The sequence below is a fragment of the Micromonospora sp. DT229 genome (assembly GCF_049844505.1).
Classification (GTDB): Bacteria; Actinomycetota; Actinomycetes; order Mycobacteriales; family Micromonosporaceae; genus Micromonospora.
The window spans coordinates 57672-113189 of sequence record NZ_JBNCLD010000015.1 but is presented as its reverse complement, the minus strand read 5'-3'; the positions used below and the strand labels follow the sequence as shown (position 1 = coordinate 113189).

54 protein-coding genes and 2 pseudogenes (2 of these 56 running past the window's edge) are annotated in these 55518 nt (G+C 70.4%); 37 read left to right on the top strand and 19 right to left on the bottom strand.

Annotated features, from left to right (window positions below; translation table 11 throughout):
* The 4 genes from ACLQ2T_RS21880 to ACLQ2T_RS21865 form a co-directional block, all read left to right on the top strand.
* Positions 1–334, top strand: the final stretch of a protein-coding gene (locus ACLQ2T_RS21880) for a zf-HC2 domain-containing protein (RefSeq protein ID WP_425768215.1). 449 nt of this gene lie to the left of the window's left edge; 334 of the gene's 783 nt are visible here — the last part of the coding sequence; its start codon lies beyond the left edge, outside the window; its stop codon occupies positions 332–334.
* Positions 331–1089: an ABC transporter ATP-binding protein gene (locus ACLQ2T_RS21875; RefSeq protein WP_425768214.1), complete on the top strand. Its 759-nt coding sequence runs from the start codon at positions 331–333 to the stop codon at positions 1087–1089. The genes ACLQ2T_RS21880 and ACLQ2T_RS21875 overlap by 4 nt, the downstream gene beginning before the upstream one ends.
* On the top strand, positions 1086–2354 hold the full coding sequence (locus ACLQ2T_RS21870; protein ID WP_425768213.1) for a hypothetical protein: 1269 nt from the start codon (positions 1086–1088) through the stop codon (positions 2352–2354). The genes ACLQ2T_RS21875 and ACLQ2T_RS21870 overlap by 4 nt, the downstream gene beginning before the upstream one ends.
* Before the next feature lie 65 nt (positions 2355–2419).
* The gene (locus tag ACLQ2T_RS21865) at positions 2420–3100 is read left to right on the top strand and encodes a hypothetical protein (protein WP_425768240.1); all 681 of its coding nucleotides are present in this window, start codon (positions 2420–2422) and stop codon (positions 3098–3100) included.
* On the opposite strand, the gene ACLQ2T_RS21860 is transcribed toward ACLQ2T_RS21865, so the two are convergent.
* Positions 3093–3869 (bottom strand): IclR family transcriptional regulator, encoded by a 777-nt coding sequence (locus ACLQ2T_RS21860; protein ID WP_425768212.1) that lies wholly within the window; start codon positions 3867–3869, stop codon positions 3093–3095. The genes ACLQ2T_RS21865 and ACLQ2T_RS21860 overlap by 8 nt on opposite strands.
* A 54-nt stretch (positions 3870–3923) precedes the next feature.
* On the opposite strand from ACLQ2T_RS21860, the gene eda reads away from it, so the two are divergent.
* The 8 genes and pseudogenes from eda to ACLQ2T_RS21820 all read left to right on the top strand — a co-directional run bounded on the left by eda (position 3924) and on the right by ACLQ2T_RS21820 (position 10303).
* Positions 3924–4580: a bifunctional 4-hydroxy-2-oxoglutarate aldolase/2-dehydro-3-deoxy-phosphogluconate aldolase gene (gene eda / locus ACLQ2T_RS21855; RefSeq protein WP_425768211.1), complete on the top strand. Its 657-nt coding sequence runs from the start codon at positions 3924–3926 to the stop codon at positions 4578–4580.
* A 6-nt stretch (positions 4581–4586) separates the two neighbouring features.
* Entirely contained in the window at positions 4587–5687 is a 1101-nt protein-coding gene (locus ACLQ2T_RS21850; RefSeq protein WP_425768210.1) for a sugar kinase, read from the top strand.
* A 138-nt stretch (positions 5688–5825) separates the two neighbouring features.
* Entirely contained in the window at positions 5826–6164 is a 339-nt protein-coding gene (locus tag ACLQ2T_RS21845) for an ArsR/SmtB family transcription factor (RefSeq protein ID WP_425768209.1), read from the top strand.
* Positions 6161–6319 (top strand): annotated as a pseudogene (locus ACLQ2T_RS21840) (SRPBCC family protein); the annotation flags it as partial. The gene ACLQ2T_RS21845 and the pseudogene ACLQ2T_RS21840, both read left to right, overlap by 4 nt.
* Positions 6320–6522: 203 nt before the next feature.
* Positions 6523–7080 carry a carboxymuconolactone decarboxylase family protein gene (locus tag ACLQ2T_RS21835; RefSeq protein ID WP_425768208.1) on the top strand — a complete coding sequence of 186 codons (558 nt, stop codon included), beginning with the start codon at positions 6523–6525 and terminating at the stop codon, positions 7078–7080.
* 96 nt (positions 7081–7176) lie between these two features.
* On the top strand, positions 7177–8340 hold the full coding sequence (locus ACLQ2T_RS21830) for a M20 family metallopeptidase (RefSeq protein WP_425768207.1): 1164 nt from the start codon (positions 7177–7179) through the stop codon (positions 8338–8340).
* Positions 8341–8387: 47 nt separating this feature from the next.
* The gene (locus tag ACLQ2T_RS21825; RefSeq protein WP_425768206.1) at positions 8388–9539 is read left to right on the top strand and encodes a carboxylate-amine ligase; all 1152 of its coding nucleotides are present in this window, start codon (positions 8388–8390) and stop codon (positions 9537–9539) included.
* 164 nt (positions 9540–9703) lie between these two features.
* Positions 9704–10303 carry a nitroreductase family protein gene (locus tag ACLQ2T_RS21820; RefSeq protein WP_425768239.1) on the top strand — a complete coding sequence of 200 codons (600 nt, stop codon included), beginning with the start codon at positions 9704–9706 and terminating at the stop codon, positions 10301–10303.
* Here ACLQ2T_RS21820 and ACLQ2T_RS21815 read toward each other — a convergent pair.
* Positions 10287–11831, bottom strand: coding sequence for an NAD(P)-binding domain-containing protein (locus tag ACLQ2T_RS21815; protein WP_425768205.1), 1545 nt, complete (start codon positions 11829–11831; stop codon positions 10287–10289). The genes ACLQ2T_RS21820 and ACLQ2T_RS21815 overlap by 17 nt on opposite strands.
* A gap of 317 nt (positions 11832–12148) precedes the next feature.
* On the opposite strand from ACLQ2T_RS21815, the gene ACLQ2T_RS21810 reads away from it, so the two are divergent.
* Positions 12149–12733 (top strand): hypothetical protein, encoded by a 585-nt coding sequence (locus tag ACLQ2T_RS21810; RefSeq protein WP_425768204.1) that lies wholly within the window; start codon positions 12149–12151, stop codon positions 12731–12733.
* A 92-nt stretch (positions 12734–12825) separates the two neighbouring features.
* On the opposite strand, the gene ACLQ2T_RS21805 is transcribed toward ACLQ2T_RS21810, so the two are convergent.
* Positions 12826–13878, bottom strand: coding sequence for a trypsin-like serine peptidase (locus tag ACLQ2T_RS21805; protein WP_425768203.1), 1053 nt, complete (start codon positions 13876–13878; stop codon positions 12826–12828).
* Between the two features lie 344 nt (positions 13879–14222).
* Here ACLQ2T_RS21805 and ACLQ2T_RS21800 point away from each other — a divergent pair, with 344 nt between their 5' ends.
* Genes ACLQ2T_RS21800 through ACLQ2T_RS21785 form a run of 4 tightly spaced genes read left to right on the top strand, consistent with a single transcriptional unit; the run spans position 14223 to position 18170 of the window.
* On the top strand, positions 14223–15461 hold the full coding sequence (locus ACLQ2T_RS21800) for a glycosyltransferase 87 family protein (protein ID WP_425768202.1): 1239 nt from the start codon (positions 14223–14225) through the stop codon (positions 15459–15461).
* Complete coding sequence (locus ACLQ2T_RS21795; protein ID WP_425768201.1) at positions 15458–16501, top strand: glycosyltransferase family 2 protein; 1044 nt, start codon at positions 15458–15460, stop codon at positions 16499–16501. The genes ACLQ2T_RS21800 and ACLQ2T_RS21795 overlap by 4 nt, the downstream gene beginning before the upstream one ends.
* Entirely contained in the window at positions 16498–17544 is a 1047-nt protein-coding gene (locus ACLQ2T_RS21790; protein WP_425768200.1) for a lysylphosphatidylglycerol synthase domain-containing protein, read from the top strand. Before ACLQ2T_RS21795 ends, ACLQ2T_RS21790 begins: the two co-directional genes overlap by 4 nt.
* The gene (locus ACLQ2T_RS21785) at positions 17541–18170 is read left to right on the top strand and encodes a class I SAM-dependent methyltransferase (protein WP_425768199.1); all 630 of its coding nucleotides are present in this window, start codon (positions 17541–17543) and stop codon (positions 18168–18170) included. Before ACLQ2T_RS21790 ends, ACLQ2T_RS21785 begins: the two co-directional genes overlap by 4 nt.
* 57 nt (positions 18171–18227) lie before the next feature.
* Here the strand turns inward: ACLQ2T_RS21785 and ACLQ2T_RS21780 are convergent, their stop codons facing one another.
* From ACLQ2T_RS21780 to ACLQ2T_RS21770, 3 genes are all read right to left on the bottom strand, one after another.
* On the bottom strand, positions 18228–19034 hold the full coding sequence (locus tag ACLQ2T_RS21780) for an AfsR/SARP family transcriptional regulator (RefSeq protein ID WP_425768198.1): 807 nt from the start codon (positions 19032–19034) through the stop codon (positions 18228–18230).
* Between the two features lie 182 nt (positions 19035–19216).
* A complete protein-coding gene (locus ACLQ2T_RS21775) occupies positions 19217–19933 on the bottom strand; it encodes a polysaccharide deacetylase family protein (RefSeq protein WP_425768197.1) in 717 nt (238 codons plus the stop codon).
* Positions 19930–20934, bottom strand: a complete 1005-nt coding sequence (locus ACLQ2T_RS21770; RefSeq protein ID WP_425768196.1) for a glycosyltransferase family 2 protein — start codon at positions 20932–20934, stop codon at positions 19930–19932. The genes ACLQ2T_RS21775 and ACLQ2T_RS21770 overlap by 4 nt, the downstream gene beginning before the upstream one ends.
* Positions 20935–21209: 275 nt before the next feature.
* Between ACLQ2T_RS21770 and ACLQ2T_RS21765 the strand changes: the two genes are divergently transcribed.
* From ACLQ2T_RS21765 to ACLQ2T_RS21720, 10 genes are all read left to right on the top strand, one after another.
* Positions 21210–22520, top strand: a complete 1311-nt coding sequence (locus ACLQ2T_RS21765; protein ID WP_425768238.1) for an aspartate aminotransferase family protein — start codon at positions 21210–21212, stop codon at positions 22518–22520.
* On the top strand, positions 22514–23533 hold the full coding sequence (locus tag ACLQ2T_RS21760) for an NAD-dependent epimerase/dehydratase family protein (protein ID WP_425768195.1): 1020 nt from the start codon (positions 22514–22516) through the stop codon (positions 23531–23533). The genes ACLQ2T_RS21765 and ACLQ2T_RS21760 overlap by 7 nt, the downstream gene beginning before the upstream one ends.
* Before the next feature lie 11 nt (positions 23534–23544).
* Positions 23545–24513, top strand: coding sequence for a UbiA prenyltransferase family protein (locus tag ACLQ2T_RS21755; RefSeq protein WP_425768194.1), 969 nt, complete (start codon positions 23545–23547; stop codon positions 24511–24513).
* Positions 24510–25523: a glycosyltransferase family 2 protein gene (locus ACLQ2T_RS21750; RefSeq protein ID WP_425768193.1), complete on the top strand. Its 1014-nt coding sequence runs from the start codon at positions 24510–24512 to the stop codon at positions 25521–25523. The genes ACLQ2T_RS21755 and ACLQ2T_RS21750 overlap by 4 nt, the downstream gene beginning before the upstream one ends.
* Positions 25520–26557 carry a glycosyltransferase family 2 protein gene (locus ACLQ2T_RS21745; RefSeq protein WP_425768192.1) on the top strand — a complete coding sequence of 346 codons (1038 nt, stop codon included), beginning with the start codon at positions 25520–25522 and terminating at the stop codon, positions 26555–26557. Before ACLQ2T_RS21750 ends, ACLQ2T_RS21745 begins: the two co-directional genes overlap by 4 nt.
* A complete protein-coding gene (locus tag ACLQ2T_RS21740; protein ID WP_425768191.1) occupies positions 26554–27654 on the top strand; it encodes an endonuclease/exonuclease/phosphatase family protein in 1101 nt (366 codons plus the stop codon). The genes ACLQ2T_RS21745 and ACLQ2T_RS21740 overlap by 4 nt, the downstream gene beginning before the upstream one ends.
* A gap of 147 nt (positions 27655–27801) precedes the next feature.
* Positions 27802–28020: a hypothetical protein gene (locus tag ACLQ2T_RS21735; protein ID WP_327025246.1), complete on the top strand. Its 219-nt coding sequence runs from the start codon at positions 27802–27804 to the stop codon at positions 28018–28020.
* Between the two features lie 176 nt (positions 28021–28196).
* Positions 28197–29591, top strand: coding sequence for a DEAD/DEAH box helicase (locus tag ACLQ2T_RS21730; RefSeq protein ID WP_425768190.1), 1395 nt, complete (start codon positions 28197–28199; stop codon positions 29589–29591).
* Between the two features lie 131 nt (positions 29592–29722).
* A complete protein-coding gene (locus ACLQ2T_RS21725; RefSeq protein WP_425768189.1) occupies positions 29723–30733 on the top strand; it encodes a PaaX family transcriptional regulator C-terminal domain-containing protein in 1011 nt (336 codons plus the stop codon).
* A 194-nt stretch (positions 30734–30927) separates the two neighbouring features.
* A complete protein-coding gene (locus tag ACLQ2T_RS21720) occupies positions 30928–32145 on the top strand; it encodes a cellulose binding domain-containing protein (protein WP_425768188.1) in 1218 nt (405 codons plus the stop codon).
* 175 nt (positions 32146–32320) lie between these two features.
* On the opposite strand, the gene ACLQ2T_RS21715 is transcribed toward ACLQ2T_RS21720, so the two are convergent.
* On the bottom strand, positions 32321–33739 hold the full coding sequence (locus ACLQ2T_RS21715) for an MBL fold metallo-hydrolase (RefSeq protein ID WP_425768187.1): 1419 nt from the start codon (positions 33737–33739) through the stop codon (positions 32321–32323).
* A gap of 290 nt (positions 33740–34029) precedes the next feature.
* On the opposite strand from ACLQ2T_RS21715, the gene ACLQ2T_RS21710 reads away from it, so the two are divergent.
* Positions 34030–34425 carry a BlaI/MecI/CopY family transcriptional regulator gene (locus ACLQ2T_RS21710; RefSeq protein WP_425768186.1) on the top strand — a complete coding sequence of 132 codons (396 nt, stop codon included), beginning with the start codon at positions 34030–34032 and terminating at the stop codon, positions 34423–34425.
* Positions 34426–34482: 57 nt separating this feature from the next.
* On the opposite strand, the gene ACLQ2T_RS21705 is transcribed toward ACLQ2T_RS21710, so the two are convergent.
* Positions 34483–35190: a DUF4386 domain-containing protein gene (locus ACLQ2T_RS21705; RefSeq protein ID WP_425768185.1), complete on the bottom strand. Its 708-nt coding sequence runs from the start codon at positions 35188–35190 to the stop codon at positions 34483–34485.
* Between the two features lie 293 nt (positions 35191–35483).
* On the opposite strand from ACLQ2T_RS21705, the gene ACLQ2T_RS21700 reads away from it, so the two are divergent.
* Positions 35484–36416 (top strand): hypothetical protein, encoded by a 933-nt coding sequence (locus tag ACLQ2T_RS21700; RefSeq protein WP_425768184.1) that lies wholly within the window; start codon positions 35484–35486, stop codon positions 36414–36416.
* A gap of 287 nt (positions 36417–36703) precedes the next feature.
* Here the strand turns inward: ACLQ2T_RS21700 and ACLQ2T_RS21695 are convergent, their stop codons facing one another.
* Entirely contained in the window at positions 36704–36910 is a 207-nt protein-coding gene (locus ACLQ2T_RS21695; RefSeq protein WP_425768183.1) for a hypothetical protein, read from the bottom strand.
* Positions 36911–37077: 167 nt separating this feature from the next.
* Between ACLQ2T_RS21695 and ACLQ2T_RS21690 the strand changes: the two genes are divergently transcribed.
* The 5 genes from ACLQ2T_RS21690 to ACLQ2T_RS21670 all read left to right on the top strand — a co-directional run bounded on the left by ACLQ2T_RS21690 (position 37078) and on the right by ACLQ2T_RS21670 (position 43674).
* Entirely contained in the window at positions 37078–38346 is a 1269-nt protein-coding gene (locus ACLQ2T_RS21690; protein ID WP_425768182.1) for a sensor histidine kinase, read from the top strand.
* Positions 38334–38993 (top strand): response regulator, encoded by a 660-nt coding sequence (locus ACLQ2T_RS21685; protein WP_425768181.1) that lies wholly within the window; start codon positions 38334–38336, stop codon positions 38991–38993. Before ACLQ2T_RS21690 ends, ACLQ2T_RS21685 begins: the two co-directional genes overlap by 13 nt.
* A gap of 110 nt (positions 38994–39103) precedes the next feature.
* Positions 39104–39877 (top strand): ABC transporter ATP-binding protein, encoded by a 774-nt coding sequence (locus tag ACLQ2T_RS21680; protein ID WP_425768180.1) that lies wholly within the window; start codon positions 39104–39106, stop codon positions 39875–39877.
* A gap of 3 nt (positions 39878–39880) precedes the next feature.
* Positions 39881–42406 (top strand): FtsX-like permease family protein, encoded by a 2526-nt coding sequence (locus ACLQ2T_RS21675; protein ID WP_425768179.1) that lies wholly within the window; start codon positions 39881–39883, stop codon positions 42404–42406.
* A gap of 65 nt (positions 42407–42471) precedes the next feature.
* Positions 42472–43674 carry a serine hydrolase domain-containing protein gene (locus ACLQ2T_RS21670; RefSeq protein ID WP_425768178.1) on the top strand — a complete coding sequence of 401 codons (1203 nt, stop codon included), beginning with the start codon at positions 42472–42474 and terminating at the stop codon, positions 43672–43674.
* A 74-nt stretch (positions 43675–43748) separates the two neighbouring features.
* Here the strand turns inward: ACLQ2T_RS21670 and ACLQ2T_RS21665 are convergent, their stop codons facing one another.
* The 3 genes and pseudogenes from ACLQ2T_RS21665 to ACLQ2T_RS21655 form a co-directional block, all read right to left on the bottom strand.
* Complete coding sequence (locus ACLQ2T_RS21665; protein WP_425768177.1) at positions 43749–44495, bottom strand: hypothetical protein; 747 nt, start codon at positions 44493–44495, stop codon at positions 43749–43751.
* A gap of 101 nt (positions 44496–44596) precedes the next feature.
* Positions 44597–44761: pseudogene (locus tag ACLQ2T_RS21660) on the bottom strand (alcohol dehydrogenase catalytic domain-containing protein); the annotation flags it as partial.
* A gap of 149 nt (positions 44762–44910) precedes the next feature.
* Positions 44911–45786 carry an alpha/beta fold hydrolase gene (locus ACLQ2T_RS21655; RefSeq protein WP_425768176.1) on the bottom strand — a complete coding sequence of 292 codons (876 nt, stop codon included), beginning with the start codon at positions 45784–45786 and terminating at the stop codon, positions 44911–44913.
* A 120-nt stretch (positions 45787–45906) separates the two neighbouring features.
* Here ACLQ2T_RS21655 and ACLQ2T_RS21650 point away from each other — a divergent pair, with 120 nt between their 5' ends.
* The 3 genes from ACLQ2T_RS21650 to ACLQ2T_RS21640 all read left to right on the top strand — a co-directional run bounded on the left by ACLQ2T_RS21650 (position 45907) and on the right by ACLQ2T_RS21640 (position 48149).
* Complete coding sequence (locus ACLQ2T_RS21650; RefSeq protein ID WP_425768175.1) at positions 45907–46512, top strand: YdeI/OmpD-associated family protein; 606 nt, start codon at positions 45907–45909, stop codon at positions 46510–46512.
* Positions 46513–46638: 126 nt separating this feature from the next.
* Entirely contained in the window at positions 46639–46944 is a 306-nt protein-coding gene (locus ACLQ2T_RS21645) for a hypothetical protein (RefSeq protein ID WP_425768174.1), read from the top strand.
* A gap of 401 nt (positions 46945–47345) precedes the next feature.
* Positions 47346–48149: a metallophosphoesterase gene (locus ACLQ2T_RS21640; RefSeq protein WP_425768173.1), complete on the top strand. Its 804-nt coding sequence runs from the start codon at positions 47346–47348 to the stop codon at positions 48147–48149.
* 49 nt (positions 48150–48198) lie between these two features.
* Here the strand turns inward: ACLQ2T_RS21640 and ACLQ2T_RS21635 are convergent, their stop codons facing one another.
* The 7 genes in view from ACLQ2T_RS21635 to ACLQ2T_RS21605 are tightly spaced (at most 12 nt apart) and all read right to left on the bottom strand, a layout consistent with a single transcriptional unit that may run on beyond the window.
* Positions 48199–48768, bottom strand: coding sequence for a flavin reductase family protein (locus ACLQ2T_RS21635; RefSeq protein ID WP_425768172.1), 570 nt, complete (start codon positions 48766–48768; stop codon positions 48199–48201).
* Positions 48765–49820, bottom strand: a complete 1056-nt coding sequence (locus ACLQ2T_RS21630) for a MupA/Atu3671 family FMN-dependent luciferase-like monooxygenase (RefSeq protein WP_425768171.1) — start codon at positions 49818–49820, stop codon at positions 48765–48767. Before ACLQ2T_RS21630 ends, ACLQ2T_RS21635 begins: the two co-directional genes overlap by 4 nt.
* 12 nt (positions 49821–49832) lie before the next feature.
* A complete protein-coding gene (locus tag ACLQ2T_RS21625) occupies positions 49833–50777 on the bottom strand; it encodes a hypothetical protein (protein ID WP_425768170.1) in 945 nt (314 codons plus the stop codon).
* Positions 50774–52078 carry an MFS transporter gene (locus tag ACLQ2T_RS21620; RefSeq protein WP_425768169.1) on the bottom strand — a complete coding sequence of 435 codons (1305 nt, stop codon included), beginning with the start codon at positions 52076–52078 and terminating at the stop codon, positions 50774–50776. Before ACLQ2T_RS21620 ends, ACLQ2T_RS21625 begins: the two co-directional genes overlap by 4 nt.
* A complete protein-coding gene (locus ACLQ2T_RS21615) occupies positions 52075–53682 on the bottom strand; it encodes an amino acid adenylation domain-containing protein (protein WP_425768168.1) in 1608 nt (535 codons plus the stop codon). The genes ACLQ2T_RS21620 and ACLQ2T_RS21615 overlap by 4 nt, the downstream gene beginning before the upstream one ends.
* The gene (locus tag ACLQ2T_RS21610) at positions 53642–54754 is read right to left on the bottom strand and encodes an HAD-IIIC family phosphatase (RefSeq protein ID WP_425768167.1); all 1113 of its coding nucleotides are present in this window, start codon (positions 54752–54754) and stop codon (positions 53642–53644) included. Before ACLQ2T_RS21610 ends, ACLQ2T_RS21615 begins: the two co-directional genes overlap by 41 nt.
* On the bottom strand, positions 54754–55518 hold the 3' portion of the coding sequence (locus tag ACLQ2T_RS21605) for a 3-oxoacyl-[acyl-carrier-protein] synthase III C-terminal domain-containing protein (RefSeq protein ID WP_425768166.1). It continues 201 nt past the right edge of the window; the window shows 765 of its 966 coding nt (coding positions 202–966); the start codon falls outside the window, past its right edge; the stop codon is at positions 54754–54756. Before ACLQ2T_RS21605 ends, ACLQ2T_RS21610 begins: the two co-directional genes overlap by 1 nt.

The window sequence follows — 55518 nt, the reverse complement described above, 5'->3', positions numbered from 1 at the left end:
CGGGCTGGAGATCATCCTGTGGCGCACCCTCGCGGTGCTCGCGGTCACCGCGCCGGTCACGCTCCTCGCCGGCGCGGTGACCGACGTCGGTACGCCGATGCTGTGGCCGCTGGTCGGTCTCGCGCTCACCGCCCTGACCCTGGCGCTCGGCTCGCTGATCGAGCCCGGCCAGGCGGCGGCGGTGGTGGCCGGCGCCTGGGCGGTGATCGTGCTGGCCCCGATCGGCGAGTGGATGGTGCTGGTGCAGGCCGGTCCGGTGTGGCTGGCGGTGACGGCGGCGGCCGTGCTCGTGGTGTGGACCCGCCGGGATCTAGTAGGGAGACGAACCGCGTGAGCGTGACGGTGAGCGTACGGGGGTTGCGGGTCAGCTACGGCCGACGGACCGCCCTCGACGAGTTGGATCTCGATCTGGGTCCGGGGGTGCACGGCCTGCTCGGCCCCAACGGCGCCGGTAAGACGACGCTGATGCGGGTGCTGGCCACCGTGCGGCGACCCGACCGGGGGCAGGTGCGGCTGCTCGGGCAGCCGCTGACCGATGCGGCGGGGCTGCGGTTGGCCCGTCGCCAACTCGGTTACCTGCCGCAGTCCTTCGGGTTCTATCCACGGTTCACCGTTCGGGAGTTCGTGGAGTACTTCGCCTGGCTGAAGGAGATGCCGTCGGAGCAGATCCCGTTGGCGGTGGACCGGGCGATCGAGCGGGTCGGGCTGTTGGACCGGGCCGACGACCGGATGAAGCACCTCTCCGGTGGGATGCTCCGCCGGGCCGGCATCGCCCAGGCCATCGTCAACGATCCTCGGCTGCTGCTGTTGGACGAGCCGACCGCCGGACTGGACCCGGAGCAGCGGGTGGCGTTCCGGGCGCTGTTGCGGGAGTTGGGACTGGATGCCGTCGTGCTGGTCAGCACGCACCTGGTCGAGGACGTCGTGGCCGCCTGCGCCCGGGTCAGCCTGATCGACGCGGGGCGGCTGGTGTTCGACGGGCTGTCCACGGAACTCATCGCGGCCGGGGGTGCCGGTGACAGTGGTGACTCCCCGATCGAACGCGGCTACGCCGCCGTGCTGCGGGACGCCCGGGCGGCAGCCCGGTGAGGCGGATCCTGCGTACCGAGCTGCGTCGGGGCACAGCGCCGTGGGCTGCGGCGGCGATGTGCGGTGCCGGGTTGTGGATGCTGGCCGTGCATCCGGAGGACTGGGGTGGCCGGTGGGCCGGGCTGGTCAACTACCTCCGCATGTCGATGCTGATCCTGTGCGCGCTGATGGTCGCGGCGGGCGTGTGGCAGGCCGGCCGGGAGCGGCGGCGTGGCATCGGCGAGATGGTGAATTCCACCCCGCGTCCCGGTTGGCAACCGATCCTGGTGGCGTGGCTGGCGGTGACGCTGGCCGGCACCGTCGGTGTGCTGGTGGCCTTCGCCGGGGCGGCGGTGCTGGTCGCGCCGGTGGCGACGTACGCCGGGGGCGGCTGGTGGTGGACGCTGCTCGTCGGGGTGCTGGCGTTGGGCACGGCGACGGCCGGTGGCGTGTGCGTCGGCCGGCTGGTGCCGCTGCGCCTGGCCGCACCGGTCGCCGGGCTGGCCGCGTACCTGGGGATGGCGATCCTGACGTACTGGGACACCAAGGGCGCGGTGTGGCTCTCCCCCGTGCACGTCGGTCAGGCCGCGTACCAGGTGGTGCCGGGTCGGGTGGTGGCCTGGCAGGCGGGGTGGCTGCTGGCGTTGACCGTCGCGCTGCTCGCGCTCGCCGCCCGGCGCTGGTTGGCCGCCGCGCTGGCCGGTGTACTCGCGATGGGTGTGGCGGTGCCGATCGTCACCGGCCCCGGCCCGTACCGGCTGCCCGCCGACCCGGAAGCGGTCGCGCTGGTCTGCACGGACAGCGGCCCGCAGGTGTGCGTGGCCCGGATCCACGCGTTCCTGCTCGACGACGTGACCCCGATCGTGCAGCCGATCCTGGCCCGCCTCGACGGTATTCCCGGCGCGCCCGACCGGGCGGTCGATGATGCCGCCCGACCGGTCGACCAGCCGCAGGTGCCCGGCGACGGGACGATCTGGCTGCACCTGGACCAGCAGGCCACCGTCCGGGGCGGCCTGGCCAAGCCGGACTGGCTGGCGACCGACCTACGGGCGGTGACGGGGTTGAACTGCCGCTACGATCATCATGACCGCGAGGCCGAACGGGCGCACCTCACCAGCGGGCTGGCCCACACCTGGCTGTTCGAGCTGCCGGCGAACCCCGAGGTCCCGATCGACTGGCTCTACGCGCTGCCGATGCCGGCGCAGCGGGCCTGGTTCGCCGACTACCTGCGTGCGGCGGCCGACTGCGACCTGCCCACGCTGATCCGGCTCAGGCAGCCCCGGTGAACGGCAGCACCGCCGACCGGCCTCGGTCGGGCCGCAGCGAGGTGGGCCGGCTACGGGCCGCCAGTGTGCCCGAGGGCGGTGGCACTGTCGCGCCTGGGGCCACGTCGGCCGGCCGTCGGTTCGCGTTGCATCTGACCGCTCGCGGCGGGCATGCCTTCCTGGTCGGTCTGGTCGTGCTCGCGGTGCTGGCCTGGGCTGCGGGGAGTTGGCTGGCCAGTCGCCCCTACTTCGGCGGGTCGGTTGCCCGCATTCCGGTGGTCGCCCTCGCTCCCCTGCTGGCCGCCATGCTGCTCGGCCCGAGCCTGGCCGGTGCCGACGAGGACCTGGAACGCGGCACCCCACTGCCCTGGCGGGCCTGGCGGGCGGGTCATGTGCTGCTCGCCGCCATCCTCAGCGCGGCCGTGCTCAGCCTGGCCGGGTTGGCCGACCCGCACACCTTCGGCGCGTACGCCCTGGTGCGCAACACCCTCGGGCACACCGGTCTGGTCGCCGGCGCGGCGGTGCTCCTCGGTGCCCGCCTGGCCTGGCTGCCGGCCTTCTGCTACGGCTGCGCCGTCTACGCCGCCGCACCGCGGGGCACCGACCGGGTCACCGCGATCTGGGCCTGGCCGGTGCAGCCCTCATCGGCCACGCTCTCCTGGCTGGTCGTCGGGGTGCTGTTCGTCGCCGGCACGGCCGCCTACCTCCTGCTCGGTGCCGGCGGCCGGAACGGCAGGTGGTCGGCCCTCCGCTCCCGGCTCAGCTGACGGTGAGCAGGCCGCGCGCGGCGCGGACCTGGTCGACCGCGTGGCCCAGCGCCGCCACCACCCGCTGCTGCACCTGCGCGTCGAGGCGGGCCGCCGGGATGGAGAGGCTGATCGCGTCCACCGCAGGGGTGTGCAGGGGCACCGCCACCGCGAAGCAGACGATGCCCTCGGTGTTCTCCTCGTGGTCGACGGCGTAGCCGCGTTCCCGGCTGGCCGCCAGGTCGGCGTGCAGGGCCGCCAGGTCGGTGATGGTGTGTCGGGTCAGCGCCGCCGGGGAGGATCCGATGATCGTCTCGACCGTCTCGGGGGTGCGTTCGGCGAGCAGCACCTTGCCCAGGGCGGTGGCGTGGGCCGGCAGGCGTCGTCCGATGGCGCTGTAGAGCCGCAGCGGGTGCGAGGACTCCCGCTTGGCGGTGTAGACCACGTGTGCCCCGTCGAGTCGGCCGAGGTGCACGGTCTCGCCGAACTGCCGGGACAACTCGTCGAGCACCCCGGCGAGCAGTCCGACCGCGTCGTCGGTGTCCAGGTACGCGGCGCCTACCTGGAGGGCGCGTACGCCCAGCCCGAAGCGGGTACCGGTGTCGTCGGTCTCCACCCAGCCGCGCTGCACCATCGTGCGCAGGATGCCGTGCAGGCTGCTCTTCGGGATGCCCAGATCCCGGGCCAGGTCGCCGAGGGAACGTCGCCCGCCGGAGGCCGCCAGGGTCTCCAGCACCTCCAGCGTGCGCCCGGCCGACTTGACCGGTGAGAAGCCCTCGGCGGATGTCATGGCGCTCACTGTAGCGGGATTGACATCCACGGGATCAGCAGTAGGGTCACATATGTGACTGCCGTTCATCCTTCTGAACAGCCCGCCGACGTCTCGCAGACCATCGCCGCGGGCCGGATCCTGCCGGTCGTCGTGCTCGACGACGCCCGCGCCGCCGCCCCCCTGGGTGCCGCCCTGGCCGCCGGTGGCCTGCGCAGCGTGGAGGTGACCTTCCGCACCGAGGCCGCCGCCGAGGCCATCCGGGCCATGTCCGCCGACCCGCAGCTGCTGGTCGGCGCGGGCACCGTGCTCACCCCCGGCCAGGTGGACGAGGCCGTCGCGGCGGGCGCCCGGTTCATCGTCTGCCCCGGTTTCAGTGCCCGGGTGGTGGCCCACTGCCAGCAGGTGGGCGTGCCGGTCTTCCCCGGTGCGGCCACCCCGACCGAGATCCAGATGGCCCTCGACGCCGGGCTGGACACGGTCAAGTTCTTCCCCGCCGAGCAGCTCGGCGGCACCACCATGATCAAGGCGCTGGCCGCGCCCTTCCGGTCCGTACGTTTCATCCCGACCGGCGGGGTGAACACCGGCAACCTGCGCGACTACCTCAGCCTGCCGCCGGTCCTCGCCGTGGGCGGGACCTGGATGGTCGCCCCCAGCCTGCTCGCCGAGGGCCGGTGGGACGACGTGACCGCACTGACCGCCGCCGCCGTGACCGCCGCCCGGGAGGCCTGATCCGCCATGTCCGTTCTCGACCTGCGCCCCGCCGAGGATTGCCGCTACGACCTGGTCTCCCTCGGCGAGGTGATGCTGCGCCTGGACCCCGGTGAGGGACGGGTGCGCACCGCCCGCGCCTTCCGGGCCTGGGAGGGCGGCGGTGAGTACAACGTCGCCCGGGGCCTGCGCCGCTGCTTCGGGCTGCGCACCGCGATCGTCACCGCCTTCGCCGACAACGAGGTGGGGCGACTGCTGGAGGACCTGATCCTCCAGGGCGGGGTGGACCCGTCCTTCATCCGCTGGATGCCGTACGACGGCATCGGGCGCAGCGTGCGTAACGGCCTGAACTTCACCGAGCGGGGCTTCGGGGTACGCGGCGCGGTCGGCACCTCGGACCGGGGCCACACCGCCGCCAGCCAACTACGCGCCGAGGACGTCGACTGGGACCACCTCTTCGGTGACCTGGGGGTGCGCTGGCTGCACACCGGCGGCATCTACGCCGCCCTGTCGGAGACCACCCCGGAGACCATCGAGGCGGCCATGGTCGCCGCCCGCCGACACGGCACGATCATCTCGTACGACCTGAACTACCGGCCCAGCCTCTGGAAGGCGGTCGGCGGGCAGGCCCGCGCGCAGGAGGTCAACCGGCGACTCGCCCGGTACGTCGACGTCATGATCGGCAACGAGGAGGACTTCACCGCCTCCCTCGGCTTCGAGGTGCCCGACACCGACGCCAGCCTGTCGGAACTGGAGGTGACCAACTTCCAGCGAATGATCGAGGAGGTCACCAAGGAGTTCGACAACTTCCGGGTGGTGGCCACCACCCTGCGCACGGTACGCAGCGCCACGGTCAACGACTGGGGGGCGATCGCCTGGGGCGGCGGCCGGTTCGTCGAGGCCACCCACCGGCCCGGCCTGGAGATCATGGACCGGGTGGGTGGCGGCGACAGCTTCGCCTCCGGGCTGATCTACGGCCTGCTGGAGCAGCACGACCTGGCCACCGCGGTGGAGTACGGCGCGGCCCACGGCGCCCTGGCCATGACCACCCCCGGCGACACCTCGATGGCCAACCGCAAGGAGGTCGAGGCGCTGATGCGCGGAGCGGGCGCCCGGGTCCAGCGCTGATCCGCGACACCGCTGATGCCATCGCCCGGCTCCGACGCTGATCGGAGCCGGGCGATGGTCACTTCTCTCGTCATCGACTACCGCAGAATCCACGACAAACGTTGAACCACATGGTTCACTATCGCTATGGTGAACCATATGGTTCAGCAAGATGCTCGCCTCGATCGGATCTTCTCGGCGTTGGCCGACCCGACCCGCCGTCAGGTGCTCGTCCGGCTGGGCACCGCGCCGGCCACGATCAGCGAGCTGGCCGAGCCGTTCGCCATCTCCCTCACCGGGATGAAGAAGCACGTCCGGGTGTTGGAGGAGGCCGGCCTGGTGGTCACGGAGAAGGTCGGTCGGGCGCGGCGATGCCGGCTGGGCACCGAGCGACTGGACGACGCGATGGCGTGGATCAGCTTCTACCAACGGCTCTGGGAACGTCGTCTCGACGGTCTCGACGCCTACTTCACCCTGCGGAAAGGGACAGAACAGTGACCGAGACACCCGACCTGCGCCTGAGCCGGCACCTGCCGGCCTCCCCCGAGGAGGTCTTCGACGCGTACACCGATCCGGAGCAGCAGAAGATCTGGTTCAGCATTCTCGACGAGCAGCCCGGCATCGTGGAGATCGAGACCGACCTGCGGGTCGGGGTCGGGGTCGGGGTCGGGACGGCCGGCGGCGCGCAGGCCCGGACAACGCACGAATGAAGAAGCGCGGCCGGATATCGAATGTGATCGTGGCTGCGCGGCGTTGCTCACGCCGCCCCGTACGGGCAGCCATCCTCGACAGGGGCAGTGCCTCTCGGTGGGCGCCGCCCCCGGGCCACGACGCACTGCTGAAAGGCAGGACGAGCATGGCGCACATCGATCTCGGAGTCGACGAGAAGGAATTCCCCGGCATCAGCGGCCCGATGCGCTACCGCCCGGAGACGGCCAAGCCGCTCACCGAGCTGGCCGAGGTGCTGCTCCGTGCCCCCAACACCCTCCCGGCCGGCGAGCGGGAACTGATCGCGGCGTACGTGTCCGGGCGTAACGACTGCAACTTCTGCTGCGCCTCGCACTCGGCGTTCGCCGCCGCGCAGCTCGACGAGGGATACGACCTCGTGGACCAGGTGCGCGCGGACCTGGACAGCGCCCCGATCTCGGCCAAGCTGCGGGCCCTGCTGCGCATCGCCGGTGCGGTGCAGGTCAGCGGCCGCGAGGTCACCAGCGAACTGGTGGACGCCGCGCGCGCTGAGGGCGCCACCGACATGGAGATCCACGACACCGTGCTGATCGCCGCCGCGTTCTGCATGTTCAACCGGTACGTCGACGGGCTGGGCACCTTCGCGCCCGCCGGTCGGGAGGCCTACGCCGAGTCGGCGCGTCGGATCGTCGAGCTCGGTTACGGCGCCGCGATCCCGACTGACTGAGCACGCAGCACGGACAAGGGTGACCACACCCGGTTCCCTCTGCGAGGGTCGAGGGGCACGCCTGGCCAGGCCCCTCACCCGAGTTCGGAGGGATCGATGGACCACGCACGTCGTCTGCGCGATGCCGCTGACAAGCTCCAGGCAGACATGATTGACCAGCTGGCCACCCTTGTCGGGTGCGAGTCGGCACCGGGGTCGCTGCCCCACCTGGAGTCCTGTGCCGACCTGCTCGCCGAATGGGGCGAGCAGGTGCTCGGCCGCCCGGCCGAGCGGGTCGTGCTCGACGGTCTGCCGCACCTGCTGTGGCCGGCGGTGGACCAGCGGGTGCTGCTCCTCGGTCACTTCGACACCGTCTTCCCGGTCGGCACGACCCGGATCAGGCCCTTCACCGTACGCGGGAACGTGGCGACCGGCCCCGGGGTGTGCGACATGAAGGCCGGCATCGTGCAGATGTTCACCGCCCTGCGCCTGGTCGAGGACACCTCCACGGTCGGGGTGCTGCTCACCTGCGACGAGGAGAGCGGATCGGTCACCTCCCGGCCGTTGATCGAACGGGAGGCCCGGCGTTCCGGCGCGGTGCTGGTCTGCGAGGCGGCCACCCCGGAGGGCCAGGTGAAGGTGGCCCGCAAGGGCGGCTCGGTGTACCGCCTGACCATCCAGGGCCGCGCCGCCCACGCCGGGGTGGAGCCGCAGCGTGGCGTCAACGCCACCGTCGAGGTGGCCCACCAAGTGCTCGCCCTGGGTGCCCTCGGCACGGCGGACAGCGCGGGCACCTCCGTCACCCCCACCCTGCTCTCCGCCGGAACGACGACGAACACCGTGCCGGAGATCGCCAGCCTGGCCGTGGACGTGCGGGCCTGGACCCGAGCCGAGCTGGAGCGCGTCGACCAGGCCATCCGCAAGCTTGAGCCGCACCTGCCCGAGGCGACCCTGGCCGTCCGCGGGGGCATCAACCGCTACCCCATGCCGGCCGAACTCGCCCAGTCCCTGCTGGAGCTGGCCCAGTCGACCGCTGAGGCACTGGAGCTGCCGAAGGTCGTCGGGGCGTACGCCGCGGGGGCCTCCGACGGCAACTTCACCGCCGCGCTCGGCGTACCCACCCTGGACGGTCTGGGTGCGGTCGGGGGCGGCGCACACTCCGCCGAGGAGTACGTGTATCTGGACCGGATGCCGGAGCGGACGGCGCTGCTGGCCGGGCTGGTGCAGGAAGTGTCCTCGATGGAGGGTGCGAAGCCCCAACTGGTCGGCGAAATCCCGTAACCTGCTCACCGTCGGCAGACGGCCGACAGTGAGGGGTCGGCGGTGGCATGACTACGGGACAGGGCCCAGGATCGGCCATTCCCCGGTTCGGGGTCGAAGAGGAGTTTTTCGTCGTCGATGCCGAGCGGGGTGCGGTAGTCCCGGAGGCGGCCACCGTCATCGATCGCGCCCGGCCGGTGCTGGGTGCCCGGGTGGGCGGCGAGATCACCAAACTGCACATCGAGACCCGCACCGATCCCTGTCTGCGCCTGGCGGACCTGGGGGCCCAGCTGACCGAGGGACGGTGGGCCGTGCAGAGCGCCGCCCGGTCGGTGGGGCTGCGGGTGATCGCCAGCGGTTCCCCGGTGCTCGGTGATGTCGTACCACCGCCGATCACCGAGGGTCCCCGTCAGGACCGGGGCAACGCCACCTTCCGTGGCCTGCACGACGACCTGGCGATCTGTGCGGTGCACGTGCACGTGGAGGAGCCCGACCGGGACCGGGCCGTGCTGATCGGCAACCACCTGCGGCCACACCTGCCGGTGCTGCTGGCCCTGACGGCCAACTCGCCGTACTGGTGCGAGCGGGACACCGGTTACGCGAGCTGGCGCAGCCTGACCTGGGGCCGGTGGCCGGTGGCCGGGCCCCCGCCGTACCTGACCTCCGCACAGCAGTACGACAACCACATCGACATGCTGCTGGAGGCCGGTGCCCTGGTCGACCACGGCACGATCTTCTGGGATCTGCGCCTGTCGGTGAACCACCCCACCCTGGAGGTGCGGGTGGCCGACATGCCCGTCACCGCCGCCGAGTCCGAGGCCCTGGCCGCCCTGGTGCGGGCGCTGGTGGTCGTCGCCGGGCGGGCGGTCGACACCGGCGACGAGGGGCCGCAGCCGGCACCTGAGCTGTTGCGGCTGGCCTACTGGCGGGCGGCCCGCGACGGGATGGGGGGTCAGGGTGTCGAGGTGGCCACCGGGCGACTGCTGCCCGCGGCCACCCTGGCCGAGCGGCTGGTCGAGCTGGCCGGACCGGCCCTGGAGGAGGCCGGCGACCGGCAGCGGGTGCAGCAGTGGCTGGCCTGGCTCGGCACGGAGGGCGACGGGGCGACCCGGCAGCGGGCCGTCGCGGCGCGACACGGACGACTTTCCGATGTGGTCGACGAGGTCGCCGCGCACACCGCACCCGGGGTACCGGCGGAGCAAGAAGGCACGCTTAGGTAACGACGACACGCACACCCTGGGCAATGCTGGATGAACCGAACGTCGCGCGGCGCTTCCGGTCTGTCGGTGACGCCGGTCCACCTGGTTCAGGGAGGCCACAGGTGACCCACACGAAGCTGTTACCCAGGGTTCCGATCCAGCACAGTCGTCGCCAACCGGCGGACATGGTCCGCGAGGCGGAGGCCTTCGCGGATCGGATGGCGCAGCGCCGATCAGTGCGCGACTTCGCTGCCGATCCGTTGCCCGAGGGGGTGATCGAGGCCGCGATCCGCGCGGCCTCGACCGCGCCCAGCGGTGCCAACGTGCAGCCGTGGCGGTTCGTGGTGCTGACCGACCCGGCCCGCAAGCGTCGACTGCGCGAGGCGGCCGAGGCCGAGGAACGCGCGTTCTACGACCACCGCGCCTCGCAGGAGTGGCTGGGTGCGATTTCCGGGCTCGGCACCGACTGGCGTAAACCCTTCCTGGAGACCGCCCCGGCCGTCATCGTCGTGTTCGAGGTGCACCAGGGGCCGCACAGCCCCAAGCCGTACTACGTCAAGGAGTCCGTCGGCATCGCGGTCGGTGTGCTGATCACCGCCCTGCACCACGCCGGTCTGGTCACCCTGACCCACACCCCCAACCCGATGCGGTTCCTCAACGAGGTGTGCGAGCGACCCCGGGAGGAGCGCCCGTACGTGGTGATGCCGGTCGGCTATCCCGCGCCGGACGCCCTGGTCCCGGAGTTGGCCCGTAAACCGCTGGACGAGGTCATGATCCGCCGTTGAGGTGCTCGGTGAGGAACTCGGTCAACGGCTCGACGTGCCGGTCCGGTCGGCGCCACTCGGCCAGCAGGTCCTCCAGCAGATGCTGCTCGGCGATCAGTTCGCCGCCTCGGTAGCGCCGGATCACCGGGTGGATGAAGGCGCTCTCCCGGGCCCGGTCGGGGGTCGGATGACGCTCGATGGCGAAGACGTCGCCGTAGTCGTCGCGGCCCCACCGCAGCGCCAGGGTGTACAAGTGGGTGGCCTCGGCGAAGCGTTCCACGGCGTAGTCCTCCGGCAGGTCCTCGTAGTGCCGGAAGTCGCCGGTGGTCTCGTCGCGGACGAACACGTCGCACAGGTACTCGAACTGGGTCCACAGTGCCGAACTCCAGTTGACCCGGTCGAGCATCAGCTTGGTCAGCGAGGCGGGGTCGGCCGGGGTGGTCGCGTACGACAGCGGCACCTGCTCGTAGCGCTCCCGCAGCAGTCGGGTGAAGGTACGCAGGTTGTACCGAAATCCGTCGATGAAGGGTGAGGAGGCGTGCTTGACGTCGCGGGCCTGGGCGATGGTGCCGGCGAAGTACAGACCGTCGACGTTCGTGGACTGCCAGTCCGGACGCAGATCGGGCATCCGGCCCTCGCGCACCATGTCCGGGCGGCAGGTCTCGTCGAACAGGGCGGTGTCCATCTGGAAGCCGGTGCACCGCAGCACCTTGTGGTAGTCGAGCACCGCGGTCTCGCCGTCGGCGTGGGTGTAGGTGATCGACACCTGGAAGCGGCCGTCGACCGGCCGGATCTCGTCGATGGTGCAGTCCAGCACGGAGTGCAGGGTCTTGAACTGGTAGCTGTCCAGGATCGCGCCGTACTGGCCGCGTACGTCGCCGGGGTGTTTGGTGTTCCAGGCCAACTTCAGGGGGTGCCGGCTGGCCAGGTGCACCATCGAGGCCCGGCCGAGGATGGCCGAGGCGGTCTCGAAGGCGGAGTTGCCCTTGCCGATGATGAGGACCCGCTGGCCCTCGTACTCCTCGGGGTCGATGACCATGTCCTCGTACCCGGTCGCGTGCTCGATGCCGGGGATGGCCGGCACGAACGGCTTGCCCCAGCCGGTGGCCACGATCAGGCAGCGCGCCCGCACCTGCCCCTGGTCGGTGTCCAGGGTGAACCCGTCCTCGGTCCGGGTGATCCGTTCGACCCTGGTGTCGAATCGGATGTTGAGCTGGTAGTGCCGCTGGAACTCGGCGAGGTAGCGCACCAGGTCGTCGGCGGACGGCAGGTACTCCTTGCTGAAGTTCGGGAACAGCAGGTCCGGGGAGTCGTTGAGTAGTGAGTTCCAGTCCCAGCGCAGCCTGATCTCGGGATCGGTGCTGTCGGTGTGCACCTTGTTCAGGGAGATCAGCCGGCGGTGACGGGGGAACCGGCGGAAGAACCCGCCCGGTGAGCCTCCACTCTCCAGCGTCAGGTAGTCGGCACCCTGCTGCTGGAGGTAGTAGCTCAGCTGCACGCCGGCGGGACCCGCCCCGACGATGACGTACCTGTGTTCGTGGCTGACCATCCCATGGCCCTTTCGACGGAGAGCTGAATCTATTGACCATGAGATGCACGACGGCGTGTGTCAATGCCGCGCGGGCATCGGCCAGTGCCCGCACGGTTGCCGGAGTGGGTGAAAGCGTGCTGGAATGGCTCACATCGCCGCAGCGTGGGGGCAACCACGCTGGGAACGGCCAGCACGGGAGCATCGCGTGGTCGGCAGCGCACCGGTGGACGGACGCTGCGCGCCACAGCGCCGGGCCGCTCCCCGACACCGGGCACATCAATCCCTGGGTACGTCCTGCCGATTCGGCAGTACCGGCGACGAGGTGAGAAGCAGTCATGGTTTCCCGAGCAAGTCTCGCGGGGTGGTACCGCAACCGTTACGTGTGGGTCGCGGTGATCCTGCTGACGGTGTCGACCGGCGCGGTCGTTCTGGTCCGGACGGCCGGCTCGGAGGCGAGGCCGACGGATCTGCGTGGGCAGATCATGACCCAGATGCGGGTCTACCTCGAACAGGCCGACCCGGAACAGCACAACCACGCGGGGCACTACCCCCAGCAGGCGGCCGACGGCGAGCAGACGAAGCCGGCGGTGATCTGCGGGGTCAACGTCTACGGCTTCGAGCCCGCCGAGGCGACCAGACTCGCCGACGTGCAGACGGTCTACGGTTTCCACCTGTGCGGGATCGCCGAGCAGAAGCGCACCTGGGACTGGGCGGTCAAACTGGCCGGTCCGGTGATCATGGACTTGTCCACCGATCCGCCGGGCGTCGAGGTGGTCGAGGCGACCGAGGACGTCATGTTCATCGACCGACTGCGGCAGATGTTCCCGCCGAAGTACGCCGAGCCGGCGCAGAAGGAGGCCCTGGCTCCCGCGGAGATGGCCGACCTGCGCCGCCGGTACGACGCCGCGGCCGGACTCTGACCGCCGCCATCCGTCAGGCATCGGCAGTTGTACGTCAATCCACGCCGCATCGGCCCCGGCCATCTGGCCGGGGCCGATGATTTCACGGACTCCTATGCCGGAGAAATTCCTTCGGCAAAGTCGTAGAGACTCTTGATGTCGTCGTCGAAGTAGGGGCCGTCGAATTGGCCGTTGCCGGGATTGTCACCGTGGCTCACGACACTGTTGATAAATCCGTACCCGGTGCTGTCGTTGTATTCCTGAAGCCAGGGTCCGCCACTGGAACCGTAGGTCATGTTGCACCACATCCGGATCTGCTGGCCGCCGGCGTTCCAGGTGGTGCCTTGGCAGAAGTACTGGCTTTCGCCGCCGCCGAGGTTGGACGGGTAACCGAGGGCGGTCACCGAGACGCTGTAGCCGTAGTTCCAGCGCAGGCCGTGACCACCCACGGTCTCGACGACCTTGAGCCCGTAGGAACCGCCGTTGTTCATGACGGCGATGCCCATGTCCTCGGCGTAGCTGCTGCTGTTGATCCACGCGGTGCGGGTGTTCAGGCTGGACGCCACGAAGGTGCCGAACGGACGGGCCCCGTCGCGGTACCGCGGGACGAACTGCCAGTTGCTGTACCACTGCCCGCCGGCGCCCCCGTGCACGCAGTGGCCCGCGGTCACCACCAGCCGCCGCTTGCCACTGGCGACCGTGCTGGCCGAACAGGAGGCGGTGCCACCGCCGGGGACGGTGAAGTAGACCTTCCCGACGGCCAGCGACTCGTTGACCATGGTCCGGACGTCGTCGGTGCCGGCGATCCTCGGTGCCATGGGCGCCACCGCGCCCGCCGGCCCGGTGGGCTTCGGCGCGCGGGCCGGTGACTCGACGGCGCCCCCGGGCCGGGCGAAGGTCAGGTCGACCGCCGAGGCCATCCGCTCCGGCGTCCAGAACTCCGCGACCTCCTTGGCGATCTTGTCGTTGGTGATCGCGCGACCGTCGAGGGTACGGGCGACGGTACTGGTGTTGCCGTTGCTCTCGGTGGTGGTGGGATTTGCACTGACGGCCGGTGCGCCCCCCAGGACCAACGCGATCGACATTCCCGCGATCGCGGTCCAGCGCAGGGTGGATTTCAAAGAGGACCTCCCTTGTCCTTCGGACTCCCCAATGGGAGCAGGCATATCGTATTGACGTACGTGCATTGATCACAATGAACGGGAAGTGACTTGTAGCGGACTCAGTCAGGTCCCTTCAGGGTCCGACATAGACCGCATTCCCAATCGCAACCGACCAGGTGCCGCGATTGGCTTACGCCACAGCCGGTAATTGCGACCCGAGCTAATTGAGGACAACGCCATTCGCTGGATCACACCTGTGCGGGGAAGGCGATTCTCGCCACGACCGGTACCAGGCCGGGCGACCCCCGGCGTCCGGCCCGCCTGCCGTCAGTAATCCAGATCAGTTACAGAAAGCGTTGACCTGTCGATTGTTACCGTCGGCCAACTGACCTTCGAAGGGGGCTGCCGTGACGATCCTCGCGCCGACGGCGGCTCCTCGGGCCGGCCGCCGGATCCGGACGGCGCTGTCAGTCATCCCGCTGCTGCTACTTGCCGGGTCGGTGGCCGCCGCAGCAGTCGTCGCGTATCGGAGCACCGGCCGGTTCTGGGGGGACCTGGCCGTCTACCGGACGGCCGCGATCGCCGCCGCCAGCGGTGACGGCAGGCTCTACGACGCCACCCACCAGGGCGCCGACGGCATCGTGCTGGGCTTCACGTACCCGCCGTTCGCCGCGCTGGCACTGCAACCCCTGGCCTACCTCGGCGCCGCGACCGGGATCGGGATCTGGTCGGCGGCCACGGTGCTCGCCCTGGCCGCCGTGGTACGCGCCTCGCTACGAGCCGCCGGTACGGGCACCGGCCCCGGCGCCGTGCTGCTGGGCACGGTCGCGCTGCTGCCGGTCTTCCCGGTGGCCGGTCACCTCCAGGTCGGCCAGGTGGGCCTGTTCCTGATGCTGCTCGTCCTGCTGGACCTGACCGGTGACCCGGCCGGCCGCTGGCGTGGATGGGGGGTGGGTATCGCCGCCGGCATCAAGCTGACTCCGCTGATCTTCGTGGTGTACCTGCTCTGCCTGCGCCGGTGGCGGGCGGCCGGGATGGCGACGGTGGCCTTCGGTGCCACCGTCGGGCTCGGTTTCGCCTGGCGGCCGGCCGACTCGATCCGGTTCTGGGGCGGCGGTCTCTTCGACACCGCCCGGGTCACCGCCGACCCCCGGACGGTGCTGAACCAGTCGCTGCACGGTGCGCTGGCCCGCCTCGGTGACACCGCCGAGGTCACCGTCGTCTGGCTGCTGCTGGCGGTCCTGGTGGGGGTGGCCGGGCTGGTGGTCGCGGTGCGGTGTGTCCGGGCCGGCGACGAGTTCCTCGGCGTGCTGGCCTGCGCGACGACCGGTCTGCTCGTCTCGCCGGCCGCCTGGCACCACCACTGGGTGTGGTGCGTACCCGCCCTGGTGCTGCTGGCGGTACGCGGCCGGCGCGCGGGTGACCGGGTCGCGGTGGCCGCCGCCGCGCTGCTCTGGGCCGCCCTGGTGGCCAGCGCGGCCTGGACCCTGATCGGGCTGCGCGACACCGATCTGCACTTCCGGGGCCTGGAGTTGCTGCACACCAACCTGTACGTGCTCGTCGGTCTGCTGGCGCTGGGCTGGCTGGCGCTGCGCCCCGGTGGCGGACGGGCCGACCATGACGACCTCGAGAGGTGGGCCCGGTGAGGGTGTCCGTGGTGGTACCGAACTACAACAAGGAACGGACCCTGCGTGACTGTCTGTCGGCGGTCTACGCCCAGACGCCACCGCCGGCCGAGGTGATCGTCGTCGACGACGCGAGCACCGACCGGTCCCGGCAGATCGCGGCCGAGTTCCCCTGCACCCTGCTGGCCTTCGACGCCAACCGGGGAGTCTCGGCGGCCCGCAACGCCGGTGCCGGGCGGGCCGGCGGTGAGGTGCTGTTCTTCGTCGACTCGGACATCGCCCTGGCACCCGGGGCCCTGGCCGCGGCCGTACGCACCCTCAAGGCGTACCCGGACTGCGGTGTCGTGCAGGGCATCTACGATCTGCATCCGCTCTACGACGACGGCCCGGTCGAGGCGTACAAGACCTTGTTCGAGCACTTCTGGCGGCGGCGGGCCACCGGGCTGACCAGCACCACCATGTTCGCGCTCACCGCCGTACCCAAGGAGGTCTTCGACCTGGTCGGGGGCTTCGACGAGCGGCTGCGCGACGCCGAGGACGTGGAGTTCGGCACCCGGCTGCCGCAGCGGTACACCATCCGGGTCAGCGACGAGATCGTCGGCCGGCACGACGATGTGGATCGGCTGCGGCCGTACCTGTCGGAGTTGTTCCGCCGCGCGGTGACCTACGCCGGGGCGGTCGTCGCCACCCGCTGGGACCGTCCGACCGCCACCTCGGGCGAGGCACCGGCCGACCGGGCGCCACACCAGGTCGACCTCGGCTCGGTGGTCGGCATGGTCTCCAGCGGCCTGACGGTGGCCAGTGTCCCGCTGATCCTGCTGTCACCCTGGTGGGCCGCGCTGCCGGTGACCCTGATCGGCGCCGCCGTGGTGGCGGACCGGCACCTGCTGGCCTTCGCCCTGCGGCACCGCGGCCCCAGGTTCCTGCTCTACGCCGCCGGTCTGCGCTGGCTGACCCACCTCACGGAGTTCCTCGGCATGGGGATCGGGGTGTCCGGGGCCCTGTTGCGGCGGATCCGTGCGCTGGGCGCCCGACCGACCACTGTGGAGTCGCGCCGATGAAGGGCCGCTGGTGGCAGCTGGTCAACCGGGCGTTCACGGTCGCCTTCGTGGTGGCCCTGAGCATCGGTCTGGTGCTGTTCGTCCGCTCCCAGGACTGGACTCCGGTGGCGGCCCTGGCCGGTCAACTGGACCCGTGGCGGGTGGCGGTAGCCGTGACCGGGGCCCTGCTGATCAACGCCGTCGGCCTGCTGCTGGGGATCGTCTCGTGGCGGGCGATCTTCGTAGACCTCGGGGCTCCGGTGGACCGGTGGACGGCGTACCGGCTGTTCTTCGTGGGTTTCCTGACCAAGTTCGTACCAGGCCGCTTCGTCGCCCTGCCGGTCCTGCTGCGGATGGGCAAGGAGATCGAGGTGGGGCCGATCCGGCTGGCCGGGGTGTTCCTGCTCAGCTGGGCGGTGGTGGCGATGACCGGAATGACGGTCGCCCTGGCGGCCGGGCCGGCGGTGCTGTCCGGCGCCACCTGGTGGCTGGTGCTCGCCACGGTCCCCCTCGTCGCCCTCGTGGTCCGCCCGGATCTGCTGAACCGAGGGATCGGGCTGGCCGCCCGGTTGCTGCGTCGGCCGCCTCCGCAGGGCGCCGCCTCCGCCTCCGGCCTGCGTCGCGCCGTCGCCGCGCAGACCCTGTCCTGGTTCATCTCCGGGCATCACCTGTGGCTGCTGGCGGTGGCCGCCGGCGCCCCACCGGTGCGGTCGTACCTGATCTGTGTGGCGGGTTTCGCCGCCGCCACGGTGGCCGGTCTGGCGGTGGTCGTGGCTCCGGACGGGCTGGGCGTACGGGAGGCGGTGCTGATGCTCGGGCTGGCCACCGTACTGCCGGTGACCGTGGCCACTCCGGTAGTGCTGATCAGTCGGCTGGTCTGCGCGCTCAGTGAGGTCGCCGTCGGCGGGGGCGGACTGGCGCTGGCGCAGTACCTGCATCGGCGTCGGTTGCGACTCGCCCGGCCCGCCGAGGCCGGACCGCAGCAGAGTTCCGTCGAGGGGCCGGTCGGCGGCCCGGTGCACACGCAACTGTCCGGCATGAGCCCGGCGGAGAGGGGTCGGTGACGAAGGTGTCGAAGCTGAGGATGATCGCGGGGCGGGTCGGTGCACCGGTCCGGGCGCTGGTACGGCGCAGCCCGCGGTTGAACGCGGCACTCTGGGACGCCCAGTACGCCCTGGGTTTCTGGGGCTACCTGGACGAGGCCGGGGGTGGCAGTGTGCCACTGTCCCTGATCGAGGAATGGGCACCGCACCCGACGATTCTCGACCTGGGCTGCGGCACCAGCGCCAACCTGGCCCTGCCCCCCGGCCGCTACCGGCACTACCACGGGGTGGACATCAGTCGGCGGGCGATCCGGACGGCCCGGGGGCTCAACCGCGCGGACGCCTCCTACGCGGTGGCCGACATCCGGGGGTACGTCCCACCGGACCGGTACGACGCCATCCTGCTGCGCGAGGTGATCTACTACCTGTCCGTGGACGAGGCGGCCGAACTGCTGGGCCGGTTGCCGGGGCTGCTCACCCCGCGCGGCAGGATCCTCGTGCAGATCTACGACGTGCAGCGGTCCCGACAGTTCGTGCAGGTGATCCAGGACTGCGGGCTCGACGTGGCCACCTGGCAGGCCCCGGGGTCCGGCGAGGACTCCCCCGACGCCTTCTTCGTGCTGACCCCCGCCACGGTCGAATCCTGACCACCGGGATCGAATCCTGACCGTTGCCGGGTGGTCCGCCCCGGGCCACCCGGGCGGTCAGACCCGCACTCGCCGCTCCCACCACGGGAAGACCGTGACCGGCTCGCTGCGCAGCAGTCGGCGATGCAGGTCCTGGAGCCGGTGGCCGGGTTCCACCCCTAGCCGGTCGGCGAGGGTGGTGCGGGCGTCCTGGAAGGCGGTGAGAGCCTCCGCCCTCCGGGAGGTCTGCCCGAGTGCGACCAGCAGCAGTTCCCACAGCCGTTCCCGCATCGGATGCTCGGCCAGCATCCAGCGCAGTTCGGCGACGACGTTCTCGATGTCACCCAGCAGCAGCCGGACGCCGGTCATCTCCTCCAGCACATCCTGGCGAAGCTCGGCCAGCCGGATCCGCTCGGCCTCGGCCAGCGGGCCGGTGGCCTCGTGCAGGGCCCGCCCGGACCACCGGTCGAGGGCCCGCTGGAACAGGTAGAGGGTCCGGGGCAGATCCTGCTGGGAGCGGGCGGCGCGGGCGCTGCGGACATCCTGCTCGAAGCGGACGATGTCCACCGCGTCGGCCGGGATGTCCAGGGTGTAGCCCGGCCGGGTGGAGCGCAGCACCCGGGCCAGGGAGGGCCGGTTGCCGGGGGGTTCCAGGGCGCGGCGCAGCCGGCCGATGTAGGTGTGCACCATGTTCTCGACCGAGTCGGGCCGCCGGCCGACCCAGATCGCCTCGACGATCTGAGCGACCGACATCACCGTGCCGCTGCGTAACGCCAACACCGCCAGGACTTCCCGTTGCCGGGGCGTGCCCAGATACAGCTGGGTGTCGCCCCGACAGGCCCGCACCGGTCCCAGGAGCTGTATGGAAAGTTCATCTTGCGACATCGGTGTCTCCCCACCCCGCCGGACCGGGGCGTCACGACCCGGCTCGGCGATCTTCGGCGGCTCCGTCCTGGCAGCGGACGCCCACGACGCTGGGGGCGGCCCGGTCTGACCAGTGAACCGACGGGTTGACGTGTGGCTGTCCGACCCCATGCACGGGCAGGCCATGGCAAGGTCCACGGCAGCTACCGCTGGTCCGGGACGGTGACGAAGCGGAGCCCCCGGTCGGCCAGGCGCGGCAGCACCTCGGCCAGGGCCGCGACGGTCTGCGACCGGTCGCCACCGCCGTCGTGGCAGAGCATGATCTGCCCAGGTCTGGTACGCGACAGCGACCGGGCGATCCGGGCGACCCCCGGAGTGCGCCAGTCACTGGGGTTCACCGTCCAGTCGACCGGGGTGAGGCCGAGGGCGGCCGTGGTCCGCAGGACCCTCGGCGACCAGTTCCCGCCCGGCGCCCGAAACAGCGCGGGGGTGACCCCGACGGCGTCCTCGATCTCGCGTTGGGTGTGCACGATCTGGGCCCGAAGCTCCTGCCGGGTGAGGGCGGCGAAGGGCTGCGGGTGGGACATCGAGTGGTTGCCGATCAGATGACCGGCCTCATGCACCAGGCGGGCCAGGTCGGGACGTTCCCGCACCCGGTCACCGATGAGGAAGAAGGTGGCCCGTATCCCGTGCCGGTGCAGCAGGTCCAGCAGGGGTGCGGTCCACTCAGGATGCGGACCGTCGTCGATGGTTAGAGCGATCTCCTCTCCGGCCAGACCGAACGCCGGCCAGTGCCGGCCACCGGTGGTGGGGCGACGGCGCAACGCCTGCTGACCGCGGTAGGCGAAGAGCAGATAGTGCAACGCCTGGGCGTGCAGGTGGGCGCAGAACCGGGTGAAGGGCCCTCTACGGGTACTCATCGGGAGGTCTTCGCCGCGAGGCCGGCCCGGGTCGGTCCGAAGTCACGATCGACCAGGTGACGTAGCCCGCCCACCAGCGCTCCACTGACGACGGCCAGTTGGACCAGCAGATGCACCCCGAAGAAGAAGGCGGTGAAGGCGGGCCCACGTTGGCGCAGTACGAAGCGCAGCAGAGCTGGTTCAGCGACGGTGAACAATACGAAGAACAGCAGGGAGAGCACCGGCCAGCCGCCGGTCAGCAGCGCGGTCGGCAGGGTCGCCGGCACCAGGGTCGCGGTCAGCAGACCGGCCCGGGTGTTGGCGCGGATGCCGGCCGGCCCGCGTTCGGCCCGGGCGACCGGGATCAGCATCTGCGAACGGTGGAACTGTTTGCGCAGCAGTGCCCCGAGCCGACTGTCGTCGTCGTGGCGGCAGACCATCGTGTCGGTCAGGACGATGCCGTACCGGTCACCCATCCGATCGCCGATCTCCACGTCCTCGGAGGCGCGCAGCTTCTCGTCGAACAGACCGACCGAGTCGAACACCTCCCGCCTGATGAGACAGATCGCGAAGAGGGTGGTGCGGACCCGGCCGACGTTACGCAGCCGCCAGTAGTGCCCGTGCAGCAGCCGGTACGCCTCGACCGGCCCGTCGTCGATCAGGGGTTCGAGCGAGTAGATGCCGTGTACGCAGGCCACGTCCGGCTGATCGCGGAGGATGGCCAGGGCGTTGCCCAGGGCGTCCGGTTCCGGTGCGCAGTCGGAGTCCAGAAAGAAGATCAGGTCACCGGAGCTGGCCTGGATGCCACGGTTACGGGCGGCAGCCGGTCCCGCGTTGCGGTCGGTGACCAACAGTCGGCAGGGGAACCGCCGCGCGATCTCCCGGGTGTCGTCGGTGCTGGCGTCGTCGACGACGATCACCTCGGTCACCGGGTGTCGCTGCCGATGGATCGCGGCAAGGCACGCAGCCAGGGTCTTCGAGCTGTTGTGGGTCGGAACGACGACCGACACCGTCGGCGGCATGACGAACACCTCAATGGGGTTTGGATAATGCGCGAGAATTGATCGTCGGTAATTGGATCAGGCCCTGACCCAAGTTATCGAGCGGCAACCGACCACGCAAGGGTTGCCTTGCGTAGTCAAGGTTGCATCCAGCGAGGGTCCAGGAAAGATCGCGGGGCAATAGTTAGCGTCGCACCATGCCCAATCTCGTCAGTATCGAGGAATGCGAGCGGCTCACCGTTCGTGAGGTGCACGATCTCTATCGGCAGTACGTGAACGCCAGCCAGGTCAATCTGATGACGTCGTTCGGGTTCGGCCGGGATTTGGTGGACAGCGCCGAGGGTGCCTACCTGACCTTAGGTGACGGCCGGCGCATCCTTGACCTCACTGGCGGAGTGGGGGTGCTCAACCACGGCCACAACCATCCACGGATCCTGGCGGCCCGACAGCGGTTCGCCGAGCGTCGCCGGATGGAGGTGCACAAGACGTACTTTTCCCCCTACCTGGCCGCGCTCGGTCACAATCTGGCGCAGCTGCTGCCCGGCGACCTCTCCATGTCGTTCCTGCCGAACTCCGGGGCCGAGGCGGTGGAAGGCGCCGTGAAGCTAGCCTACAAATACCACGGCGGCCACCGGGGTACCATCCTTCGGGCAGACTGCGCCTTCCACGGAAAGTTGCTCGGCTCCGGCGGACTCACCGGTCAGCCGCACTTCAACTTCCCGACAATTCCGGGAATCGCCACATATAGCTACGGCGATCTGGAATCTGTTCGGTCGACTATCGAGCAGCACGCCGGCGATGTCTATGCCCTGATCGTCGAACCCTTCAGCGCCTCGACCATTCAGTGGTGCGACGAGGATTTCCTTCGCGGGGTACGCGAACTGTGCGACCGACACGACATCGTGCTCATCTTCGATGAGATCTACACCGGCTGGGGCAAGACGGGCAGCTTGTTCTATTTCATGCGCTATCCCGGTCTGATCCCGGACGTGCTCACCACCAGCAAATCGTTCGGCGGCGGCAAATCGTCCATATCGGCCTTCGTGGCCCGCAAACCGGTGTTCCGCAAGGCGTACGACAACCTGACGGACGCCCTGCTCCAGAGCACCAGCACCACCTACTACGGCATGGGCGAGGAGTGCGTCACCGCCCTCGAGGCGATCAACATCGTGGTGGAGGACGACTACCCGGCACGGGCCCGCGCACTGGAGCGGGTCCTGGAACCGGCCCTGCACCGGCTGGCCAAGGAACACCCGGAGGCGGTGGGCCGGGTGGCGGGCGCCGGGGCGCTCTGGGGCGTACACATCGACGGTGGTCCCAAGATCCTCGACCTGGTGTCCCGGCTGGCCCCGGCGGGCATGGCCCGCGACCCCCGGTTCAAGGCCAAGCTGGTGACCTGCGCGGTCATCAACGCGCTCTACCGGGACCACGACATCTTCACCTACTACACCCTCAATGGGCTGAACCCCCTGATCATCGGCCCCTCCCTGGTCACCGAGCCGGCCGACGCCCAGCGCGCGGTGGAGGCCCTGGACGAGGTGCTCGGCCAGGGGTTGACCCGACTGGTCACCCGGTTCGTCGCGCAGAAGGTGGGTTCGCTGTGGTGATCGCGATCACCGGCGCGGCCGGCATGCTCGGCTCCCGACTGGCCGAACGTCTGATCGCCGACGGCCACCAGGTCCACGGCGTCGACCTACGGACCGAGCCCACGGTCAGCCACGTCGGGGACATCCGCGATCCCGAGCTGCTGACCCGCGCCTTCACCGGAGCCACCGCGGTGATCCACTGCGCCGCGGCCCTGCCCAGCTACCCGGCCGACCAGATCCGGTCGATCATCGTCGACGGGACCAGCACCGTCTTCGAGGCCGCCCGTCGGGCCGAGGTGGGGCGGGTGCTGCACATCTCCTCGACCGCCGTCTACGGGCTGCCCAAGCAGGTGCCCACCCCGGAGGAGTATCCCCGGATGCCGGTCGACGCCTACTCCGCGGCGAAGGCCGCCGCCGAGGAGATAGCCGAGCGGCACCGGGCCGAGGGCCTGCCGGTGGCGGTGTTACGCCCCAAGACCTTCCTCGGCCCCGGGCGGATGGGCTTGTTCGCCATGCTCTTCGAGTGGGCCGAGGAGGGGCGCAACTTCCCGGTCCTCGGCCGTGGCGACGTGCGGATCCAGATGTTCGCCGTGGAGGACCTGGTGGAGGCGGTGCTCACCGTGCTCACCGCCGACGACGACCTGGCCAACGACACGTACAACCTCGCGGCCGAACGGTTCGGCACCCTCCGGGAGGACTTCCAGGCCGTCCTGGACGCCGCCGGTCACGGCCGACGGGTGGTCTCCCTGCCCGCGCGGCCGGCCCTGCTCACCCTCAGCCTGCTGGAACGCAGCCGCCTGTCACCGGTCTACGGTCGGCTGCTGCACAAGCTGATGGCCGACTCGTACGTCAGCATCGACAAGGCCCGGCAGCGGCTGGGTTTCCATCCGAAGCTGTCCAACCAGGACGCCATTCTGCGCACCTACGAGTGGTGGCGGGCCGAGCGGCACCGTGACCAGCCCAGGGATGAGGGCCGGACCAGCCGCGATCCCTGGCGGCAGGGCCTCCTCGCCGCCACCAGGATCTTCTTCTGACGGGGGCCACGATGACAGCCGCCGATACCGTCGTGGAGCCGGTCGCCCCGATCGCCGCCAACCGTGACACCCGCCTTCCCCCACTGCCCCGCCACCTGCTCGCCCTGGCCCGGCCGGGTCATGTCGTCAAGAACCTGTTCGCCGTGCCGCTCGCCCTGATCGACACCCCGGTCTGGACGGTCACGGCGCTGTGGCGGTGCGTGTGGGCGGTGGCCGCGTTCACCCTCGCCTCCTCGGTCATCTACGTCGTCAACGACATCGCCGACCGACACCGGGACGGGGCACACCCCGAGAAGCGGCACCGGCCGATCGCCGCCGGGCACGTCCCGGTCCCGGTGGCCTGGGGGTACGCGGGCCTGCTCGCCGCCGGACTGATCACGCTGGCCGTCACCGCTCCCCCGATGGCCTGGTGGCCCCTGGTCGTCTATCTGCTCCTGAGCGCCGCCTACAGCAGATGGCTCAAACACCAGCCGCTGCTGGACGTCTGTGTGGTCGCCACCGGCTTCGTGCTGCGGGTGCTACAGGGCTACGCCGCGGTCGAGACGCCGCCGTCCAGCCTGCTGCTGACCGCGGTGTTCAGCGGCTGCCTGGTACTCATCCTCGGCAAACGCCGACACGAACTGGCGGTCCTGGGCGCCGGGCACCGGCCCGCCCTGGACGGCTACAACCTGCTGCTCGCCGACCACCTGCTCGGCCTGACCACCACCCTGGCCGGCGTCTCCTTCCTGCTGTACCTGCACCTCGACACACCGATCGACGCCTACCCGCCGGCCGTGCTGGCGCTCGTCGTACCCCTCGGGGTGCTGGCCGCCTTCCGGTACCTGCAGGCGGTGCTCGTGCTGCGCACCGGCGGCGATCCGATCCGGATCCTGCTGCGCGATCGGACGATCGTCGGCTGCGCCGTGCTGGTCGGGGTCGTTCTCGCTGTAGCACAGATCAACGCCCGCTATCCACACCTGCTGACCTGGACGGAAAGATGAGCCCTCCTCTGGTGTCGGTCATCGTGCCGAACTACAACTACGCCCGCGCACTGCACCTGTGCCTCGACTCCCTGCGGGCCCAGACATACCCGCAGTTGGAGATCATCGTGGTGGACGACTGCAGCACCGACGACTCGGTGGCGGTCGCCGAGGCCCACGGGGCCCGGGTCGTGCGTACGCCTAGCAACAGCGGGCCCGCCGCGGCCCGCAACCTCGGCGCCGCGGTGGCCACCGGCGAGATCCTGTTCTTCATCGACTCCGATGTGGCCGCCCGTCCCGACTCGGTCGCCAACGCGGTCGAGCTGCTCACCGAGGACCCGACCATCGGGGCGGTCTGCGGCAACTACGACCCGGTCCCGCTGATCCGGGACAGCCTTCTGGAGGAGTACCGCTGCCTCCAGCAGTCCTACTGGCTGATCGCCGACGAGGGCCGCATCAGCACCCTCTACACGGCCCTGCTGGCCATCCCGACCCGGGTGTTCGAGGAGATCGGCCCCTTCAACCCCCGGTTGCGGGAGACCGAGAACGCCGACTACGGCCTGCGGCTGGCGGAGCGCTACGGAATCCTGCTCTCGCCCCGGGTGCGCGGTGTGCACGACCACGACCACGAACTCGGGGTGCTGGTCCGCAAGGTCTTCACCCGCACGGCACTGCACATCCCGATGTACGCCCGCAAGCCGGAGTTCCCCGGCGGGCTGCGCAGCGGCCCCCGCGCCTGGGTCAGCATCGCCGCCCCGCTGGCCGTCCTCACCCTGGTGCTGCCGGTGCTGTTCGGCCCGGCGTTCCTGCTGGTGCCGCTGGCCGCGTTCGCCGCCTTCGTCGCCGGTGACCTGCCGATGCACCGGTTCGTCCTGGCCGAGCGCGGATGGATTTTCCTCTGCTACTTCGTAGCGATGCACTTCTTCCTTAATCTGGTCATCGCGGTCGCTGCGGCCTCCGGCGTGATCGCCTGGTTGTCCTCACCCCGCTTCCGCCGGCTCTACGATCGTCCGGAGGTCGCCACCCGATGAACGCGTTTCCGCTGGTCTCGGTGATTGTGCCGAACTACAACTACGCCGAGTCCCTGGATCTCTGCCTGCGGTCCATCCTCGACCAGACCTACCCGAACATCGAGTTGCTGATGGTCGACGACTGCAGTACCGACCAGTCCGTCGCGGTGGCCGAGGCCCTCGGTGTCCGCGTGCTCAGCACGGGCACCAACGGCGGCTGCGGCACCGCCCGCAACGTCGGCGCCGCCCACACCAGCGGCGAGCTGATCTGCTACGTCGACTCCGACCTGGCGCTGGCTCCGGAGGCGATCGCGACCGCGGTGAGCATCATGCGGGCGGAACCGACCGTCGGTGCGGTCTGCGGAATCCAGGACCCCGAGCCGCTGCTGCACGACACCATCGTCTCCCGCTACCGTGGCCTCCAGTATCACTACTGGTCGATCAGTTCAGAGGGTGACGTGTCGTTCCTCTTCCCCGCCGTGTGCATGATCCGGCGCTCCGTGTACGACGAGATCGGGCCGTTCAACCCCGCGCTACGGCAGACCGAGGAGGTCGACTACGGCTACCGGCTGACCCGTCGGCACCGGATGCGGCTGACCTCCGAGGTACGCGGACGGCACGACCACGACCACGAGCTGCGGGGACTGCTGCGCAAGCTGTTCCACCGGGGACGGTTGCGCATCCCGCTGTACGCACGGGCCCGACGCTTCGGCAAGGGCTTCGAGACGGCCTCCCGCGCCTGGGGCTCCCTGGTCGCCTTCCTCAGCCTGCCGGCCCTGGCCGCGCCCCTGCTGCTGGATCCCTGGTGGGCCCTGCTGCCGGCCCTGCTGTTCGGCGCCTCCCTGGTCTGCGACGCCGGGATGTACCGCTTCGTCCTGCGCCGGCAGGGGCCGCTGTTCCTGCTCGGCTTCGTCGTGTTGCAGTTCATGGCCAACGTGACGATCACGGCCGGGGTGGCCAGCGGCGCCGTGCAGTGGCTGCTGTCCCGGCCCTTCCGCGAACTGTACGACGCCTCGTTCCCGATCGACGGTAACCGCCAGTGGAAGTCGGCGTGACCACAGCGGCTCCCGCCGAGACCCGCGCCGACCAGGCCCCGTCCCCCCACCCGCCCCGGCGGCGGTGGGCGGGGCGGGTCCTGGTCGGCGCCGCGGCGCTCTGGCTGGTCTTCACCCTCGCGCACCGGATGATCAGCGGGCGTTCCTGGCTCTGGTTGGCGGTGGACACCGTGCCACCACTGGCCTTCCTCCTGGTGCCCCTGGTGCTGGGCCTCGGCGCGACCGTGCGCCGACACCGCCGGGCGGTGGCGCTGCTGGCCGCCGCCGGGCTGCTGCTCGGGGCGGGGCTCAGCGGGGTGAACCTCCGGTGGTGGCAGGGCGGCGACGGTGCCGCTCCGCCGGACGCCCTGCGGATCTTCTCCTGGAACACCGGCTACTGGGACGAGTGGGGGGAGACCGAGGCGCTGTACCGGGTGCTGCGCGAGGCCGACGCCGACGTCTACCTGTTGCAGGAGTACTGGTACGAGCAGGGCCACCCGACGGAGGAGACCCTCGCCCGACTGCGGGCCGAATTCCCCGAACACCAGGTGGTGGTCCTCGGTGAACTGGTCACCCTTTCCCGGGTGCCGGTGCTGCGGCAGGTGCCGGTGGAGGCGCCCGACCTGCCCGCGGCGGTGGCCGAGGCCGGCGACGAGTGGCGTTACAAGGCCCTGCGTACCGATCTGGACCTCGGCGCGGGGCGGGTGCTGTCGGCGTACAACGTGCACCTGCCGGTGCAGCTCTCCCCCGAGCATGGCCCGTTCGACGGCGACTTCTACCGGATCATGCGGGAGCAACGCGCCCAACGGGAGCCGCAGTGGCGGGCGCTGGCCCGTGACGTCCGCGCCAACCCCCACCCGGTGCTGCTCGCCGGTGACCTGAACACCACCCCGGCGATGGGTGACCTACGGAAGGTGCCCGAGGGCCTGCGGGACGCCAAGTACGCCATGTCGTCGCCATATCCGGCCAGTTGGGCCTATCGTCCCGAGTGGCCGCACTGGTGGCGGTTGGACTGGGCCTTCGTCTCACCGCAGGTGCGGGTGCACGACTACCGCTTCGGTACGGCGGGCGGGGCCTCCGACCACCGACCTCAGGAGTTGCGGGTCTCCCTGTCGTAACCGAGGACACGCACCGTGCCCCATCGGTCACCCTCTGATCAGGGAATTCACTGCCGGATGCCCCTGATGCACTTCGGCACCGCACACCCGCCCCTCACCAAGATCGTCAACATTCCATCATCGGAAGTTCTGCTATACGGTCGAGGGGTGAAAACCGAGCGTCACTGGTGGAACGGTAACCGCACCGTGCGCGGACGTCGCGATGTGTACATCCGCACTGACGGTCAGTCATGGGAGGTGGAGGCCCGAGCCGGCGGCGAAGCCGGCCGGTCGAAGATCCACCAGTGCCCCGGGCGGCAGTCGGCGGAGATCCTGGCCCGCGCCTGGATGGACGAGCAGAGCCGCTGGCAGGTGGTCTCCCCCTGAGCGGTACCGGGTTACTCCTGGCCGCTTCCCGGCGGCCAGGAGGCCCCTGCGGCGGCTTCGAGTAGACTGGCAGCACGGCCGGCCCACCATAGCGGCCGGGTTCGATGTCCCACGCCACGCGCCGCGGCCGTACGGTCAGCGCCGGGCGGGACGTCCCTTCGACGTTCGGAGCCTTCATGGCGGCACGCCGCCCACACCAGAACACCTCATCTGACTCGCCCACCTTCGCCGACCTCGGCGTGCCCGACGCGCTGACCCGCGTACTGGCCGCGAGCGGCGTGGACCGGCCGTTCCCCATCCAGGCCGCGACCCTGCCGGACGCCCTGGCCGGGCGGGACGTGCTGGGCCGGGGACGTACCGGTTCGGGAAAGACCTACGCCTTCGTCCTGGCGGTGTTGAGCCGCCTGGCCGCCAACCCGACACCACGGCGGGCCGGGCGTCCCCGGGCACTGATCCTGGTGCCCACCCGTGAGCTGGCCAACCAGATCGACAGCGTGATGGCGCCCCTGGCCCAGGCCCTGTCGCTGCGCACGATGACCGTCTTCGGCGGAGTCGCCGCGCGGCCCCAGATCGCCGGGCTCCGGGCCGGGGTGGACGTCCTGGTGGCCTGCCCGGGCCGCCTGGCCGACCATGTCGGGACCGGCAACGCCCACCTCGACGCCGTCGAGATCACCGTGTTGGACGAGGCCGACCACATGGCCGACCTCGGCTTCCTGCCCACGGTACGGCGGCTGCTGGAGCAGACCCCCCGCAGCGGGCAGCGCCTGCTGTTCTCCGCGACCCTGGACGCCGGCGTCGATGTCCTGGTGCGGCGGTTCATGGTCGATCCGGCCACGCACAGTGTCGACTCGACGCTGTCGCCGGTCACCGCGATGGCGCACCACGTGCTGCACGTGAACGCCGAGGACCGGTTCGAGGTGCTCGTCGAGTTGACCGCCGCTCCGGGCCGTACGGTGGTCTTCACCCGTACCAAGCGGGGCGCGAAGACCCTCGCCCGCCGACTGGTGGCGGCCGGGGTGACCGCGGTCGAACTGCACGGCAACCTGGCCCAGGGTGCGCGTACCCGCAATCTTCAGGCCTTCTCCGACGGGCAGGTGCACACCCTGGTCGCCACCGACATCGCCGCCCGGGGCATCCACGTCGACGACGTGGCCCTGGTCGTGCACGCCGATCCGCCGGTGGAACACAAGGCGTACCTGCACCGCTCGGGCCGTACCGCCCGGGCCGGCGCCGCCGGGACGGTCGTCACCCTGATGACCGACGGGCAGGTGCCCGAGGTGCGGGAGTTGACCCGCAAGGCCGGCATCAAGGCGACCACCACCCGGTTGCGCCCGGGTGACGCCCTGCTGCGGGAACTCGCTCCGGGGGAACGGACCCTCACCCCCCGGCCGGTGGTTCCCACGGCCGAGCTTCGGCACGAGGCGCCGTCCACCAACGGCGGCCGGGGCCGACGCGGCGGCGGCAAGCCGGCCACGGCAGCGGCGACGTCGACGCGATCCGCACCGGCGCGCGGCGGGGTGGCTGCCTTCTCCGCCCGGGCCCGGCCCAGCGCCCGCCGCAGCGGACGCTGATCACCGCGGGCACCACCCCTCTCCGGCCAGGTCCAGAGGCTTGATCATCGGGCCTGGCCCGGCGTCGGGTGGTGCGGTGGCAGAGGCCCGCGCCGGTCGGACGACCGCCTGAGGCCACGGTGGCCGACCCGGTGCGGCACCCTGATGAGGTGTACGCCGAAGAATCCGCCGATCACGTCCGATTACCCCGGGCCCAGGTCGGGTCCAGCCCGCAACACCTGCTGGCGACCCTGCTCGGCGAGTACCTCGACTCCTCGGAAGCCGAGTTGCCGTCGACCGCGGTCATCGCGATGCTGCGGGAGTTCGGAGTCAGCGAGTCCAGCGCCCGGGCCGCGCTGTCGCGACTGGTCAAGCGCGGTCTGATCGCCGGGCGTGGGGACGCCCGGCCGCCGGTCTACCACCTGACGCCGCAGGCGATCGCCAAGCATCGCGCACGGATGCAGCACTTCCTGAACTTCGGGGCCTGTCCCCCACAGTGGACCGGCGCCTGGGTGATGGTGTCCTTCTCGATTCCGCGCTCCGGTCAGGCCTTGCGGCACACCGTACGCAGGTCGTTGAGCGCGCTGCGCTTCGTGGGCCTGTACGACAGCGTGTGGATCCGGCCGGGCTCCGACGCCGCACCGGTGCGCAGGGCGTTGGCGGAGTTGCTGCAACACGTCAAGGATGCCCGATGGTCGGTCATGCACGTCCGGTTCGACGAGGAGGCCGGGCCGCACGGACCGGCCGGCGCGTACGACCTGACCGCTCTGGCTGCCGGGTACTCCCGGTTCATCCAGCAGTACGCCGAGCTGCGCAGGGCCGCCCGCAGCGGAGAGGTGAACCCGGTCAGGGCCCTGGTGGCCCGCACCTCCGCGATGAACTCCTGGCGCAGGTTCGCGGACTCCGATCCGGATCTGCCGCAGCATCTGCTTCCGCAACCGTGGCCGCGTCAGCAGGCCAGAGACACCTTCCTGGACATTCACACCGCGCTCGGCGCGCTGGCGCAGGCCCGCCTCGTCGAGGTGGTCACCCCGTACTGGCCGGACGCCGCTTCGTGGATCACCTACTTCCAGGCATCCAGTGACCCGACACGGCCGGAACCGGTCCGCGCAGAGCCGGGCGGCCAGCTCTCGCAGGTCGAACCGAATCGTTCCGCACATTGACACTTTTCGTTGCTCTGGTAATAGTTACTGCACACACCGCTCCCTTGAGTCGCCTGTGGGGACCGCAGCCGGGCGGTCAGGGCAGCCACACCGATTCGACTCGTTGGCCGGTGCCGACCTCGGTCAGGGCACGGATGGACAGCGGCCACCGCCACCGCAGGGAGTGCCACCAGTGACATCCCCCTGGAGGGTGCATGAAAAGGAGAACGAAGGTCTACGCGGGACTCGCCGCCCTCGTCGTCCCGGTGACCTCTGTGATCATGGCGATCAGCGTGGCTCCGGCCAGTGCCGCGGTCGGCGGCTCCGGCCCCTACCCGGCCGACTACGAGACCTCCCCCAGCCTGGCCAACCACACCATCTACCGGCCGCAGAACCTCCCGTCCGAGCGGCTGCCCATCCTCGCCTGGGGCAACGGGGCCTGTTCGGGCAACGGCCTCTCGCAGGCCAACTTCCTGCGTGAGATCGCCTCCCACGGCTTCCTCGCCGTGGCCAACGGGGCGCCGAACGGCGGCGGCTCCACCAACGCCCAGATGCTGACCCAGACCATCGACTGGGCCGTGGCGGAGAACTCCCGGCCGGGCAGCAAGTACTACAACCGGCTGGACACCACCAAGATCGCGGTGGCGGGCTTCTCCTGCGGAGGGTTGGAGGCGTACGCCGTCTCCAACGATCCCCGGGTCACCACGACCGGCATCTTCAACAGCGGCCTGCTCAACGACGCCGACGACTACCAGCTCAGGCGGTTGACCAAGCCGATCGCCTACTTCGTCGGCGGGCCCAGCGACATCGCCTACCCCAACGCCATGGACGACTGGAGCAAGCTGCCGGCCGGGCTGCCCGCCTTCATGGGCAACCTGAACGTCGGGCACGGTGCCACCTACGACCAGCCCAACGGCGGTGAGTTCGGTCGGGTGGCGACGCTCTACTTCAAGTGGCGGCTGAAGGGCGACACCGCCGCCGGGGCCAACTTCGTCGGCCCCAACTGCGGCCTGTGCGGCAGCCAGTGGAACGTCCAGCAGAAGAACCTGACGCTCGAGGGAGATCCGCCCCCCACCACTCCCCCGCCTACCACGCCACCACCCGCCAGCCCACCACCCGCCAGCCCGCCGCCCGGCGGAAGCGGCTGCACGGCGGTCTACACCGTGCAGGACCAGTGGAACGGCGGCTTCGTCGCCAACGTCAACGTCACCGCGGGAAGCACCGCCCTCAACGGCTGGACAGTCACCCTGAACCTGCCGAGCGGCGTGTCGGTCAGCAACATCTGGAACGGCGTGTCCACCGGCACCAGCGGCATCATCACCGTGACGAACGAGCACTACAACGGACAGCTGGGCGCCGGTCAGACCACCAGTTTCGGTTTCCAGGGCACCGGAAACGGTAGCGGAACCGCCGCCGTCTGTAGCGGTAGCTGAGGGCACCGGTAACCAACCAGGGCCTCGAACGGGCCGATGCCACGGCACCGGCCCGTTCGAGCGTGTTCCGCGCCACGAGGCCGGACTCAGGTTGGGACGCCGCTGGTTGATTGACCACGCGGCAGGCAGGCGGGCAGCCGGAACGAGACATCCGATCCCGGCATGCCTCTTTCGGTCACCGACCGCCGGTCGGCGTCGTCGGCGCGACCATGGCAAGGCCCGCCGCCTCGGCCCGGTCGAACCTGTCGTCGATGACGACGACCTCGCGGCCCGCGTTGGCCAGCAGCGACGCTGCGGCGGTGGCGCGGTAGCCGGAGCCACAGTGCACCCAGACGGTGCCGGCGGGCACGTCGGCGAGCCGCTCGGGCAGGTCCGGTAACGGGATGTGCACGGCCCCGTCGACGTGGCCGCCGCGCCACTCGTTGGTCATCCGCACGTCGAGGACCACGTCCGGGGCGGCCAGGCCGGCCGGCAGTCTCCCCTTGCGGGCGGCGGCGAGAGCCGGAAAGTCGGCCATCCGCAGTTCGCGGAGCTGCCCGGGCTCGGCCGCCCACTGCTCGGCCTCGCCGGTGGCCTGCGCGGCCGGCCGGTCGATGCCGATGCGGACCAGTTCCCGCTGGGCGTCGGCGATCTGCTCCGGGGTCTCGGCGAGCAGGGTGATCGGCACACCCCAGTCGATCAGCCAGCCAAGCCAGGTCGACATCGGGCCGTCGAGCCCGAGACTGACCGTCCCGGCCAGATGGGAGGCGGCGTAAGCCTTGCGGTTGCGCAGATCCACGACCCACTGACCGGCGGCGATCCGCTCGCGCAGCGCAGCGGCGTCCGCCCGGTTCACCGCAGTGAGGTCCACCGGGGCCGGTCCGGCGAGGTTCGCCACGCCCATGTGGGCGTAGTACGCCGGGTAGGCGTCGAGGCCGGCGAGGGTCTGGTCGAGGAACTCCTCCGCAGCCAGGCGCAACACCGGGTTCACCTGCTTCTCCCGGCCGATTGTCGATTCCGGTGCGTCGGCCTGGCTGGCCGAGCAGAAGCTGCCGAAGCCGTGGGTCGGCCACACCTGCACCCCGTCCGGCAGCAGGTCGGCCAGTCGCTGCGCCGAGGCGTACTGCTGGTGGGCAAGGTCGTGGGCGTACTGCTTGCCGAGCAGGTCGGTGCGTCCGGTCGTGCCGAACAGCAGCGATCCGCCGGTGAAGACCCCCACCGGCCGCCAGTCACCACCGGCGGCCTCGTCCAGGACGTACGACAGGTGGTGGAAGGTGTGACCCGGGGTGGCGACCACCCGCAGCCGCAGCTGGTCCGAGACCGGCACCACCTCGCCGTCGGCGACCGGGGTATGCCCGAAGTCGACCTCGTCGGCCGCGGCGACCAGGTACTGCGCCCCGGTCATCCGGGCCAGTTCCAGACCGCCGGAGACATAGTCGTTGTGGATGTGGGTCTCCAGCACATGGGTGATCCGCACCCCCTTCTCGCCGGCCAGATACAGCACCCGGTCGATATCACGCTGGGGGTCGACCACGACCGCCTGTCGCCCGTCCGAGGCCAGGTAGCTGCGGTCGCCGAGTGAGGATGTCGGGATCACGAACACCTCTACTGCCATTACCGCTCTCCCTTCCCATGCCGGGTACGCCCAAGGGGATGTGGTGCGCAGACAGATCTCTGCGCACCAGTTGACTACCCGCCCCCGCCACCGGCACGCGCCCAGGGATGTCACTACTAGCCGCTCTAGTACTATGCTGCTTAGTACTACGGCTGTTAGTAGCCTTCGACAGGGCTGGAGGAGGCGCCGATGAAGCCTTCCCGTGGAGGCTCCGGGAAGACCCCGCTGCTGGTGGTAACCGCGGTGCTGTCCGGGTCGAAGCTGCTCGCCGCCGACGGTACGGTCGACTGGTGAGCCGAGATCGACGGAAGGACCCGGGCATCGACCGTCCACTCGGTCCATTGGAAGCCGCGGTGATGGACGCGCTGTGGGCGGCGGCCGAGCCGCTGACCGTACGGCAGATGGTCGACGCGATGGCGGACCGCAACCTCGCCTACACCACCGTGATGACCGTGCTGGACAACCTGCACCGCAAGGGCTGGGCAGACCGCGACCTAGCCGGCCGGGCCTACCGCTACCGCCCGAGGGCCAGCCGGGAGGAGCATGTCGGGCAGCTCATGGCCGAGGCCCTCACCTCGGCCGCCGACCAGCACGCTGCGCTGGCCCGGTTCGTGGACGCCATGCGTCCCGAGGAGGCGGCGGCGCTGCGCGAATTGCTGGATCAGCGTGGGAGGCCGGGTTCGTGACCAGCCTGGTCCTGCTGGCCTGGGCGACCCTGGTGGCGGCCCTGGCCCCTGCTTGAGCTATATCACGGGCTGAGTGTCCCGGGCAGGCGGGCCGGCGGCCAGGATTCCCGCCGTGATCGCAGACGGCCGGAAGCCCCGGACGATCAGATAGACACCCAGCGAGAACTCCCAGACGGCGATGGGCAGGGCCCCGATCGCCGTGACCGGGGACAGCCGGTCCCAGAGGCCGAACAGCACGCACAGGTCCGAGACGATGAGCAGGGGCGCGCCGACGAGACCGAGCACCGGAAGAACCCGCGGCACGAGGCGTGCCTGATACAACAGCGAGCCCAGCAACAACGCGTTCGCGGCCGGAATGAGGCTCTGGCTGACCAGGAAGACCGAGTCGTAGAAGGCGACCAGCATCTGGCCGGTGACCACGGCCTCCGCTCCGACTCCTTGCCGCCGAAGTGCCACGACCGTCAGCAGACTCGCGACGCCGATGAAGATGCAGGCGGCTTCGAGGATCCGGACGCTGACGAAGCCCAGCGCCCGGGTCTCGCCCTGCCGCTTCACCACCGGATACAGCACGACGGCGGTGCCGATGCAGGCCAGGGCGACGATCACCTCGAGGACACCGCCGACGAGGACCGAGGTCTCGGAGGTGGTGCCGAGGAGGTAATCCGCGTCGCGCACCGCCCCGTAGAGCGCGACGGTCGGAATCGAGACGAAGGTGAGCACGTAGCACCCGCCCGCAGCCAGTGAGGTCTTTCTCAGTGCGTCCATCGGCGCTCCTCTTCGGTGCGGCCACTCAATAGACGGTGGTCATACCGCAACCTTCGGGCGGATCGGCGCGACGGCGAATCCGCCACTCGGGCGATCCTGGGCCAGATGGAAGGACGACAGTTCTCTCGAAAGCCGCACAGTGCTACCGAACGGCGACCGTTGTCGCTGTTCAGGGCCGAAGTCCGCACGATACGAGACGTGTTCGGAGAGCGAACCTTCGATGCTGTCTGCGCGAGCACGGTGACGACCGGAGCGCGCCACCGCAAAAAGAGCACGAAGGAAGGACTATCGACATGGCCCACCTTGACAGCCGCAACAAAGCGCTAATAGACCCACCGAGATCCCGGCCACCGGTACGGGCGGCACTCATCGCCACCCTCGGGGGCATCCTGCTGGCTGTGGTGTGGTCGTTCGAACTTGTCGACTCGGTCATCGGCGACACCGTGGCCAACGCGGCGCTGGGCCACGACGCGAAGACCACCCCCATCGCCGGGACGGCCGCCGGCCTGCTGTTCGCCTTCGTGTCCGGGCTGGCCGGCACCTTCACCGCCTGCAACATCGCCATGATGGCCTCGGTCGGCCCGCTGACCCAGGCCAGTACGGAACGCACCGGGCGGGCCCGGCACACCATCGCCGCCCTCCTGCGCCCGGTGGGCTGGATGACGGTCGGCATGGTGACGGTCTCCGCGCTGTACGGCGCGATCGGGGTGATGCTCGGTGACCGGCTGCCGCAACTGTCGACCGAGACGGTCGGCGAGATGCCGGTCCGGATCATCCAGTCGTCCGTCGTGTTCGGCCTCATCGGGCTGGCCTTGGCCTACCTGGGCCTGGCCGCCCTCGGCTTCCTGCCGGACGTGTTCGCCCGTCGTCCGGTGGCCCGGGTGGTCACCATCGGTGCCCTCATCGGCGGCTTCCTCATCGGCCGGCCGTACCCGCTGTTCAACAAGCTGTTCCACTGGGCCGTGGACACCGGGAACCCGCTGAACGGCGCCATGGCCTTCGTCCTTCAGTCCCTGGGCAACATCCTGATCGTGGCCCTGCTGTTCGCCCTCATCGTGCTCGTCACCCGGGGACGCTTCCTGGAGTGGGCCTCCGACCCCTCCCGCAGCATCATGGTGACCGGAGGGTTGATGCTCATGCTGGGGGTTTTCACCGTCGTCTACTGGGATCTGCGGGTCCCGGCGATGTTCGGGTTCGGCTGGTTCCCGATGATGCCGTACCGCTGATCTGCGACCTGCGACCGTCCGAGCCCGGTCCGACCGCGTCGGCGAACGCGGTCGGACCCGGCCCCTCGGGGCCGCAGGGCGGCGAACAGTTACGCGCGAACTCGACCGGCTCCATGACCTCGACCCGTACGTCGTGGATGGACATCGGGCTCCTTCGGGCCGGCGGGTTGTCCACTCCATCGTCGCGGTGGCGCCTTGCCGGCGGCATCTTCCATGCTGCCCAGCTCCCCGGCCCCACGGTGACCGGCGGCGAGGTCCCGGCCGCACCGAGGACCTCGCCGCCGAGGTCAGTCCCGACGATTGCGGTAGTGGTGCACCACCAGCAGCACCGCGCAGGTCAGGGTGACCAGTCCGAACCCGGCGCCGACGAAGACGTTCGCGTCGGCGATCGACATGCTGGCGTTGATGACCGCGCTGATGATCAGCACCAGCCAGAGCACCGGGCGGAACAGGCTGCGCGTGGTGATCTCGACGGGGGCGATGTGGTCGGCCATTGTTGCTCCCTGGTTGTGTGGTCGGCGATGAGGACAACGCTAGGGCTGCGGAGGGTTGCCGACGATCCAGTCAGCCGCCCGAGCCGGGTACAGCAGGCTGTACCTTTCGCCCCGCCGTGAGCCGGCTCCGACCTCGGTCACCTATGGTCTGTGCCGGGGAGGTGCACATGGCGGACGCAGACACCGGCGGAGGCCGCGAACGCGGGGTGCGGCGGTATCTGCGCGAGCGGGTACGGATCTCCGTGGACGCCCTGGAACACCTGGTCGGCGGCCTCGGTACGGCGATCCTGGCGTTCGCCGCGCTGCTACTGCTGTCCGTGGTGGCACTGGCCTGCCTGGTCGGCATCGGCCTGCCGGTGATCCCGTCGGCCTTGAAGGCGGTACGGTCGGCCGCGCGGCGGGAACGGGCCCGGCTGTCCCGATGGGGGTTCCGGCTGCCCGAGCCGCCACCGGTGCCCACCGGCCTGCGGCAGGCCCTGCGCGATCCCTGGGTGCGGCGGGAGTGCGGGTTCGTGGCCATCCACGGCACGCTCGGTCTCGCCCTGGGTGTGCTCGGGTTGTCCCTGCCGCTGTCGGCCGTGCAGAACCTGCTGTTCCCGCTCTACTTCTGGTTGCTGCCCCCGGAGGCGGGTGGCCCGGGTCTGATCACCTGGCGCATCGACGGGCTGCCCGACGCCCTGGTGGTCGCCCTGATCGGGGTCGGCTGGCTCGCCGTGGCCGTGGCGCTCGGCCCGCGAATGGCCCGCCTCCAGGCGCTGCCGGGACGACGGCTGCTGGCCCCGCCTCCCGACGTCGACGCCTCCCTGCGGATCGCCGAGCTGACCGCCACCCGGGCGGCGGCCCTGGACGCCCACGCGGTGGAGTTGCGCCGCATCGAACGCTCCCTGCACGACGGGGCGCAGAACCGGCTGGTCGCGGTCACCGTGCTGCTCGGCGCCGCCCGGCGGGCGCTGGCCCGTGACCCGGAGCAGGCGGCGCAGGTGCTGGACCGGGCCCAGGACGCGGCCGAGTCGGCGCTGGCGGAACTGCGTACGGTGGTGCGGGGAATCCTGCCGCCGGTGCTGGACGACCGAGGGCTGGCCGGTGCCCTGCACGGGCTGGCCGCCGGCTGCGGGGTGCCCTGCACCGTGCAGGTCGAGGTACCGGGCCGGTGTGCCGCGTCCGTCGAGGCCACGGCCTACTTCGTGGTGGCGGAGGCGCTGACCAACGTCGCCCGGCACAGCGGTGCCGGTACGGCGGCCGTCACCGTCCGACGCGAGGCCGACCGGCTGTACCTGTCGATCACGGACGACGGTCGGGGCGGCGCCGACGAGCGCCACGGCTCCGGCATCGGTGGCATCCGGCGGCGGGTCGAGGCCCATGACGGCCGGTTCACCCTGACCAGCCCACCCGGTGGGCCGACGACGATACTCGTGGAGTTGACGTGCGGATCGTGATCGCCGAGGACGACGCCCTGCTGCGCGAGGGGCTGGCCCTGCTGCTGCGGGCCGAGGGCCTCGACGTGGTGGCCACCACGGACTCCCCGACCACCTTCCTGTCCGCGGTGGACACTCATCGGCCGGATGTGGCGATCGTCGACGTGCGGATGCCGCCCACCCACACCGACGAGGGGATCGTGGCCGCGGTCGAGGCCCGGCGTCGGCACCCCGACCTGGCGGTGCTGGTCCTCTCGGCGTACGTCGAACAGGCCTTCGCCACCGACCTGCTGGCCGCCGGCGCGGTACGGCTGGGCTACCTGCTCAAGGAACGGGTGGGCCGGGTCGAGGAGTTCCTCGGCGCACTGCACCGGGTCGCCGAGGGCGGTACGGCGATCGACCCCGAGGTGGTCGGCCAACTGTTCGCCCGCAGCCGCCCGGACAGCACCCTGAGCCTGCTGAGCGCTCGGGAACGGGAGGTGCTCGCGTTGATGGCCGAAGGGCTGGGCAACACCGCGATCGCGGAACGGCTGTTCGTCACCGAAGGGGCCGTGCACAAGCACATCCGCAGCATCTTCGCCAAGCTCGGCCTGGCCCCGGACGACTCGGCCGACCGTCGGGTCACCGCGGTCCTGCGGTACCTCAAGGACACCCAGGGCCGCGTTTAGTACAGCCTGCTGTACCCCGGTTGGCCCGTACGCTAGATCGTCCGTGACGCCGTATCGCCATAGCTTTTCCGTGCACTCGATTTGCCGAGCTCACGGAGAGGCCGATATTCATGTCCGCCATTGCTGGACGACCCGCCGAGCCGGCGGTCCGCGTCGGACAACTCACCCGCACCTACGGCACCGGACCCCAGGCGGTCACCGCCCTGGCCGGCATCGACGCGGAGTTCCACCGCGGCACCTTCACCGCGGTGATGGGTCCCTCGGGCTCCGGCAAGAGCACCCTGTTGCAGACCGCCGCCGGTCTGGACCGACCCACCACCGGTCAGGTGTGGATCGGTGACCAGGAACTGTCCCGGCTGTCCGAGACGAAGCTGACCAAGCTGCGCCGCAGCCGGATCGGTTTCGTCTTCCAGGCCTTCAACCTGATCGGGGCGTTGACCGTGGAGGAGAACATCCACCTGCCCCTGCGGTTGTCCGGTGCCCGTCCCGACCCCGCCTGGCTCGGGCAGGTCCTCGACCGGGTCGGGCTCGTCGATCGGTTGCACCATCGTCCGGCCGAGTTGTCCGGTGGGCAGCAGCAGCGGGTGGCGATCGCCCGAGCCCTGGCGATGCGCCCCGAGGTGATCTTCTGTGACGAACCGACGGGCGCCCTGGACACCCAGACCGCCTCGGAGGTGCTGGCCCTGCTGCGGTCCGTGGTGGACCAGAGCCGGCAGACGGTGATCATGGTGACCCACGATCCGGTGGCCGCCTCGTACGCCGACCGGGTGATGGTCCTGGCGGACGGCCGGATCGTGCACGACATGCCGCAGCCGGGTCCGGAGCGGATCGCCGAGCAGTTGGCGCTGCTCGGACGCCGTCAGCTCGTCGCGCAGGGGAGCTGAGCCATGCTGAGCCTGGCTGTCCGGATGCTGCGGCACCGGATCGGAAGCGCGGTGGCCACCCTGGTCGCCCTGGCCTGCGGGGTCATGATCCTGATGTCGGTGGGGCTGCTTGTCGAGTCCGGACTGCGCTACACCCCCACCCCCCAGCGGTACGCCGCCGCCGACATCGTCGTAGCGAACCACGACATCACCATCACCGGTCGGGAGCTCGACGGGACGACCACCACGACCAGGGTGCCGTTGCCCGAAGGCGGGACGGTGCCGGTCACCCTGGCCGACCAGCTCCGGCAGGTACCCGGAGTCACGATCGTCGCCGTCGACCACACGATGCGGGCGGTCGTACCGACCGTGGCGCCACAGAGTACGGCCGCCCACGGGTGGAGCAGCGCCGCCCTGACCCCCTACCGGATCGTCGACGGCCGCCCGCCGACCGCAGCCGACGAGATGGCCGTCGACCTGCGGCTGGCCAAGGCCGCCGAGACCGAGGTGCGCCCCGGCGACCGGATTCCGGTGCTCGCGCAGGGCGAGGTGCGCAAGTACACCGTCAGTGCGGTGGTGGAACGCGCCGTGGACGGCGACTGGCCCGCCGCCGTCTTCTTCACCGACGCGCACGCCGCCGCGCTGAGCCCGCACCCGGGTCGGGCCGGGGCGATCGGGATCGTGGTGGCCTCCGGCGCGGACACCTCCGCCGTGCTGACCGAGGTACGGCGGCTCTCCACCGAGGCCGGGGCGCGGGTGTTCACCGGTGCCGAGCGCGGGCGGTTGGCCCAGTCCGAGGCGCTGGCGGCCAGCAATCTGCTGGTGCAGGTGGGTGCGGTCTTCGGCGGGTACGTCGCCGGGCTGGTCATGTTCGTCGTGGCCGGCACGGTCGGGCTGGCGGTCCGCCACCGCCGCCGTGACCTGGCCCTGTTGCGGGCCGTCGCGGCGACCCCCGGCCAGATCCGGGTGATGATCGTCGCCGAGGTCCTGCAACTGAGCCTCGTAGCGGTCGGGTTGGGCATACCGGCCGGACTGTTCGCGACCGGCTGGGTGCACCGGCAGTTGATCGCCCGGGGCTTCATTCCCGAGGGCTTCCCGCTCAGCGGCGGTCTGCTCTCCGCCCTGGCGGTGACCGTGACGATCATGCTGGTGGCGGTGACGGCGGCCCTGATCGCCGCCCGGCGCACCGTACGCATCCGCCCCACCGAGGCCCTCGGCGAGGTCGCCGTGGAGCCGGCCCGCAACAGCCGGACCCGGCTGATCGTCGGGCTGGTGACCCTGGCCGCCGGGATCTCGCTCACTATGGTCACCACGGCCGCCCGGGGCCCGGCCGCCCTCGGGGCGGCGCTCGGCATGCTGTACGTCCTCGTCCTGGCCGCCGCCCTGCTGGCGCCCTGGATCAACCGGTACGCCGCACAGGCCCTGCGCCCGGTGCTGCGGACCGTCTGGCGGGACAGCGGATACCTGGCCGCGGCGAACCTGCGGGCGAACGCCCAGGGCATGGTGACCGTGCTGACCGCCCTGGTGCTGTCGGTGGGCTTCGGCGGCTCGATCTGGTTCCTCCAGGACAACCTGCAACAGCAGACCCTGGTCCAGAGCCGCGCCGGAATGCTCGCCCAACACGCGCTGGTCTCGCCGGTAGGGCTGGCCCGGACCGCCGTGACCGACGCCCGCGCGATGCCCGGAGTCCTCGCCGCGACCCCGATCCGACGTACCTCGGTGCTCACCCGGGTGATGGGTGAGACGCAGGAGGCCAGCGCGCAGGGCATCGACCCCGCCGGGATCGAGCAGACCCTGGACCTCAAGGTCACCGAGGGCCGGCTGGCCGACCTGCACGGCGCCACCGTGGCCCTGTCCACCCTCCAGGCCTCCGCCCAGGGGGCGAAGGTCGGCGACGAGGTGGCGATGTGGCTGGGCGACGGCACCCCGGTGAGGTTGCGGGTGGTGGCCCTCTACGAGCGAGGGCTCGGCTTCGCCGACGTCACAGTGAACCGGGAGATCATCGCCGGGCACACCGCCACCGACCTCGACGACCAGGTGCTGATCCGCACCGAGGGGGATGCGGTCCCCCTCGCCGACCTGGTCGATCGTCATCCGGGCAGCGGGCTGATCGACACCGGCACCATCAACGGTCAGCTGGCGCAGGACCTGGCGGTCAGCGCCTGGCTGAACAAGATGCTCATCGGGGTGATGGTCGGCTACGCCGCGCTGGCCGCCGCCAACACCATGGTCATGGCCGCCCTGGCCCGGGGTCGCGAACTGGCCCTGCTGCGGCTGGTCGGGGTGACCAGACGCCAGGTCAAGCGGATGGTGCACGCCGAACAGGTCGGCCTGCTCGGTACCGCACTGCTCATCGGCGGCACCATCGCCGTGGTCACCCTGACCTCGGTGGTCCGCACCCTGACCGGGCAGCCGGTGCCCTACGTCCCGCTGGCCGGCGGGCTGGCCATCATCGGCGGCACCGCCCTGCTGGCGTTGACCACCACTGTCCTGCCCATCGGCGCGCTGCTGCGCACTCCGCCGGTCAACAGCATCGGGATCAAGGAATGAACCCGGAATCCGTTTCGTGGATCGCGGCACCTGGCCGCCGATCCGACAACTCACCAGGAGGTCCCGTGTCAACGTCAACGACAGAGAAGCCCAGCGCCCGCCGCAAGGGGGTCCGGGCCGCCCGACGGGGCACCGCCCTGCTGGCCGCCTGCACGATGATCGGGCTGGCCGTGGTCGGCGTACGGTCGGCCGATCCGGCCGTGGCCAAACCGCAGAAGGACACCATCCAGGTCAGCCTGAACGAGCTGGTGCGCGCCGGTGTCGCACCGGGAGCAATGGCCTCGGTACGGGACCGCACCGGTCGGGTGACCCACTACACCGCCGGGGTGGCCGACCTGCGTACCCGGGGGAAGGTCCCCGCCGACGGGTACTTCCGGATGGCCAGCAACACCAAGATGTACGCCGCCGTCGCCGTCCTGCAACTCGTCGACGACGGCAAGGTCCGCCTCGACGAGCCGATCGAGACGTACCTGCCGGGTCTGGTTCGCGGCACGGGCTTCGACGGGCGGACGATCACCGTCCGGCACCTGCTGGAGCACACCAGCGGCCTGCCGGGTTACGACATGCCGCACGTCTTCCAGTGGCGCGACCGGTACTTCGAGCCCCGCGACCTGCTCGACTCGGCCTTCGCCAAGGAGGCGACCAGCCCGGTGCCCGGCACGACGACGCAGTACAGCAACACCAACTACATCCTGGCCGGGCTGCTCGTGCAGAAGGTCACCGGACGGCCGATCAGCGAGGTGATCACCACCCGGATTCTCGACCGGGCCGGGCTGCGGAACACCTACTGGCCGGGGGTCGGCGACCAGAGCATCCGCAAGCCGCACGCCAACGGCTATCTCCCCCACCCGGAGACCGGGAAGTGGACCGAGATCACCCGACTGGACCCCTCCATCGGCTGGGCCGCCGGGCAGATGATCTCCACCCCGAGTGACCTCAACCGGTTCCTGGTGGCGTTGCAGAACGGCAAACTGATCAAGCCGGCGACCCTGGCGCAGATGCGCAACGGCAAGCCGTTCTACCCGGGCGGGGAGGACCTGCCCGAGCTGGTGTGGCACTACGGGCTGGGCGCCATCGGGTTCGAGCTCAGTTGTGGCGGTCTGGCCTGGGGGCACGGCGGCGACATCGACGGATACTCCAGCCGTACCGCGATCACCGCGGACGGTCGGGCGGTGACCCTGGTGGTGACCGCGGACTCCAGCCCGGTGCAGGACGGGGTGTTCCGGGTGCTCGACGCCTTCGACGCCGCGTTGTGCGCCGGCCGGTAGTCGTACCCTGATCGGCCGCCCCTGCGGGTTCCGCGGGGGCGGCTTGTCCCGTCAGGGGTGCAGGACCGCCTTGATCACGTCCTGCCGTCGGTCGAAGCGTTGGTAGCAGTCGGGGGCGTCGGCCAGGCTGCCGTGGTGGGTGACGATCGTCGGGCCCGGCCGGAGGTCACCATGTCCCGCAGCAGCCGGGTGTAGCGGCGATCGTGGGTACGACCGAACCGCAGCGCCACCCCCTTGGCGAAGAAGGTCCCCCAGGGTGCCTCCAGGTGCCCGTCGGCGCTGCCGCCCGCCTGGGGGATCAGGTCCTTCTCCGGGTGGACGCCGGCGACGGCGACCCCGCCGCCCGGATTGACCAGGCGGGCCGCGTCGGCGAGCACCTGGTCGGCCCGCTCCCGGTCGGGGTGGGCCCGGTCGTGGGCCTGGAAGCCGACCGCGTCGATGACCTTGTCCACACCCGGCAGCTTCTCCTCCCCCAGCGGCAGACCCGCTCGGGCCCGGTCGGCGCGGATCTGCTCGACCGGATCCCCCGCCCGGAAGTCGACCGGCACCGCCCCCAACTCCTCGGCCTTGCCCAGCCGAGCGTCGACATGGTCGACGCTGTAGACCCTGCGGGCGCCGAGCAGGCAGGCGGAGTACGCGGCGAGCAGTCCGATGGTGCCGGCCCCGAACACGGCGACGGTGTCGCCGGCCTGCACCTCGGCGAGGGTGGCCGCGGCGTGCCAGCCGGTGACGAAGGCGTCGGCCAGCAGCACGAAGTCGTCCTCGTACCCGTCCCCCGGCTCTCCCGGCAGGGGCAGGCAGTTGGCGTCCGCCCACGGCACCCGCAGCAGTTCGGCCTGCGCACCCGGGTAGGGGCCATGCCCACATAGCCGTACGCTGCACCCGGTCCGTCGGGGCGGGCGCGCAGACACAACGCGGACCGGCCCCGGGAGCACATGGCGCACACCCCGCAGAACAGGTGGGTGGGCAACACCACCCGGGTCCCCGGTCGAACGGTCTGCACCGCCGACCCCACCCGCAGCACCACCCCCAGGGGCTCATGGCCGAGGACCAGGCCGGGCTGGGCACCCGTACGCCCGTCGTACATGTGCAGATCCGTGCCGCACAAGGCCGTGGAGGTGATCTGCACGACCGCGTCGGTCTCCTCCTGCACCTCGGGGTCGGGCACCTCGCACGGAGGGTTTTGCCGGCAAGCAGGTCGACGGCGGTGCCGGCTGCGGTGGTGAGTGGGTCGGCTCAGGTGTGGTCGAGCACGAAGGCCCGCATGAGGGCGGCGCACTCGGCCGCGTGGGTCTCCAACAGCAGATGTCCACCGTCGTAGATGTGGGCGTCCATGCGGTCGAGGACCCGGTGGTAGGCGAGGACCTCCTCGACGTCGAAGTACGCATCGTGTCGTCCCCACAGCACCAGGGCCGGCGGCTGATGAGCGCGGTGGTACTCGGCGATCTCCTCGAAGCGGGCCACGTGGTGGGCGTAGTCGGTGAAGAGGGCGAACTGGGCGTCGAGGTTGCCGGGTCGGCTCATCCGCTCCCAGTCGAGATGCCACGACTCCGGTGGATGCAGGATGCGCAGATGCTCGGGCAGCCCGGCGAGGTACTGATCGCGGGTGCCGGCGAAGTTCAACCAGTCCGGTAGCGCCGCGCGTCTGTCCTCGGTCGGATCGGCCCAGTACGCCCTGGCGCTGTCCCACTGCTCCCCCAGGCCCTCGTGGTGGGCGTTACCGCTCTGCACGATCAGGCCGCGGATGCGTCCCGGGGCCCGGGTGGCCAGGTGGTATCCCACGGGTGCGCCGAAATCGTGCAGGTAGACGAAGAAGCGCTCGACCCCGAGATGGTCGAGCAGGTGTTCGACGGTCCGCGAGAGACTGTCGAAGGTGTAGTCGTAGCCGTCGATGGTCGGCGCGGAGGACATGCCGAAGCCGGGCAGGTCAGGCGCGATCACCCGGGCGACCTCGGCCAGGGTGGGCATGACCTCGCGGAAGGTGTGCGACGAGCTGGGAAATCCGTGCAGCAGCAGGAGGGTCGGCTGGCCGGGGCGCCCGGCCTCGCGGTAGAACACCTCCAGGCCGTCGAGGTCGACCTGTCGGTGCCGGACCTTCTGGACGTCCTGCATCGTCGGCCTCCCGGGCGGTTGGCATCGCTCACCAGCCCCATCGTGGCGGACCGGCACCCTGATCGCCCGCCCGTTGCGACACAAGAGGTCACTGTCAGGGCCCGGCGCTACCCTGCCGGCATGGAGAGGGCCGAGCTGGAGGAACTGATTGTCGCCGACGCCGCGGCGCTGCGGGACTGGTTGTCGGAAAACCATGCCCGCTCCCCCGGGGTCTGGCTGGCCCTGGGGCGCAAGGGTGGCACGGTGACGAGCCTGACCTGGCAGCAGGCGGTCGAGGAGGCCCTCTGCTTCGGCTGGATCGACGGGCAGGCCCGCAAGCGGGACCAGGAGACCTCCTTGATCCGGTTGACCCCCCGCAGGCCCCGCAGCTCCTGGTCCCAACGCAATGTCGCCCATGTGGCCCGCCTGGAGCAAGAAGGGCGGATGCAGCCGTCCGGCCGGGCCGCGGTGGAAGCCGCGAAGGCGGACGGGCGCTGGGCGGCCGCCTACGCCCCGCCCTCGGAGGCCGAGGTGCCGGCCGACCTGCTGGCCGCCCTGGCCGCCGACCCCGCCGCCCAGGCCATGTTCGACGTCCTCACCAAGACCAACCGGTACGCCCTCATCCACCGCCTCGGCGCGGTGAAACGGGCCCAGACCCGGGAACGGAAGATCGCCGAGTTCGTCGCCATGCTGGCCCGCCACGAGACCATCTACCCCCAGAAGGCCAGGCCCGCCCCCTCGCCGTGATCGGCTGCCGCCCGAGGGCTTACCCGCATTCCTGATTCCTGGCAGGTGCTTGGCCGCACGGCAGAAGATGCGCACTCGGCGGCCGTGCTTCATCGTTTGCCTGTCATCCACCCGAAGGGAAGACGAATGGGACAGGCCACGGTCATCCGCTACACCACCAGACCGGAAGTCGCCGACGAGAACGCCAAGCTGGTCGAGGAGGTCTTCGCCGAACTGGCGCGGACCCGACCGGACGGCCTGCACTACGCGACCTTCCGGCTGGGCGACGGCACGGAGTTCATGCACCTGCTGGTCGCCGAGGAAGGCTCGACCGCGCTGACCGACACGGCCGCCTTCCAACGTTTCCAGGAAGGCATCCGCGCCCGCTGCGCCACCCCGCCCCAGTTCACCCAGGCGACCGTGGTCGGCTCGTACGCCCTCGGCGGCATCTGACCCTTCTCCGGGGTACGGCGGTCAGCCGGCCGACCGGCGAGGACGGGGATCACGATCGCCGCAGCGACCACGTGCGCCGGCCATGGTCGTCGAGCCGTTCGATGAGTACGGTGGAGGCCATCAGGACCCTTTCCGACGTTCTTGTTGATCGCGTAGTGACACCACGGGACGGCTCAGGACGTGCCACCTCATCGGAATGTCGGATAGTCAGCGCGATCTTCCGGCAGCGCGCTCATCTGGGCTTTGGCATTGTTGGCTGACCTGGTCAATGCCATCGGCAAGCCGAATCTTCTCCTCTCCGGCGGCGGTGCCGGCGTCGTCGAATGCTTGCTGATTGCGGCTGCGGGCGGTCGCTCGGTCATCGCATTCCCTGCGGTACCGGCTGCGGTAGAGTCGGTGCGGTGACGGACCCTACCGCGCCACTCTACGCCACTGCGGACATTCATGGCCACCGCAAGGAGTTCGGCCGCGCGCTCGTCGAGGCGGGCCTTGTCAGCCCGAACGGCCATTGGTGCGGCGGACATGCCCGATTGTGGCTGCTCGGTGATTACGTCGACCGTGGCCCCGACGGGATCGGGGTAATCGAGGACATCTGGGCCCTGGCTGCGGAAGCAGCCGCAGTTGGCGGCGAGGTACGTTGCCTGCTGGGCAACCACGAGGTGCAACTGCTCGCCGCTCACCACTTTGGCACGACGCCGGTTGTCGGGCTCAACGAGCCGGGCGGTTTCCACAGTGGTTGGGCCAGGTTCGGCGGCTGTGACGAGGATTTGCGCCGGTTGACCGACGAGCACCTCACGTGGATGTCCGCCCTACCGGCTGTGGCGGTCGTCGACGGCATCCTGCTCGTGCACTCCGATTCCGTGCGCTATCTGGAGCACGGATCCGATGTGGAGGCCGTCAATGCCAGTGTGCAGAACGCCCTACAGACACGCGACGCCAAGGTGTGGCTGGAGCTGTCGTATCAGATGAGTGATCGTGGCGCGTTCCGCGGCGACGACTCGGCGAAGGTCGAGGCTGCGGTTTCCGCAATGCTCGACCGCCTGGGCGGCACGGAGATCGTGCACGGCCACAGCACCCTGACGAAGCACTTCGGGGTGGCGCCCGAGGAGATCAAGGGGCCACTGCGATACGCCGGCGGCCGGGTGTCGGCCATCGACGGCGGCGTCTACGAGGGCGGCCGCATCATTGTCACCCGGCTGCGGTGAGCGCCACCACCGTGGTCGGGCGGCGACACCTGCCGCCCAACCACGGTTGCTACCGCTGCGATGGCACGGCTGGGGTCGCCGCGCCGTTCACGGAGGCCGCTGGTGGCGACGGGCAGGCAACATAGCGGCTGTCGGCGAACATCAGCGCCGGCCCGTCCGACAGGACGTCGAAGGCTTGGACAGCGCCGAACACGACGGCGTGGTCGCCGGCGACACGGACATCCACCACCTGGCAGTCGAAGTAGCTGACACCCTGCTCCAGGATCGGTGCCGAGGAGCACGGCGCCGGCCGCCAGTCGACGCCGGTGAAAGCGCCGGCCCCGGTCCCCCGGCGGGAGCTCGCGAACCAGTCGGCCACCGGCTGTTGGTGGGCGCCGAGCACCGTGACGGCGAAGATGCCCGACGAGTGAATCCGCTCGTAGGTGCGACAGGTCAAGCCGAGTGACACCAGCACCATCAGCGGTTCCAGTGAGACCGTGACGAACGAGTTGACCGTCATGGCGTGCGGCTGGGCGTCGTTGAGGGTGCTGACGACGGCCACCCCGGTCGGGAACCGGCCGGCGGCACGCCGAAAGCGGAGGCTGGTCGAGTCGGGGGTCCTGGTCGCCTGCGAGGTCATGGGGTCTCCGCCGATGTCAACGCGCGGAGCCGGTCGAGGTGCTCGAGACCTTCCATCACCTGGTCGGCGGGTACTCCGAAATCGATGAGGCAGGCGACCTCGTCAACCCCGGCCTTGGCGAAACGCTCGACGGTGTGATGTGCCTTCTCGACCGTGCCGAGCAGGCCACTCTCGTCGTAGTACCGGTCGAAGGCTCTCTGCACGAGCGCATCGATGTCGCGCTCCCGCAGCTTGGACGGATCGATCCGGCGGGCGGTACCGGTCTGCGAGCCGAGTAGCAGGCCGAGTGAGCTCCGCAGGTATGCACTGAGTGGCTCACGGACCAGATTGCGGACGTGGTCGTCGGGGCCCAGGAAGGTGTGCACCATGAGCACGACGTGACCGGGCCACCCGTCCGCGTCCGGCCGCTCGGCGATCGCTTCGCGATACGCCTCGATCTTGGTGGCGACGTCGTCCAGGTTCTGCCCCAGCAGATGCGTCAGGACCCCCGCGCCGATCTGCCCGGCGGCGCGGAAGGTTTCCGCCCCACCGGCACTGGTGATCCAGATCGGGATGTCGTGCTGTACGGGGGCCGGGAACGCACGCACCTCAGTGGCCGCGCCCACTCCGTCGGTGACCGGCATCGGCTCACCACGCCACAGCCGCCGCACCTGCTGGGCGTACTCCACAGTGAGCTCGCGGCGAGTCTGGTAGTTCTCCGGCCGCAACGCGAAGTCGACCGCGTGCCAGCCGGAGGCGAAGGAAACTCCGGCCCGACCTCCGGAGAGATTGTCGACCATCGCCCACTCCTCCGCGATACGCAGCGGGTGGTGCAGGGGGGCCACGACACTGCCGGCCCGCACCGCGACTCGCCGGGTGACCGCGGCGACGGCAGCCGCCGTCACAGCCGGGTTCGGATAGATCGCACCGAACGGGTGGAAGTGTCGCTCGGGAGTCCAGACGGCCGTGAAGCCGCGCTCGTCTGCGAATCTGGCTCCGTCGAGCAGCATCCGATAACGGTCGTGTCCGGCGTCGCGCTCGTCGCTGGCGAAGTAGAAGAGGCTGAAGTCCACCGGCATCTCCGTTCAGTTCGTGGGTGCGAGCGAGCGCACCATGTCCAACAGCCGGTCGTAGCTGGCGTCGAGGTCGCTCGACATGGCCAGCTCCCAGATCAGTCGGTCGGCGAGCAAGCTCCGCAGGTCGTCTTCGATTTCACCGAGGAGCACCGGATCGGCCTTACCGGTAGCGAAGTCGTCTCGGCATCGCTGCACCGCCTCATCGACGGTCAACGGCCGTATGGTGGCGTCTCCGCGCGCCAGGAACACCACGCTGTCCGGCACGACCGAGGACCGCAGCCTGGCGGTCAGCGGCCCGCTGATGGTCACGCGAAGCTTCTCGCCGTCATTGACCGGTGCGGTCACCGCCTGCGCCAGGTCCGCGTTGCCGGCGAGCTGCTCCGGGGCGACGTAGAGGGCCTGCGGGTAACCCCACAGCCGTCCTGGTACCTCGTCACGCAGGTCGCGGACCATGATGTCCTCGCCGACGAGTTCGGCGCCGTGCCGCAGAGCGGTGTGGACGAAGGTCGACTTGCCCATGCCGGTGGGCCCGCTGACCAGCACAGCGTGCCCGTCGGCGACGAATGCCCCGGCGTGCAGCGGGTAGAGCCGCGACGAGCGACACACCAGGTACAGCGCGAGTCGCTCGAAGATCCACCGACCCCACACGATCGGGTTCGTGAGGTCCGCCGCGCACAGGGTCACCCTGGCGACCCCCGCTGTCACGTCGAACTCGCACCTGGAGCCGCCCGTGTCGATGATGATCGGATCAGCGGCGATCACCTCCTCGGTGTGCGGCGGCTCCGCGGTGGCTCCGGCAGGATCGTCCACCACCCGGACGGCCAGCCTGAGGCTCGGCGCGTCCGCGCGTGGCGCGACCGGCGCGCCGAAGAAGGCGTCCACCACCGCAGCCGCGCGTGGATCCGCGACGCAGTGCACCGAGATTCCGTAGATCTCCCGGTAGGTCTCGTTCATCGCGCGGTCTCTTCCTGACGTGGGGGTGTACCGGGGACCGGGCCCATGCCGCTGTCCACGGTGGTGGCGGGCGCCACTGCGGCAACATCGTGGGCAGGAGGGCGGGTGCGTTCGGCCCAGCGCGCCACAAAGGGTGTGATCGCGCCTGCCGTGAACAGCAGTGCGCCGAAGATCAACCAGCCGGGGCGGCCGACGCCGATGATGAGGACCGCGGTGATCGCCGGGGTGACCATCTTGGCCACCTTTCCCCCCATACCGAACAGGCCCTGATACTGCCCCTGCGCGTGCTCCGGTGCGAGTTCGTACGACAGAGCCCAGGAACCGGCGGCGTAGAGCAGTTCCCCGAGCACGTGGATGAGCGCTCCGACGATGAGGACGACCACCGCCAGCCAAGCCGGCGCGCCGGCGGCGAGGGCGAAGAACCCGCAGCACACCGCCAGAAGCATCCCGGAGCGGCGCAGCGCCCGGGCACCGCCCTGGACGGTCTCCGCACCGGCGCTGGCCCGCACCTGAAACAGGATCACCATGATGGTGTTGACCAGGAGGATCGCCGAGAACACGGCGACCGGTGCGTCCGTTCGGTCTGCGATCCAGAGCGGCAAAGCCACCGTCAGCAGCCCGTCGTTCATGGCCAGGACCGCCGTCAGAGCAGTGACGGCGAGATATGGCCGGTCCTTGAGCACCAGCCCGACTGAGGCCTTCTCCTCGTGGCGGGTCACGTGCTCATTGCGCAGACGCAGGAAGAGCAGGGCGCCGAGGATGAAGGCGGCACCGCTGACCAGCAGCATCGTCCGGTAGGCGGTACCGGTGTTGAGCTGTAGCGCGACGCCACCCACCACCGTGCCCAGCGAGATGCCGATGTTGGTCACGGAGCGCAGGTAGGCCCGAGCCTTCACCCGCTGCTCCCGGGGAACCGCCTGGGCGACCAGCGCCCCCCGCGACGCGTCGGCTCCCGCCTCCGCACCGACGACGAGCGCGGCCAGGACCACGAAGCTCGTGAACCCGCCGACGAACGTGTACCCGCAGACCAACGCGCCCTGTAGGGCGACGAAGGCCATCGCGGTGTTGCGGGCGCCGAGCCGGTCGGCGACATGACCCGCCGGGATACTGATCAGCATGCCGAACGCGGCGGCGAGGGACAGGCCGAGCCCTACCCGGGTCGGCGAGATACCCACCGAGCGGATGAAGTACAGGACGCTGACGGAGAGGAGAATGCCGTTGCCGAATGTGCGGGCCAGGTTGCTGACGGCCAGCACCCGCACCGGCCCCTGCGGCGGGACGAGATGTTCGAGCAGTTTCACGTACGCACCCCCGCGGTCGGGCGTTCGGCTTCCGGTGACGGATCGGCCAGGAGAGCTAGCAGCCGGCCCCGGTCGACCTTGCCGTTGCTGTTGAGTGGAAACTCGGTGAGGCAACGGTAACGACGGGGGACCATATATACCGGGACCCGACGGCGTAGCCAGGTGAGCAGTTCGTTGTCGGCCACTCTCCCGCCGGTGTAGAACGCGGCCAGCACGACGTCCTCCCCCTGGGGAGCTGCGACGACGACGGCGTGGTCGACCGCGGGGTGGTGGCGCAGCGCCGCCTCGATCTCACCCAGCTCAATCCGGTACCCCCGGATCTTCACCTGGTTGTCCAGCCGACCCAGGTGCACGAGCTGGCCATGCTCCACCCGGACCCGGTCCCCGGTGCGGTAGTAGTCCGCCGCCGACGGAGTCCCCAGGGTCGGTGTGACCACCCCCCGGTCGTCGAGGGTGAAGAAACGGCCCCGGTCGTCCGCCGGATCGAGGTATCCGCTGAAACGTTGCTGCCCGCGCACCACCAACTCTCCCTCGCTGCCGGGGACCCCGTCCTCGTCGACGACGAGGTATTCCAGCGACGGGTAGACAGCGCCGATCGGCACGGTGTCGTTGGAGGTCGGCGGCCAGGTCTCCGGATCCGGATCCAAGCGGTACTCGCTGCACGCCAGGGTCAGTTCCGTGGGCCCGTACACGTTGTCGACGATCGCGCGCGGCGCGACCGCCCGCCACGCTCGGGCCTGGGTGTAGGTGAGCTGCTCGCCGCAGAAGATCGCGTACTTCAGTTCGGTCACCCGCCCCACCGGCAGGTTTCCGAGCCCACCGGTCACCGTGATGACGGAGGGGACGGAGAACCAGTGCGTGATCGCGTGCTCGACCAGGTAGTCGACCGGGCTCAGCAGCTCGTCGCGGGTGGGCACGATCAGGGCCGCACCGCCGCCCCAGGTGACGAAGAGGTCGAACACCGACAGGTCGAAGGTCAGGTCGAAGGTGTGCGACATCCGGCAGCCGGGGCGTACCCGGTAGCGGTCGATGTTGTGCGCGAGGTACCCGGACAGGTTGTGGTGGCGGATGGGCACCCCCTTCGGCTGCCCGGTCGAGCCTGAGGTGAACAGCACGTAGGCCACATCATCCGGCGAGGTGCGGTAGGGGGGCAGCGCATGCGTGACGTGCGCCGCCAGCAGCTCCTCGTCGGTGACGGTCAGCACCTGGGAATGCAGCTCGGCGGCGACCGCAGCGGCGACGGCCCCGTCGGACAGGACCAGGTCCACCTCGGCCAGCGCGCAGACGGTGGTGTTGCGAACGGCCGGGTAGCGCGGGTTGAGCGGGACGACGGCGGCACCGAGACGCTGTACGGCCAGGTAACCGGCGTACGCGACGATGCTGCGCGAGGCCAGGAGCGCGACCCGTCGGGGCACGGCGCCGTGCTCACGCACGATGTACGCGGCGATGGTGTCGGCGAGATCCGCCAGCCGCCGGTAGCTGATGGAGGACCGACGGATGCGCAACGCCTCGAAGTCCGGCCACCGTCGGGCCGACGCGGCGAACCACTCGTACAGGGTCTCCTCAGGTGAGAGCGCAGGTCCAGTCGGCTGCAACTTCGTCACCGCCCTCCAGGTCGACCGCGACAACGGTGATCGTCGTCGGCGCTAGCTGGGGCTGCGGCGACAGGTGCAGCCGTTGCAGGTCGTCCGCGGGAGGGAGCGCGGCCAGGCAGTCGCAGGGCCGCTCGTCGAAGCCGGCGAACCGGTAGGCGACCTCCATCATCCGGTTGCGGTCGCTGCGTCGGAAGTCGGCCACCAGGTGCGCGTCGGCACGAGCCGCCTGATCGGTCAGCCAACGCAGGATCACCGCGCCGGCGCCGAAGGCGACGACCCGGCATGACGTGGCGAGCAGCTTCAGGTGATAGACCCCGGGGTACCGCTCCAGGAGGATCACGCCGACGGCGCCGTGCGGGCCGAACCGGTCGGTCATCGACACCACCAGCACGTCGTGGCCGCCGCTGGCGACCATTGCCCGCAGTGTCTCCTCCGAGTAGTGCACGCCGGTGGCGTTCATCTGGCTGGTACGCAGGGTGAGCTCCTCCAGCCGCACGATGTCCGCGTCGGTGGCCCGATCGATGCGCATCCGCAGGTCGAGCGAGCGCAGGAACTCCTCTTCCGGTCCGTTGAAGCTGGCGCGCTCGTTGTCCCGCCGGTTGCTCGCCTGGTACATCTCACGGCGTCGCCGAGAGTCGGCGGTGATCACCGGCGGGTTGAACTCGGGCAGCTCGGCGAGGCGGAGGGCCTCCTCCGCCGGGTAGCACCGGACCTCCGGCAGGTGGAAGGCGACCTCCGCCCGCTCCGCCGGGTGATCGTCGATGAAAGCAATGGTGTGAAGGGCGAACTTCAACGTGTCCGCGATCTGACGCACCGCGTCCGACTTGCGCCCCCAACTGATCTGCGGAACGACGAAGTACTCCGCCAACCCGAGCTTCTCCAGCTGCGCCCAGGCCTCGTCGTGGTCATTGCGGCTGGCTACCGACTGCAGGATGCCCCGGGTGTCCAGATCGATGACGATCTGACGGATCTCGTCACTGAGGTGGACCTCACCGTCCTCGAGCAGAGTTCCCTTCCACAGCGTGTTGTCGAGGTCCCAGACGAGACACTTGATCGTGGCTGGGCCGTTGTCGAGGGTCATCACACCTCCCAGATGGTCGCCGACCAGGCGGCGACCGGGCTGTTGTTGAGCACCAGGACGAGGTCACCCTCGGCCACCTCGCCGGTGGCGAGCAGATCCTGAAGGTTGAGCACGACATCCATCGCGCCGAGGTGACCCCACCGGGCCAGGTTGTCTCGGCACACCCGATGGATGGGCAGGCCGAGCAGCGTCTCGTAGAAGTCGAAGGCGCTGGCAGTGACGTTCTGCATGAGAGTCGCGGCGACCGCGCCCTTGTCGACGCCCGCGTCGGCGAGCACTCCCTCGACCAGACGGCTCAGCCGCAGCCTGCTGTGCATCGCCAGGTCGAAGCGATAGCGGTCGGGCGAGAGGCACTCCTCGCGCCACTCGTACCAGGGGGCCTGCTTGTAGTCGACTCGGAAGAGGTCGTGGAAGGTGCCGTCGGTCTGCATGCGGTGAGCGCGCAGGACCGGCCGGCCACCGCGCACCATGGTCATGGCGTACGCGCCGTCACCGATCACCGCTACCGGGAACCGGATGCGATCCACCCCGGTGGGGCGGCTGCCGTGGGCGATCATGATGGTGTCGCGGCTGGAATCGGCAACCAGCAGGTCTCGGGCGAGTGCCCAGGCCACGCTGGAGCCGGTGCATCCCAGACCGTCTACTTCGAACGCGAAGGCCGAGGTCAGCCCGGCGTCGGCCTGCACCCGGCAGGCGTCCGAGCCGAGCAGAACGTCGGGTGAGCGTGGTGCGACGAGCAGAAGCATCTCCGGTGCCGGCGACCC

What these genes read in the sequence shown, in the direction of transcription:
- ACLQ2T_RS21850 (WP_425768210.1), top strand. Translation starts at nt 4,587, where the DNA reads ATGTCCGTTCTCGACCTGCGCCCCGCCGAGGATTGCCGCTACGACCTG.
- ACLQ2T_RS21770 (WP_425768196.1), bottom strand. Translation starts at nt 20,934, where the DNA reads ATGCCGCCGACGGTGTCGGTCGTCGTTCCGACCCACAACAGCTCGAAG.
- ACLQ2T_RS21775 (WP_425768197.1), bottom strand. Translation starts at nt 19,933, where the DNA reads ATGAGTACCCGTAGAGGGCCCTTCACCCGGTTCTGCGCCCACCTGCAC.
- ACLQ2T_RS21655 (WP_425768176.1), bottom strand. Translation starts at nt 45,786, where the DNA reads ATGCAGGACGTCCAGAAGGTCCGGCACCGACAGGTCGACCTCGACGGC.
- ACLQ2T_RS21625 (WP_425768170.1), bottom strand. Translation starts at nt 50,777, where the DNA reads ATGAACGAGACCTACCGGGAGATCTACGGAATCTCGGTGCACTGCGTC.
- ACLQ2T_RS21815 (WP_425768205.1), bottom strand. Translation starts at nt 11,831, where the DNA reads ATGGTCAGCCACGAACACAGGTACGTCATCGTCGGGGCGGGTCCCGCC.
- ACLQ2T_RS21680 (WP_425768180.1), top strand. Translation starts at nt 39,104, where the DNA reads ATGTCCGCCATTGCTGGACGACCCGCCGAGCCGGCGGTCCGCGTCGGA.
- ACLQ2T_RS21695 (WP_425768183.1), bottom strand. Translation starts at nt 36,910, where the DNA reads ATGGCCGACCACATCGCCCCCGTCGAGATCACCACGCGCAGCCTGTTC.
- ACLQ2T_RS21835 (WP_425768208.1), top strand. Translation starts at nt 6,523, where the DNA reads ATGGCGCACATCGATCTCGGAGTCGACGAGAAGGAATTCCCCGGCATC.
- ACLQ2T_RS21610 (WP_425768167.1), bottom strand. Translation starts at nt 54,754, where the DNA reads ATGACCCTCGACAACGGCCCAGCCACGATCAAGTGTCTCGTCTGGGAC.
- ACLQ2T_RS21820 (WP_425768239.1), top strand. Translation starts at nt 9,704, where the DNA reads ATGGTCCGCGAGGCGGAGGCCTTCGCGGATCGGATGGCGCAGCGCCGA.
- ACLQ2T_RS21650 (WP_425768175.1), top strand. Translation starts at nt 45,907, where the DNA reads ATGGAGAGGGCCGAGCTGGAGGAACTGATTGTCGCCGACGCCGCGGCG.
- ACLQ2T_RS21780 (WP_425768198.1), bottom strand. Translation starts at nt 19,034, where the DNA reads ATGTCGCAAGATGAACTTTCCATACAGCTCCTGGGACCGGTGCGGGCC.
- ACLQ2T_RS21755 (WP_425768194.1), top strand. Translation starts at nt 23,545, where the DNA reads ATGACAGCCGCCGATACCGTCGTGGAGCCGGTCGCCCCGATCGCCGCC.
- ACLQ2T_RS21765 (WP_425768238.1), top strand. Translation starts at nt 21,210, where the DNA reads ATGACGTCGTTCGGGTTCGGCCGGGATTTGGTGGACAGCGCCGAGGGT.
- ACLQ2T_RS21845 (WP_425768209.1), top strand. Translation starts at nt 5,826, where the DNA reads ATGGTTCAGCAAGATGCTCGCCTCGATCGGATCTTCTCGGCGTTGGCC.
- ACLQ2T_RS21645 (WP_425768174.1), top strand. Translation starts at nt 46,639, where the DNA reads ATGGGACAGGCCACGGTCATCCGCTACACCACCAGACCGGAAGTCGCC.
- ACLQ2T_RS21810 (WP_425768204.1), top strand. Translation starts at nt 12,149, where the DNA reads ATGGTTTCCCGAGCAAGTCTCGCGGGGTGGTACCGCAACCGTTACGTG.
- ACLQ2T_RS21745 (WP_425768192.1), top strand. Translation starts at nt 25,520, where the DNA reads ATGAACGCGTTTCCGCTGGTCTCGGTGATTGTGCCGAACTACAACTAC.
- ACLQ2T_RS21700 (WP_425768184.1), top strand. Translation starts at nt 35,484, where the DNA reads ATGGCCCACCTTGACAGCCGCAACAAAGCGCTAATAGACCCACCGAGA.
- ACLQ2T_RS21860 (WP_425768212.1), bottom strand. Translation starts at nt 3,869, where the DNA reads ATGACATCCGCCGAGGGCTTCTCACCGGTCAAGTCGGCCGGGCGCACG.
- ACLQ2T_RS21750 (WP_425768193.1), top strand. Translation starts at nt 24,510, where the DNA reads ATGAGCCCTCCTCTGGTGTCGGTCATCGTGCCGAACTACAACTACGCC.
- ACLQ2T_RS21825 (WP_425768206.1), top strand. Translation starts at nt 8,388, where the DNA reads ATGACTACGGGACAGGGCCCAGGATCGGCCATTCCCCGGTTCGGGGTC.
- ACLQ2T_RS21805 (WP_425768203.1), bottom strand. Translation starts at nt 13,878, where the DNA reads ATGCCTGCTCCCATTGGGGAGTCCGAAGGACAAGGGAGGTCCTCTTTG.
- ACLQ2T_RS21675 (WP_425768179.1), top strand. Translation starts at nt 39,881, where the DNA reads ATGCTGAGCCTGGCTGTCCGGATGCTGCGGCACCGGATCGGAAGCGCG.
- ACLQ2T_RS21790 (WP_425768200.1), top strand. Translation starts at nt 16,498, where the DNA reads ATGAAGGGCCGCTGGTGGCAGCTGGTCAACCGGGCGTTCACGGTCGCC.
- ACLQ2T_RS21705 (WP_425768185.1), bottom strand. Translation starts at nt 35,190, where the DNA reads ATGGACGCACTGAGAAAGACCTCACTGGCTGCGGGCGGGTGCTACGTG.
- ACLQ2T_RS21635 (WP_425768172.1), bottom strand. Translation starts at nt 48,768, where the DNA reads ATGACCTCGCAGGCGACCAGGACCCCCGACTCGACCAGCCTCCGCTTT.
- ACLQ2T_RS21720 (WP_425768188.1), top strand. Translation starts at nt 30,928, where the DNA reads ATGAAAAGGAGAACGAAGGTCTACGCGGGACTCGCCGCCCTCGTCGTC.
- ACLQ2T_RS21830 (WP_425768207.1), top strand. Translation starts at nt 7,177, where the DNA reads ATGGACCACGCACGTCGTCTGCGCGATGCCGCTGACAAGCTCCAGGCA.
- ACLQ2T_RS21690 (WP_425768182.1), top strand. Translation starts at nt 37,078, where the DNA reads ATGGCGGACGCAGACACCGGCGGAGGCCGCGAACGCGGGGTGCGGCGG.
- ACLQ2T_RS21730 (WP_425768190.1), top strand. Translation starts at nt 28,197, where the DNA reads ATGGCGGCACGCCGCCCACACCAGAACACCTCATCTGACTCGCCCACC.
- ACLQ2T_RS21715 (WP_425768187.1), bottom strand. Translation starts at nt 33,739, where the DNA reads ATGGCAGTAGAGGTGTTCGTGATCCCGACATCCTCACTCGGCGACCGC.